The following is a 54,025-nucleotide window of genomic DNA, read 5'->3' as shown; positions in this document are numbered from 1 at the left end:
GCGCAGCAGGCGGTCGTACCACATGAGGAACGCAACGAACCCCGTGGACCCGATGAGTTTCCAATAATCGCGCAAGGTGTCGGCGAACCACGGGCTGGCCAGCCATGCCAGACCGAGGCTTAGGATCAAAATCCGGTAAGCCCATCCCACATGAGGTGGGAAATACCCCTGATGCGGTTGCCCGGTCCAGAGGACCTCTTCACCCTCAGGGATATGGGGTCGCCACCACCCGTCACTCATCCCGCGGCCCTTTCGATGGCGGCCTTGGTGGCGGCGGGGTTCGCCTGATACTTGATGAGGTGCTTGTCACCGCCCCGTGTCACAACCTGAACAAAGCTGCCCATCGTATTGACGGCTTCGATCTGGTTCAGCGCGACGACCCGAGGGCCGGGGCCGGTGAGGGTGGTGTCAGACAATTCCCACGTATTGTTCAGCTCTTCGGAGGCCAGATACCAGGCGCGAAACCCGATAGCGGCCAGCCCGGCTGGCGCGCCGGTCCAGACATAGGGGTTGCCAATCAACCACAGCACCAGCATCGCGCCCGCCATTGCAATGGCGGCGAGGGTCAGGTTGGTCTGGATATAGGCGCGTTTGTCCGGGGTGAAGGTCACAGGATCAGCCATAGGGCACCTCCGATAACAAGCAGAGCGATCACCGCCATCAGGGCCGATCCAACACGGCGGGGGGCATCATTGTCGATGGGCGGTTGCGGGGCCGAGAACGGCTTGGCACTTTCGGTTTCAATTGCACCGCCGGTCCAGTTTGTGGCCTCTTCGGTGAACAGACCCAGCAAATGCAGACGAGGATCAGGGTTCAGCTGCGCTGCGCGCCCTCCAAAGGCTGCGCTACGCACGACCATGACCCAGCCTTCGATGGCTTCAAGCATGCTGCGATCCAATTGATCCTCGGGCACGCCGCCGCCCTCGTGCAGGTAGCCATAAAGCCCAAGGTCTTCGAGATCGGAGACCGGGAAAATGTCGATTTGATCGGCGTCTAGACCATCGACACCCAGAACCTGATCGGCCGCGCCGGGTTCGCGCAGGAACTTGGCCTCTTCCGGACGCATGTCCAGCGCGAACAGGCGGATCACACCGTGTTCGTGGGGGGCGACGGTCAGATCGCTCATGCGACCTCGCTCAGGTTGCGGGCCAGAAGCTCCATCGCGGCCATGCGGACGGCGACGCCCATTTCGACCTGTTCCTGAATGACCGAGCGGTTGATGTCGTCGGCCAGCGTACCGTCGATCTCAACCCCGCGGTTCATCGGTCCGGGGTGCATGACAATGGCATCGGGCTTGGCCTGCGCCAGTTTGGCGGCGTCCAGCCCGTAGCGGTGATAATATTCGCGCTCCGAGGGGATGAAGCCGCCGTCCATCCGTTCTTTTTGAAGGCGCAGCATCATGACTACGTCGACGTCTTTAAGGCCCTCGTTCATATCGTCATAGATCTCGGCCCCGAAATCGGCGAATTGCGAGGGGACCAGCGTGGGCGGGCCGATCAGGCGAATGCGGTTCTCCATCTTGCCCAGCAGGATCAGGTTCGACCGCGCCACGCGGGAATGTGCGACGTCGCCGCAGATCGCGACGTTCAGGCGATGCAACCGGCCCTTGGCCCGGCGGATCGTCAGAGCGTCCAGCAAGGCCTGTGTGGGGTGTTCGTGCCGCCCGTCCCCTGCGTTCAGAACCGCGCAATTGACCTTCTGCGCCAGAAGGTCCACGGCCCCGGAATGCGGATGCCGTACCACCAGCAGGTCAGGATGCATTGCGTTCAGTGTCATGGCGGTGTCGATCAGCGTCTCGCCCTTTTTGATCGAGCTGGCCTGCATCGCCATATTCATCACATCCGCGCCCAACCGTTTGCCCGCCAGTTCGAAACTGGCCTGGGTGCGGGTCGAATTCTCGAAGAACATGTTGATCTGCGTCAGCCCCGACAGCACATCCGAATGCTTGGTCGACTGGCGGTTCAGGTCGACGTATTTTTCGGCCAGATCGAGAATGGCGGTGATATCGGATTGCGACAGATGCTCGATGCCAAGAAGGTGACGATGGGCAAAACGCATGGCGGGCTCCTGTCTGACAATCGGACCGCTTATAGAAAGCCACGCGGGCAGAGGCAACCTATGGTTCCGACCCTTCGGGTAGTTTCTCGCACCCGCCTTCGGGTAGGCATTGCTCGCCGGGTTTGCACCACTTGCCATAGCCACAGTCGATGGCCTTGATCGGAACACATCCCTGATGTTCCGAGCATTTGAAGCCGGGGCGGCATTGCGATCCGGTTTCCTCGCACAAGAACCATCCGGGACGCGTGCATCCGCCCCCTGGCAGGCACGACGACCCGCGCGCGCAGGTCAGGCCATCATCGCATACTTGCGGTGGGTCAAGGGCCTCAGGCAAGCTGGGGTTCAAGTCGGGTATGGTTTTTTCACATTGCCCGCGCGCACTGCAAAAGCTGCCTGAGGGACAATCGAGACTTGAGGTGCAAGCGTTTGCCCCAGCAGGCGCACATCGTGTGCCACCCGCGACGCAGCGCTCGAACGCGCCACAGCTGCGACCGCCGCCGCAATAGGTTCCGCCCAAGGGAATGCAGTGACCATCAAAGCTGCACCTCTGCCCGCCCGAGCAGCAGCGGCTGCCGCAGGCAAACTGACCCGCCCGGCATTGATCCGCCCCGCCAAGCAACTGGGCCGAGGCGGGCTCGCCGCCGAGGGCAAGAGCCAGAGCAACCAGAAGGAATCGCAGAAAAGACAGCATGACGCCCGCATGGTCGGTCTGTCCCGGTGCCGAGGCAAGGTCTATTCGCTTTCCCTCAGGCAAAAGCTGGTTAGATTGAGGGGCATGGAATCGGGCTTGGACTATCACACTGCAAAGGCGCTGCTGGAATGGCAGATCGAACTGGGCGCGACCGAGGCGATCGGGGACGCGCCGATTGATCGCTATGCCTTGCCGGATACGACGCCCAAGGCGAAGAAGCCTGCAACCCCGCAAGCCGCGCCGGAAAAGCCCAAACAGGTCGATCCGGTGGCGGTTGCCAAAGCTGCCGCCCAAGGTGCCGCGTCCCTCGACCAGCTGCGCGCGGTGATGGAGGCGTTCGATCTTTGTGAGCTGAAGCGCGGCGCGCGTCAGTTGGTCTTTGCCGATGGTACTCCGGGCGCGCGGGTAATGATCATTGGCGAGGCTCCGGGTCGGGATGAGGATCGGGAAGGCAAACCCTTTGTTGGTCGGGCCGGGCAGCTGTTGGACCGTATGTTGGCCGCGATTGATCTGGACCGTGCGCAGGATGTCTACATCACCAATGTTCTGCCCTGGCGCCCACCGCAGAACCGCGATCCCAAACCCGAAGAGATCGGCATGATGAAGCCGTTTCTGGAACGTCACGTGGCGCTCGCCAAACCCGAGGTGCTGGTGGTGATGGGCAATATCAGCTGTCAGGCGGTTTTGGGCAAACGCGGCATCACACGCTTGCGCGGGAACTGGGATCAGGCGCTGGACCTGCCCGTCATCCCGATGTTCCACCCCGCCTACCTACTGCGACAACCGCAGATGAAAAGACAGGCTTGGGCGGATCTGCTTGAGCTGAAAGCGCGACTGGGGGCCGGGTGATGCGTATCCTGGCGTTTTCGGATCTTCACATGGCACGCAACCGTGCGGCCGATCTGGTGGCGGCCAGCGCCGATGCGGATTTGGTGATCGGGGCCGGAGACTATTGCAACATGCGGAAGGGGCTGGATGAGGCGATGCAGATGCTTTCTGGCATAGCGGCACCGCTGGTTCTAATCCCCGGCAATGCCGAAAGCGCGGCTGAGTTGACGGACGCGGCCCCTGAGGGGGTCCATGTGTTGCACGGAACCGGGATGACGGTCGACGGGTTGCGCTTGTTTGGCTTGGGCTACGGCGTGCCAGTCACGCCGTTTGGCGACTGGTCCTGTGACCTGAGCGAGGCCGAAGCTGCAGAGATGCTGGACCGTTGCGATGGGACGGATGTGCTGGTTGTTCACTCTCCGCCCAAAGGGTTTGGCGATACTACGTCGCAAGGGATGTCCGTCGGATCGGTCGCCGTGCGCGATGCGGTGGAACGCCTGCAACCGGAACTGGTCTTTTGTGGGCATATCCACGATAGCTGGGGCTATCGCGGGTCATTGGGTCGTTCAGAAATCGCCAATCTTGGCCCCAGAACAAATTGGTTTGAGGTTGCGATATGATTGAAACCGTTACTCTGCTGGCCTTTGTCCCTGCCGCGATGTTGCTGAATCTCACACCCGGCGCGGATATGATGTTCTGCTTCGGGCAGGGCCTGAAATCCGGACCCCGTCCGGCGCTGGTGGCAAGCGCCGGGATATCGCTGGGTTTGATGGTGCATGTCCTGCTGGCAGGGCTGGGCCTTGGAGCCTTGGTCAACTCGATGCCATGGCTGTTTGATGTCATCCGCTGGATGGGTGTTGCTTATCTGCTGTATCTGGCCTGGGGCGCGATCCGCAACGGAGCGGTCTCGACCGAAGGGCCAGCAAGACCAACGCGCATGGCGTTTCGGGATGGGATGGTTGTGAACCTGACAAACCCCAAGGTCATCCTGTTCGTTCTGGCCTTTATCCCGCAGTTTATTGATCCTGCGGCGGGCCCGATCCTTGGGCAATTCCTGATCTTTGGCGCGATCATCGCATTGGGTGGTTTTGTCGTGAACGGATTGGTTGGCGTGTTCGCTGGTGGGGCAGGACGGTTGCTGATCGGAAATCCACGCGCCTCACGCATCATGGGATGGGTGACGGGCGGGATTTTCACCGCGCTGGCGCTGCGGCTTGCTATCATGGAAAGGGCTTGACGCCTCATGTCACAAATCGACGAAACGATTGAATTCATTCCCATCCGCATCGCTGTTCTGACCGTCTCGGACACGCGCTCGGTTGACGAGGATCGCTCGGGCCAGACATTGGTGGACCGCATCGAAAAGGCGGGGCATGTGGTTGCAGATCGCAAGATCATCCGGGACGAGCGTGCACAGATCGCCGATCAACTGCGCGCCTGGGTGGCGGATACCGGAATCGATGTTGTGATCTCGACCGGTGGCACCGGGCTGACCGGACGGGACGTGACGGTCGAGGCGCATCGCGACGTCTACGAGAAAGAGATCGACGCATTCGGGACGGTGTTCACCATCATCTCAATGGAGAAAATCGGAACTTCGGCGGTGCAGTCGCGCGCTACGGGTGGCGTGGCAGGCGGCACCTACCTGTTTGCACTTCCGGGCAGCCCCGGGGCGTGCAAGGACGCTTGGGACGGTATCCTCGAGAAACAGCTCGATTTTCGCCACCGCCCCTGCAATTTCGTGGAAATAATGCCCAGATTGGACGAACATCTGCGACGGAAGTAGACTGGTCGCACGTTCAACACCTTATAACCTCTTTGTGGCTTGGCATATTTCGTGCCTCCGCTACATTTTCCGCAGGGCAGCCCATTTGCAACCGGGATGAATAACTGATGCGTTTCTTAAGGCAGAGTCTGGTCGGTGTGTTTCTGGCGTCGCTGACGCTGGCCTTGCTGTTTGTTGCCGTTCAGATCGTCACGGGGGCTGTGCAAGAGGTCCTGACCCGCGAGAATGAACAACCCAAAGCGCGCGAGCGAGTCTTTGCGGTGACCGTTCGCCCGGCTGTTTTTGAGACCGTCACGCCCAATCTCGAAGCCTTCGGCGAGGTGCAAAGCCGCCGCCGACTGGAGTTGCGCGCAGCGCTGGGTGGTCGCGTGATCGCATTGGCGGATGATTTCGAGGATGGCGGCACCGTTACCACAGGTGAAGTCTTGGTTGAGCTTGACCCGGCGGATGCGCAATCGGCACTGGATCGTGCCAAGTCGGACGTTCTGGATGCGCAGTTCGAAGAACGTGATGCTGAACGGTCCTTGTTGCTTGCGCAGGATGAATTGAAATCAGCCGAGGCGCAGGCCGAGCTGCGTGAAAGGGCCCTGCAGCGTCAGCGCGATCTCGAATCTCGTGGCGTAGGGGCAACCGCCAGTGTGGAAGAGGCCGAATTGACCGCCGCCTCCGCTCAGCAATCCGTACTGGCACGCCGCATTGCGCTGGCGCAGGCGGAATCGCGGGTGGATCAGGCCACGACCCTGCTGGCCCGCGCGCGGATTGCGCAGGAAGCCGCAGAGCGGGATCTGGAGGACATGACCATCCGCGCCCGGTTCGGAGGCACGCTGACAGATGTCACGCTGGTCGAAGGGCGTTTGGTTTCAGCAAATGAGAAGCTGGCCGAACTGGTGGACCCCAACGCATTGGAGGTGGCCTTCCGCGTTTCAACCGCGCAATTTGTGCGCTTGCTCGACGAAGACGGAGAGCTGATCAGTGCCCCCGTCACCATCTCGCTCGAGGTTACGGGAACGGACCTGACCGCGACGGGCCGGATCAGCCGCGACAGCGGCTCGGCAGGTGAGGGGCAGACGGGGCGTTTGATCTATGCGCGGCTCGAGGATGCCTCGGGGTTCAAGCCCGGCGATTTCGTCACCGTGACGGTTCAGGAACAGCCTCTGGCGCAGGTCGTGCGCCTGCCGTCCTCGGTTTTGGATGCTGCCGGTACGGTTCTAGTGCTGGGTGCGGACGATCGTCTGGAAACTCTGCCTGTGCAACTGATCCGCCGTCAGGGCGATGAGGTGTTGCTGCGCGGCGAAGGGCTGGAAGGGCGCGAGGTCGTCATAGGCCGCACGCCTCTGCTGGGATCTGGAGTTCGCGTGCGTCCCCTGCGCGCCGAGGCCAGCGCAGATCCCGATCTGGTTGAATTGACCGATGCGAAACGGGCCGAACTAATCACCCATGTTGAGGCAAGCGAGGATATGCCCGAGGCCGAGAAAACACGCATGCTCGGCCAGTTGGAAGAGGCGAAAGTTCCGGCCTCGTTGGTGCGTCGCATTGAAAACCGGGCCGGGGGCTAAGCGCCATGATGCGCGAAATTCCCAGCGCTGCTGGCGGTATCCTAAGCTATTTCACCCGGCACAGAACCGTGGCCAACTTGCTGTTGCTGGTGATGCTTGTGCTTGGCGCGGCGGCCATCCCGAATATGCGGGCCCAGTTCTTTCCGGATGTGGTTCTGGAACGGGTCGACGTGAATGTCGAATGGGAAGGGGCTGGCCCTGAGGATGTCGACAATGGCATCGTCCAACTGCTCGAACCCGAATTGCTGGCGGTCGAAGGTGTGGCAAGCACCACGGCGACCTCTCGCGAAGGCTCTGCCAGTATCCGGCTGGAGTTCGAGCCGAACTGGGACATGTCCCGCGCGGTGGAAGAGGTGCGCACCGCCGTCGACAGCGTCACCAATCTGCCCGAAGATGCCGAAGAGCCCACGATCCGGCGTGGGGCGTGGCGCGATCGGGTGACAGATGTGGTCGTCACCGGCCCAGTTGATCCGGACCAATTGGCCAAGTTCACCGATGAGCTGATCAACCGCCTGTTTGCCGCTGGCGTGACTCGCACCACGATCCGCGGTCTGGCCGCCCCGCGTGTGGTGGTTGAGGTGCCGACAGCTCAGCTGATTGCCAATGACGTGGCTTTGGCCGACATCGCCTCGGCCATCTCGGCCGAGGTCAATGCCAGCCCAGCGGGGGATGTAACGGGTGCCAATGCGCGCATCCGGACCGGCGCGGAAAAGCGCACGCCAGAAGAGATTGAGACCATCGCTCTGCGGACCTTTGCGGACGGCTCGAAGCTGTTTGTCGGTGATGTGGCGCGGATCCGTGTCGAAGGGGTCAATCGCAACCGAAGCTACTTTGTCGGGGAAAATCCGGCCATGTCGGTTCGGGTGGATCGTTCTAATCTGGGGGATGCCATCGCGATCCAGCACACGGTCGAGGACGTGGTAACCGAGATGCAGGCCAGCCTGCCCGAAGGTGTCTCGGTCGAGATGATCCGGACCCGCGCGCAGGCCATCACTGACCGTCTGGATATTCTGATCGACAATGGGCTGGTCGGCCTTGGCCTTGTCGTGTGTCTGCTGTTCCTGTTCCTGAACGCGCGCATTGCTTTCTGGGTTGCGGCAGGTATTCCGGTTGCGATGTCAGCGGCGATTGCGCTGATGTATATCGGTGGTTTGTCGCTGAACATGGTGTCTCTGTTCGGTCTGATCATCACGCTGGGGATCGTGGTGGATGACGCCATCGTCGTGGGTGAACACGCCGATTTCCGCGCCCGCCGATTGGGGGAGCCGCCTATCGTGGCCGCCGAACGCGCTGCCCGCCGGATGGCCATGCCGGTTTTTGCCGCCACGATCACCACCGTGATCGCCTTTTTTGGCCTGACCCTTGTGGGTGGCCGGTTCGGAGAGTTGATCCGTGATATCCCTTTTACGGTGATCGCGGTGCTGGCGGCCTCACTCATCGAATGCTTCCTGATCCTGCCGAACCACATGTCCCACGCCATTGCGCATTCGGCCAAGGAGCATTGGTACGACCTGCCCAACCGGTTGGTGAACCGGGGCTTCCGTTGGGTGCGGGACACCCTGTTTCGCCCCTTTATCGGCTGGGTCATCTGGGCGCGCTATGTCGTGGTTGCATTGATGTTGGTGATTCTGGCGACCCAGGCGGCCCTGTTTATTCGCGGCGATGTGAACTGGCGGTTCTTCAACGCGCCCGAGCGCGGCTCGGTCACTGGCAATTTCATCATGGCTGAAGGCGCAACGCGTGCTGACACGATCGCCATGATGCGCGAATTGCAGCGCGCCACTGAAGAGCTAGGCCAGATCTACGAGGACCGCCACGGGCGCAACCCTCTGGAATATGTTCTGGCCGAAGTTGGCGGCAGTGCAGGCTTTGGTCTGTCTGCTGCCGAGGGCAAGGATGACGACCTATTGGGCGGTATCTCGATCGAGCTGATCGACGCCGACCTACGCCCCTATTCCAGCTTTGAATTTGTCGGTGAGCTTCAGGATTTCGTCCCCCGCCATCCCAAGGTTGAGCTGCTGAGCTTCCGGGGCTGGCGCTCGGGTCCGGGAGGGGACGCGATTGACGTGCAGTTCTACGGCGCGGATGTAGACACGCTGAAAGCCGCCTCCGAGGATTTGCAGACCGAACTGTCCAAATACCCCGAAGTCTCGGCGCTTGAGGACAATCTGGCCTATGACAAAGAGGAATACATCCTCGATCTCACGGCACAGGGTCAGGCGCTGGGTTTCCGCATCGAAACGCTGGGCCGCGTGCTGCGCAACCGGTTGAACGGGATCGAGGCTGCGACCTTCCCCGACGGCCCCCGCAGCGCCGAGATCCGCGTGGAACTGCCCGAGGGCGAGCTGACCGCCGATTTCCTGGAACGCACCCTGATGCGCACGCCGGACGGGGTCTATGTCCCGCTGGCCGACATCGTCTCGGTCGAGCGTAAATCAGGCTTTTCTACCGTCCGGCGCGAGAACGGGTTGCGGGTGATTTCGGTGAATGGCGACATTTCCGAGGATGACCCCGCCCGCGCCGCCGAAATCGGGCGCGCAATGAACGAAGAGATACTGCCGCGCATTGCAGGCGAATATCAGGTCGACTGGCGCATGGCGGGCCTGAGCGAACAAGAAGACGAATTCCTTTCTGAGGCACGCACCGGCCTGATCCTGTGCCTGACCGGCATCTATCTTGTTCTGGCCTGGGTTTTTGCCAGCTGGTCGCGGCCTCTGGTGGTGATGTCGATCATTCCGTTCGGATTGGTGGGCGCGATCTGGGGGCACTACATCTGGGACGTGCCGCTGAGCATGTTCACCGTTGTCGGGCTTCTGGGCATGACGGGCATTATCGTCAACGACTCGATTGTCCTTGTGACCACCATTGATGGTTATCAGCAGGAGAGGGGGTTGGTGCCCTCGATCATCGAAGGCACAGCCGACCGGTTGCGGCCTGTGATGCTGACCACGCTGACGACGGTGCTGGGTCTTACGCCGCTTCTGTATGAGGGTTCGCAACAGGCGCAGTTCCTCAAGCCAACAGTGATAACGCTGGTCTATGGGCTGGGCTTCGGAATGGTTCTGGTGCTGGTTCTGGTGCCCGCTCTGCTGGCGATCTTGAACGATTTCGCGCGCCCGATGACTGCGATGCGGCGGGCGATCTATGCCCGGGACCGCGTGGTGCAGGCCGCCCTTGGCGCTACGGCTGGGGCGTTGTTGCTCTGGTTCGGAGTGACGCTGGTCTGGCCAATGGTCTCGGGTGCGCCTGTAGACCCATTGGTCGGTCTTTACGGAGGCGCTGAGGCCCCCGAGATTCTGCGCATGGGTTTGGGAGCGTTTGTGGCCGGAGCGATCCCCATCGTGATCCTGAGCGTACTGCTGTCCGGGGTGTTTTATTCCCGGTTCAAAAACCGGGTCGGGGCCTAACGCTCCTTCAGCGCAAGCTGCAACAGGCTTGCCACACGGTTGCTCATCGGTAGGTCGCCTTTAAGAATCTGTTCGATAGGAAACCATTGCGCGTCCAGCGCGTCATCCCCGGCCAAAGGCGTGCCCGATTGGTACCGACAGGCTACCCCGACCAGAAGGTAGTGCGACAAGACCTGCCCATCCGCATCCCGCCGCAACAAGTCCAGATTGTCCAGATAATGCAGCGGTTCAGCCGCGACCGATGTTTCCTCAAACAATTCCCGTTCTGCGGCCTGAAGGACGGTCTCACCCCATTCCACATGGCCGCCGGGAAACCCCCACAAGCCTCGATCCGGTTCCTTGCTGCGTTGTACCAACAGAACGTTTTCCTGATGCAGGACAACGGCCAGCGCACCGATCTTGGGAGATTGCGTCATAGGGTCAGCCTGCAGAGCATCCCTGAATGTCCACGGCGTGGTTTGCGCCCAGAACCGTGATCCGAATCTCGGACCGGTCTAACGCAAAAGGTGCCCCTGAGGCACTGATCACCTCGGACCGGGCAATCAGTGTGCCGCCCTGCCGCTGCGTTTCGGGTTGCGAGGCCCAAAGGACCGGGTTCCCCGGTTCGATCACCGCAACCTCCTGCCCTCCGGCCGAAGGCATGGTCACCCGCGCCTCGATCCGCATACCTTCCGAGGTTGGGGTCAAATGGCAGCTGGCCTTGGCAACGCGGGCCTCAAGGGCCGAGAAGGGGCGTTGCGCCAAAGCGGCTGCAATTGCGGGGTTGCGCCCTGCACTAGCGTCCACTTTGTGGTCGAAACCCAGACGCTGCGGGATGCATACGTCCTTGCAGACCCCCAAATCCATCTCACCCCGCAGGCGCACAGGTTTGGCAGGGTTCTTTGGGGTAATCTCGACAGGCAGCACCAGTTGATCCTCGTAGCCGATGGATTTCAGGCCGTTCTGGTCGAAAATCTCGGGCGCGGGCCAGGTGATACGCACGTCGCCCACGTTTCCGGACCCGCTCCAATCGAATTGCGGCGGGATCCCGGCGTCGCCCGGTGCGCGCCAATAGGTCTTCCACCCCTCTTTGAGGGTCAGACGCAGCGCGCCCAGATAGGTCCCATTGGCCGTGCGCCCTCCGTCCAGAACATCCAGCGCAACAACGCCGTCCAAACCCTGCGCCGAGGCGGGTGCGGACAGGCCCAGACAGGCGAGCAGAAGGGCAACCGAAGATTTCATGCGAGTCATCATACCCCATTACATGCGCCGTGCGGACCTGAAATCCAAGTCACGTTCGGGTCACCTGTGTGAAATCTGCTGAAATCAGCTTTGCTCCCTTGCCAATACCAGTGCCGCAGGGTCATTGTTGAGGGGCAACGAGCAAGAGAAACCTCGCATGGACCTGACCGGAAAACTGTTGATTGCGATGCCGGGGATGGGCGATCCGCGCTTTGATCACTCGGTCGTGTATATCTGCAGCTACGGCGACGATGGCGCGATGGGGTTGATCATCAACAAACCCTCTGATCTGCGGTTCAAAACCCTGCTGGGGCAGCTCAACATCCCGTGTCGCATTCCCATCATAGGTGAGCGTCTGGTGCATTTCGGAGGTCCGGTCGAGATGTCGCGGGGCTTTGTACTGCATAGCTCCGACTATGATGCCAACCTGCACTCGATGCAGATTTCGGAAGACTTCAGCATGACGGCCACGCTCGATGTGTTAGAGGATATGGCCGCGGGGCGTGGCCCGCTGAACGCGATGCTGACGCTGGGCTATTCCGGCTGGGGGCCCGGCCAGCTGGAGGATGAGATCGCTATGAATGGCTGGCTGACGGCGGATGCATCCTCGGAGTTGGTGTTCGATGTGCCCGATGACGACAAATGGGAAAAGGCCCTTGCCACGCTGGGTGTCGACCCGCTGACCCTATCGGCCAGCGCTGGCCGTGCCTAGCTAACTGTCGCGCGGCGCGGCGGCGCGGCGTAGACGGTCATTGATCGCAGCCCCCAGCCCATGATCGGGGATCGGTGAGACGGCGATCGGACGCCCGGTTTCATTCAGGCTGTGTAGCGCGGCGAACAGATTGGCCGCAGCCTCGGTCAGATTGCTTGTTTCAGACAAGTTCACGTCACAGACGACCGGGCCGAAGCCCAACAAAACCTCATCCCCCTGCACGGTTTCGGCATTCAGCCGGACGGGTGCATCTGGCGCGTAGTGCGATTGCAACTGCCCCGGAGCGGTCAGCATATCCCCCGCTTTGTGCAGGTGAAGGCGGGTGTTCAGGACGGTCTCGATCTGTTCCAACGCAACACCACCGGGGCGCAGCAGGCTGGGCTCGCCGGTCAGTCCGACAATGGTGGATTCCAACCCGACTCCACAGGGTCCGTCATCCAGAACGGCAGCGATCCGACCACCCAAGCCCGCATGAACATGTGCTGCCGTCGTCGGGCTGATTTGACCAGAGGGGTTGGCCGAGGGCGCTGCAACCGGCCCATCAACCGCCGCCAGCAAAGCGCGCGCCGTAGGATGCGCAGGCACGCGCACCGCCAGAGTATCCAACCCTGCAGTGACCAGCGACGACACCCCGTGCCCCGGCTTCAGCGGCAGAACCAAGGTCAGCGGACCGGGCCAGAACGCATTTGCCAAACGCTCGGCCTGATCCGACCATTGCACAAACCGCTGCGCCGCCTCGACCGAAGCGACATGGGCGATCAGTGGGTTGAAACTGGGTCGACCCTTGGCCTCGTAAATCCGGGCCACGGCCTCACCGTCTCTAGCATCACCTCCCAGGCCATAGACCGTCTCGGTCGGGAAGGCGACCAATAGGCCCTGACGCAAAAGATCTGCAGCACGGGCGATGCCGTTGGGGTCGGCTGTCAGCTCAAGAGTGGTGGGGATCATATCTGGTGACGCGGCGTTTTGGTTGCTTGCAACATGGGGAAGAGTAGGTAATCCCAATACGCAAAGATGCATACCGGCGCTGATCGCAGATTCCAAGTGCGGCCGTGCCGACAGACCGCAAGGGAAGCCATGCCATACCGCGCCCCAGTTTCTGACTATGAATTCCTGTTCCGCCATGTGGTGGGTCTCGATCAGATCACGGCCACCGAGAGATTCGCTGATGCGACCCCGGATGTAGTCAGCGCGATCCTTACGGAAGCGGGAAAGATGTGCGAAGAGGTTCTCGCCCCGCTGCAACGCCCCGGTGATCTGGAACCGGCGCGGTTGGAAAACGGCGTTGTTCGCACCTCACCCGGATACTCGGAAGGTTGGAAAGCCATCGCGGAAGGCGGCTGGATCGGGATGAGCGGCAGCCCTGACTATGGCGGCATGGGCCTGCCCATGGCCGTCACTTCGGCGGTCAATGAGATGATGAGCGCGGCCTGCCTGTCACTGCAGGTGGCCCCCTTGATGTCGCAGGGTCAGATCGAAGCGCTTGAGGCGCATGCCAGTGACGAGCTCAAGGCGCTGTACCTACCCAGGCTGATGTCTGGCGCCTTTTCGGGCACGATGAACCTGACCGAGCCGCAGGCCGGGTCAGATGTAGGTGCTTTGACGACACGGGCAGAGCCCAATGGTGACGGCACTTATGCGGTCACCGGGCAGAAGATCTATATCTCCTGGGGCGACAACGATTTCTGCGAGAATATCTGCCATCTGGTTCTGGCCCGTCTGCCCGACGCGGTTCCGGGCACCAAGGGGATTTCGCTGTTTTTGGTGCCGAAATACCTGCCTGACGCACAGGGTAACCCCAGGGCGGCCAATGACCTGAGCGTAGTGTCGCTGGAACACAAGTTGGGCCTCCATGGCTCTCCGACCTGTGTGATGCAGTATGACGGGGCCACGGGTTGGCTGGTTGGGAAAGAGCATGGCGGTATGGCGGCAATGTTCACCATGATGAACAACGCACGTCTGGGTGTCGGTGGTGAGGGTGTCGGCGTCGCCGAGGGCGCGTATCAACATGCGCTGGCCTACGCGATGGAGCGGAAACAGGGCAAGACGCCCTCGGGCACGATCATCGACCACGCGGATGTACGCCGGATGCTGACCGAAATGCGGGCGGATGTATTTGCGGCGCGGGCGATCATGCTGGCGAATGCCGCGGCGATTGATATGGCGCACGCGACCGAGGATGCCGACTGGGCCGCGCGGGCGGCGCTGCTGACCCCGATTGGCAAGGCCTTTGGCACCCAGACCGGGATGCGCGTCGCCGAGACCGGTGTACAGGTTCATGGCGGCATGGGTTTCGTCGAAGAAACAGGGGCGGCCCAGTACTACCGCGATGTCCGCGTGACCGCGATTTATGAGGGTACCAACGGCATCCAAGCAATGGATTTGGTCGCCCGCAAGATGATGGACGGTGGAGACGCTGCTGCCAGCTTGCTCGATGAGATCGAAGATCACGCCGAACAGGCCCGCTCCAAGATGCCCGATCTTGCCGGTCCGGTGTGGGAGGCCACGGAATCCCTGCGCGAAGCGACCGAGTGGATGGTGGCGCAGGACAATATGAACGCGCGCTTTGCGGGTGCGGCGGCTTATCTGCGCGCCTTTGCTCGGGTTTTGGGCGGGCACTACCACCTGGCCGCAGCCCTTGCCGATCCGGATGGCCCGCGGGTGCGACTGGCGCGCTACTACATCAACGCCTTGCTGCCCGAATATCTCGGTCTGCTGGCGCAGGCGCAGAACGGGGCGGATGACCTCTTTGCCCTCAGCGTCGAGGATCTGGGCGCGTGATGGACGGTGTGGAGCCATCGGGCATCCGATATCCGTGGCCTGAGCCGCCCGCCCCTGGTGAAGCCATCGAGATTGCCGAAGGCGTCTTGTGGATGCGCCTGCCCCTGCCGATGGCGCTGGACCATGTGAATATCTACGCACTGGACGACGGCGACGGGTGGACGGTGATTGATACCGGGATGTCCTCGAACAAAACGCGTCGTATCTGGGCTGAGCTGATGTCAGGCCCTCTGGCCGGAAAGCCCATTCGTCGCGTTGTTGCCACCCATCACCATCCCGACCACGTGGGCAATGCTGGCTGGTTTCAGGCCGAACATGGGGTCGAGCTGATCACCAGCCGTACCGCATGGCTGTTTTCGCGGATGCTCACGCTGGACGTGCAGGAGAACTGGCCGCAAGAGACGCTGGATTTCTATCAGAGCGCGGGTATGGACCCTGCGTTTCTGGAAAAGCGCAAGGCTGATCGTCCGTTCAACTTTGCCGATACGGTCTATCCGATGCCCCTCGGCTTCACACGGATCAAACAGGGCGACGTGATTCGCATTGGTGGGCGCGACTGGGACGTGCATATGGGCAACGGCCACGCGCCCGAACATGTAACACTCTGGAGCCGTGACGATCATCTGGTGCTGAGTGGCGATCAGATCCTCAGCTCGATCAGCCCCAATCTGGGCGTCTATGCAACTGAACCCATGGCCGATCCGGTCTCGGACTGGATCGAGGCCTGCGAGCGGCTGCAAAAGCTGGCCCGCCCGGATCATCTGGTTCTGGGTGGCCACAAATTGCCCTTTACCGGTCTGCCGCTGCGCATGCGTCAGCTGATCGAGAACCACCACGGCGCGCTAGAGCGTCTGCTGGAATATCTGGACCAACCCAAAGCCGCAGCCGAGTGCTTTGCCCCGCTGTTCAAGCGTACCATTCGTGAAGGTGAATACGGGCTGGCGCTGGTCGAAGCGGTTGCACATATGAACCATCTTCATCACAGTGGAGCTGTTACCCGGACGCGACGCGCGGACGGGGCGTGGACGTTTCAGCGCAAAGGGTGATGAATGCAGGACAAGATTGAAACCTCGGCTGAGGCCGCCGAAGCGGATGCCCTGCCGCGGTGCTATGAGGTTCATGCAGATTCCGAGGCCGAGTCCGGCACCCAGCCCCTGCCGGGGCAGCTGAAAAAACCTGTTGAAACCAAGAGCGCCGCGCAATGGGCATATGAGCGTCTAATCCTTTATATCCAGAACTTCGAGAAAACACTCGATGGCGATCACGAGGTCGCAATGGGTTTCACCGGAGGTGACGCGGGTGTGATGCGGATTCAGGGGATGGGCTATTTCGACCCAGATATCATCACGTTCTTCGGCTCGGACGGAACGGGCGCGCGAACGCAGCTGGTGCAGCATGTCAGCCAGTTGAACGTGATGCTGCGCGCCTTGCCCAAATCGGTCGAGGACAAGCCCGCCAACCGCATCGGGTTCCGTCTGGCTGCGGATCTCGAAGACAGCTGACTTGCAATTCATGCCTGCACACCCTTGAATGCATGCATCATTCAAGGGTGTTTACATGTCCATTTTTTCAACCGTTACAAATGCCTATTCCGGCGCCTGGGCAAGACGCAGGGTCTTTGTGCCCATCTATCTTGCGGTACGGCTGCTGCTGATCGCACTGGTCGCGCCCGGTGTCGCTCTGGCGGTCAATCTGGCGGTTTCGCTGTCCGATCAGACTGCGCTGACGGATCAGGATATCGCGGCCTTCATCCTTTCGCCCGCCGGTTTCATCGCGGCCATCGTAGTGCTGAGCCTTTTTCTATTGGCCGAGGTGTTTGTCTTCGCGGTCATGGCTGCCTCTTTGAGGATGGGAGAGGCCGATCCGTGGCGCGCGGGCAGTGCGGCGATCGGTCTGGTCCTGTCGCGCCTGCCATCGCTATTCGGCTTTGCGGCCCGGTTCATTCTGCGGGTTTTGCTATTGGCGCTGCCGTTTCTGGCGGTTGCCGCGTTGATCGCATGGTGGACGCTGACCGAATACGACATCAACTACTACCTGACCTTCCACCCGCCCGCCTTTATGGTGGCTGTGGCCCTGATCGGCGCGGTGGCTCTGGCCATGGCTTGGGTGCTGATCCGCAAGCTGTCGGCTTGGGCGCTTTCACTTCATCTGGTGCTGTTTGAAAACGTCCACCCGGCGCATGTGTTCAATATCAGCACGTCCCGGATGGAGGGCAAACGCGGGCGCTTGAAACTGGCCTTGGTTGCATGGCTGGCGATGCGCCTTGCAATTGCGGCGGCGATTGCATGGGTGGCCGGGCTTTTGTTTGGACTGGTGCCGTTGCAAGGCAGCGGTAACCTGAAACTGGCGCTGACCTATAGCCTCGCGATTGCAGGGCTGTGGTCTCTGGCCGGGCTGGTGCTGGCCGCCTCTGCGCTGGGCGCATTGGCCGTTCTGCTGGACAAGTTCTTTGAACCTCAGACGGATGAGCCGCCACACCCCGAGCCGCGCCGCATTCAGGCCTCGCTGTTCACAGCGGTCGGGCTGGCGGCAGCTGCTCTTCTGCTGGGTGGCTGGTTCGGCCACAATCTGCTGGAACGCGTTCAAGCCGAGGATCATGCCGATGTTATCGGCCACCGGGGGGCTGCGGCGCTGCGGCCCGAAAACACCATGGCCTCGGTTCTTAAGGCAATCGAAGATGGTGCGGATTGGGTTGAGATCGACGTTCAGGAGACAGCCGATGGCGTTGTTATCGTGGCCCATGACAGTGACTTCATGAAACTGGCCGGGGTTCCGACAAAGATCTGGGACGCCACGATGGAGGATGTGGAATCCATCGACATCGGCAGCTGGTTTGGCCCTGAATATGCCGACCAACGCACCCCAACCCTGCGTGAGGTGCTGGAGGCGACAAAAGGCAAATCCAAGGTCATTATCGAGCTGAAATATTACGGCCACGATGTCGATCTGGAAAACCGGGTCGCCGCGTTGGTCGAAGAATTCGAAATGCAGGACGACATCGCCACCATGTCACTAAAATATCCGGCAGTGCAAAAGATGAAGGCGCTGCGCCCGGATTGGCGCGCGGGTGTGCTGGCTGCGACGGCTTTGGGCAATCTGGCGGGGCTGGAAGGCGATTTTGTTGCTGTGAACGCGGCAACTGTGTCTCCCGGACTGATCCGCTCGGTCCACGCGGCGGGGAAGGAGATCTATGTCTGGACGGTGAATGACCCGCTGCAGATGTCCGCAATGGCCTCGATGGGGGTGGACGGGCTGATCACGGACCGTCCGGCCATGGCGCGCGAAGTTTTACGCGTCCGCGCCGAGATGGGCCCGGCGGAACGCGTGCTGCTTTGGCTGGCCACAACCTTCGGCATGACAGTCGATACCGAGGCGATGCGCGATGACAGCCCGTAAACTGGCGCTGGGTCTTTTCCTAATGGCCAGCCCGGCGACGGCTCAAGACCTGATGCGCGCGGTCGAGATGCCCTCGCACCGCGCGATGATCGCACAACGCGGCGATGCCGAGCTGATCCCGTTTGAAACTGACGGATGCTCGGGCGGCTTGTCGGCCAGTTGGCGCTGGGTGGCCGATACGTTCCCTCAGATCGGTGAGTTGTATCAGGAACACCCGCCTTGGGAGTACTGCTGCGTGACCCATGACCGCGCCTATCACGACGCCGGTGGCGCGCAAACGGCCGCAGAAAGCTATGACGCGCGCCTCGCCGCCGATCAGGCTTTGCAGGTCTGTGTCGAAACCCATGGCGAGACCCACGCACAGGCCTATGCGGAACGCTATGACATGACCCCCGAGCAGATCCGCTCGGTCCATTCGCTGACCTCGGATGCTCTCTACGGCGCGGTCCGATTCGGTGGCGGCCCCTGCAGCGGACTGCCGTGGCGGTGGGGATTCGGCTATCCAGGGTGTTTTGTGTTGGGTGACAGGGTCCCTGCGCTGGAATGACGTGGTGACAGGCCCGAAATTTTCGATTATCCAGCGATTAAACACGCGAACTGGGAATCTGAGACTCATGGCTGAACACAAGCACGGCGAAATGGACATCACCGTCCAAACCAAAACCTTTGAGGGCTTCATCAAGGCTACCGTCTGGTGCTGCGTCGCTATCGCGATACTAGCGTTCCTGCTGGCGCTTTACGCGTCCTAAATCTTTCGGGGTCGACCGTGTTCAGAATTTTGATCGCCTGCCTGCTGGCGGCAACAGTGGCTGGCTGCGCGAATTCTAAACGCCCTCAGGCAGATCAGGCTGAGATCGTATCGCGGTCCTATCGTGATCCGGGTCCGTCGACCCTGACGCTCTATACGATGATCAACACGCGCTCCGGTTCGGGGGCGCATACCTCGTTGATGATTGGTGCCAGCGAGAGGGTTATTTTTGACCCAGCAGGCTCGTTCCGGGCGGATATCGTTCCGGTCCGGGATGATGTTCTCTACGGCATCACCCCGGCGGTCGAGCGTGCCTATCGCAGCTCTCACGCGCGCGAGACGCATTTTGCCCGCATCCAGACCATTCAGGTGACGCCGCAACAGGCCGAGATCGCGCTGCAATTGGCCAAGCAGACCGGGCCCGTCGCTGGGTCTTTTTGCGCCAATTCGACCGCGCGGCTGTTGCAGCAGGTGCCCGGCTTCGAGCAGATCGAAGTGACCTTCTTTCCGATCAAGCTATCGGAACAGTTCGCCGAAATTCCCGGTGTCATCACTGAAGAATATCGCGAGAATGACGATGCCGATCTGCAAAAAGGTCTGGCGGCCAATAATGCCGCTCTGAACCAGCTGGACGCAGCTTCAAGCCAGTAGATATAGCAGACCGTAAAGTGCGGCCGCGCCTGAAAAGATCGCGGCCAGCACGTTTTTGGTGAACACTCCAACAGACAGCGTCACTGCCGCAGCTGCCATTCGGGCCGCATCGGGTTGGCCTTCGGTCGCGGCAGGCCACACGACCAGCGGCGCGATCAGCGCGGGCAGGATCGCCGCGGCGGTGTAGCGCAGGTGGCGCAGCAGCCAGGGTGGCATCGGGCGGTCTCCGACAAAGCCGATGAACACAAAGCGCAGGGCAAAGCTGCCGATGGCCAGGCCGATAATGACGGTCCACATGGTGGTGGGGTCGATCTGCGTCATGCGTGCGCCTTTCTACGATCCAAGATCACCTCGGCCTGAGCGCCTGCGATCATGCCTGCGGTTCCGGCGATCAACAGGCCCAGATTGAACGGCACGCTCACGGCCAGCAACGACACGACCAGCGCCACAAGGGCCGCAATGACATGGGGCAGGGTTCGCATCATCGGCCCCAGCATGGCCAGAAAGGTAATTGGCAGGGCGAAATCCAAAGCCCAGCTTTCTGGGATCCGGGTGCCCAAAACCGCGCCCAGATAGGTTGCCAGAATCCAGCACGGCGTGATCGGCGTGACCGAGCCGATGAAATACGCCATGCGCTGCGGCACGGTCATCTTCGGCTCTTTCTCGAACTGCACGATCGAGCAGGCATAGGATTGGTCAACCGTCAGATAGGCGGCGCAGGCCCTTTGCCACATGGGGGCAGCCCCCAGAAACGGCGTCAGTGAGGCTGAATACATCGCCACCCTCAAATTCACCGCAAGGGCCGAGGCCAGTACAATGGCTGTCGGTGCGTTCTCCTGCAGCAATTGCAGGGCGGTGAATTGCGCTGCTCCGGCGAACACGGTGGCCGAGAAGGCGACGACCTGTACGATATCCAGCCCGGCCTCGGTGGCGAAAACCCCGAACAGGGTGCCAAAGGGAATCGCAACAAAAATAAAGGGTGTCCCGTCGCGAAACCCTTTCCAGAAGTATGACTTGGAAGTGGCGTCTGCCATGGCTAAATCCTATGGTATTCACAGCAGCAGTAGCGGTCTTGGGAAGGGGTTGCAATTGGTGAAAGAACTGGATGTCTCGGACTATATCATCGCCCCCGATCCCGGCGCGGCCCGTTTGACGCGCTCCGTCGAAGGCGTGGACCAGAATGGCGAAGTCAGCCAGATTTCGGTGGTTGAGGAGCGCCCGCTGACGATCTTCCTCAATTCCCAGGAAATCGTGACCGCGATGACCATTGGCGACTATCCCGAGTATCTGGCGCTGGGCTTCCTGCGCAATCAGGGGATGTTGCTGGCTGATGATGAAATCACACGGGTCGACTATGACGATGACCTTGAAACCGTAGTGGTGCGGACGGCCCGCGAAACCTCGTATGAGGACAAACTGAAGAAAAAGACCCGCACCAGCGGCTGTGCCGTGGGCACGGTATTTGGGGACATGATGGAGGGGTTGGAGGACGTGCGCTTGCCACAGGTGTCGGTCCGGACCTCGTGGCTCTACGATCTGGCTGCCAAGATCAATCGTACGCCTTCTTTGTACCTTGAGGCGGGTGCGATTCACGGCACGGTTCTCTGCCGTGAAAACCGGCCGCTTGTGTATATGGAGGATGTGGGTCGCCACAACGCCGTCGACAAAATCGCCGGCTGGATGCTGTCCGAGAATGAGACAGCAGAGGACAAGATCCTCTACACCACCGGGCGTTTGACCTCAGAAATGGTGATAAAAACGGCGATGATGGGCATTCCGGTTCTGGCCTCTCGCTCCGGTTTCACCGCTTGGGGCGTCGAGATCGCCCGCGAAGTTGGCTTGACCCTGATCGGCCGCATGCGCGGGCAGCGCTTTGTGTGCCTGTCAGGCGAGGATCGCCTGCTGCGCGACGTGGACCCGGCAAGCGTGGCCGTCGAGGACAAGAAACATCGCCGGAAAAGTGCCAATGGCTGATGGTATGACCAAACCCCTCGGAGTGATCCTCGCAGGTGGCCTTGCGACCCGGATGGGCGGTGGAGACAAAGGGCTTTTGCAGATCGGAGGACAAAGCCTTTTGTCTCATGTCATCGACCGGCTCGGCCCGCAGGTGGATGGCCTCGCGTTGAACGCCAACGGAAACGCCACGCGATTTGCGGAATTGAATCTGCCCGTTCTGCCGGACTCGATTGAGGGGTATGCAGGCCCTTTGGCCGGGGTTCTGGCCGGGCTGGATTGGGCGGCAGAGCAGGGGGCTGGCAGTATCGTCACCGCCGCCGCAGACACGCCGTTCTTCCCGCGTGACTTGGTGGCGCGGCTGACCGAAACGGCTAAGAGTCAAACGCATCCTTTGGTCCTTGCCACGACGCCCCGCACCGGGGAAGAGGCCTTGAAGTCAGGCGGCAAGAAGGTCAATCGGCACCCGACATTCGGCCTCTGGCCTGTGGCGCTGCGTGACGATCTGCGCGCTGCTTTGAACGACGGGCTGCGTAAGGTCGTACTGTGGACCGACAAGCATGACGGGCGCGAGGCGCTTTTTCCCGCAGACCCGTTCGATCCGTTCTTCAATGTCAACACACCGGACGACCTTGCACGCGCTAAAAAACTGTTGGAGCAGGCATGAGGATTTACGGCGTCACCGGCTGGAAGAACGCTGGCAAAACCGGGTTGATGGAGCGGCTGGTGGCCGAGATCACCGGGCGCGGCTACACCGTCTCGACTGTCAAGCACGCGCATCATTCCTTTGACGTCGATCAGCCGGGTCGCGACAGCCATCGCCACAGGATGGCAGGCGCCAGCGAAGTTCTTCTGGCCTCGGGTCAACGCGTCGCCCTCATGCAGGAGCTGCGCGGCACGGATGAGCCTACGCTGGCCTCTCTGCTCGCCCGCCTCTCTCCCGTCGATCTGGTGCTGATCGAGGGCTATAAACGCGAACGCCACCCCAAGGTCGAGGCCTTCCGCGCCGAGCCGGGCAATGACCTGATCGCCCCGTCGGATGACACGATCCGCGCTGTGGCCAGTGATACTCCGCTGAAGTTGGACCGACCCGTGTTCGATCTGAACGGCACGGCCGCCATCGCGGATTTCATCCTCTCCGAGGTCGGTTTGTGAGCCTTTTCGACAGCTTTGTGATGGTCGATTGGTCCGGAGGCAACGACACTGGACCGCGCCCTCGCAAAGATGCCATCTGGGCCTGCGTGGTGCGCGACGGCGCAGTGCAGGCGCTGGACTATCTACGCAATCGGGTGGTCGCCGAGGAGTGGCTGCACAGTCTGATCGACACTGAACTGTCTGCAGGTCGCCGTCTGATCCTGGGCTTTGATTTCCCCTTCGGCTATCCCGCAGGCTTTGCCAAGGCAATCACCGGAACACATGATCCGCTTTCCGTGTGGGACTGGTTCGAAGATCGGATCGAGGACTCTCTGAGCGCCAACAACCGCTTTGATCTCGCAGGCCAGATCAATTCGGGCTTTGGCGGCAAAGGCCCGTTCTGGATGAATGGCCTGCGGCGCGACATCGCTGGCCTGCCGCGTACGAAACAGGAGTATCACAACCCGTTTCCGGATCGACGCGCGGTGGAGCATTTGGCCAAGGGCAGTTTTACCTGCTGGCAAATGGCAGGCGCAGGCGCCGTCGGCGGACAGGTGATGATGGGTCTGCCCGTGTTGAACCGGCTCCGCCACAATTTCGCGGGCAAGATCGCCATTTGGCCCTTTCAGCCACTGGATAAACCGGTGGCGTTTGTCGAGATCTGGCCCTCGCTCAACCTTGGTGCAGCGCCCCCGGATCGGATCAAGGATGCGTGGCAGGTCGAACAGGTTGCCTTGACTCTGTCGCGGATGACGGATCAGGAATTGGACAGACAGTTGAACGTTTCAACCTCAGAGGAGGGGTGGATCTTGGGTGTAGCGCAGGACAAACCGAACATATCGCCTCCGCCATTGCGAAACGATTGTTTTGCCTTGCCTGCCGGGGTGAACTGGACGCCCGTGGATGATGCGCTCGCGTTGCTGCGGGATCGGTTGCGCCCCGTCACAGGGGCCGAGGTGGTGCCGCTTGCGCAGGCCATGGGCCGCGTTCTGGCCGAGGATGTGGTGGCGCAGCGCTCGAACCCGCCGCAGCCCAACACGGCGGTGGATGGCTACGGGTTTGCAGGCCCCGTGACCGAAGGCGCGCAGGTGATGCCGCTGACCGAAGGGCGTGCAGCGGCGGGTATTCCGTTCGACGGCACGGTTCCCTCAGGCCACGCGTTGCGCATCCTGACCGGCGCGGCTCTGCCAGAAGGCGTGGACACGGTCATCCTGGAAGAGGACGTGACGGTTCAGGACGGTCACATTGCCTTTCACGGCCCGTTGAAACAGGGCGCAAACACGCGCCGCGCGGGTGAGGATATTGCAGCAGGAGAGGTGGCCCTGACAGCCGGTCGCAAGCTGACACCGGCCGATATGGCGCTTTTGTCAGCGGTCGGTATTTCCGAGGTGGCGGTGCGCAAACCTCTGCGCGTGGCCGTTCTGTCCACCGGGGATGAACTTGTAGAGCCGGGCGGGACAGCAGGTGTCGGGCAGATATATGATGCGAACCGGCCCATGTTGCTGTCTTTGATCGACCGCATGGGCTTTGTGCCGGTCGACCTGGGGCGCGTCGCCGACGACCGCGAAACCCTGCGAGCGAAGTTGGATGAGGCCGCAACGCAAGCTGATGTGATACTGACCAGCGGCGGCGCTTCGGCGGGGGATGAAGACCATGTTTCGGCCTTATTGCGCGAGGCGGGGGCGATGCAGGAATGGCGGATTGCCCTTAAACCCGGTCGCCCTCTGGCTCTGGGTATGTGGTCGGGCACACCGGTCTTTGGTCTGCCCGGCAACCCGGTGGCCGCCAAAGTCTGTACGTTGATTTTCGCCCGTCCGGCCCTGTGCCAAATGTCAGGGCAGGGATGGGCAGAGCCACAAGGATTCGAAGTCCCCGCCGGTTTTGAAAAACGCAAGAAACCCGGTCGCCGGGAATATCTGCGCGCGCGTATTCGCGGGGGCGAGGTTGAGATTTTCCACTCGGAAGGTTCCGGCCGGATCAGCGGGCTAAGCTGGGCCGAGGGGCTGGTTGAGATCGAAGACGGCGCGCGCCACATCCAGCCGGGCGATCTGGTGCGCTTTATCCCTTACGGCAGTTTTGGACTGTGACGGTCACGGTTTCCAAAGGATTCAGTGAGGCTGAAAGGCCCCAAGCCGCAGCCCTGTTCTGGCAGGCCTTTGCGGCCAAGCTGCACAAGGTGATGGGGCCGGATGAAAAAGGTTTGGCCTTCTTTGAAACGGCCCTCGACCAGGAATTCGCGCTGGTTGCGCGTGATGCTGAAGGCCGGATGCTGGGCCTTGCGGGGTTCAAGACCAACAAAGGCGGCTTGGCGGGTGGCAGTCTGTCGGACCTTGCCCGCGTCTATGGCTGGTTCGGATCGATCTGGCGCGGCGTGGTTCTGAGCGTGTTGGAGCGCGATCTGCAGCCCGGTGTGTTCCAGATGGACGGCATCTTTGTCGCGGCTGAGGCCCGCGGGAGGGGCATTGGCACAACATTGCTCTCTGCCATCAAGGCTGAGGCGCAGCACCGTGGTATGGCCGAAGTGCAGTTGGATGTGATCGATACCAATCCACGCGCGCAGGCCTTGTACGAGCGCGAAGGGTTCAAACCTGTGGGTGTTGAGAAGACCGGCCCATTTCGGCACCTGCTCGGCTTCAGCCGCGCCACCAAGATGAGCTGGCCTGTGCCTGCCGCCTAGTCGAAGGTTCCGGCCACACGCCCCAGCAACATGAAGGCCCTTGCGGTTCTTGTATCACCAAGGGCGGTCAGTTCCGCGTCGCTGGCATTGGCTTCGAATTCGACGATCATGTTGTCGAACCGGCGCAGGAAATGGTGCGCCGCATCCCGGAAGATCGGATCCTGTTTCATCCGCGCTGCCGTCAGCGCCAGCGACGAACGATCCCGAATCCCGCCCAAAGCCGCGACCGAGCGTCCGCGTGCGCCCTGCGCAAACTGACGCCAGACCTCGGGCCGCGCCATATCGGGTCGGAGGTCATCCATATAGATGCCCTCTTGGCTGAGCAGGGTCAGAACATCCTGCGAGGCCTGCACCAGTTTGGAGGCTTTTCGATCCTTCAACGCCATCCGAAGCGCGGTGAAGCCTTCGGTGTCTTTCTCGGTCTCCGGGAAGTTCAGCGCACGGATGAAGGTATCGGTGGTCAGCGGCGGTGTAATCTCTTCAGCGGTGGTGCCCAGCGCCAGCGAGGTTTGCCCGCCCGGCGCAGGTGGGGCGACCTGCAACGGTTCACGCCGCTTGCTGGAGAAGGTGGCCAGCGCGTCCTCGGCCTTTTTGGTCACCGCGGCGATTTCGTCCAACTTCTTGGACACCGTCGGCTCATACGAGCTGGCGGCGCGCTGTTGCTGAACGACATAGGCTTGACGGATTGCATCAATCGCGGTTTGCAGCCGGGCGCTTTCCTCGCGCATGACGCGGCTGGCGCGCATCGCCGTTGCGGCAACCCAGATCATGGCTACCGGTAGGAAAACCGCCAACAGGGTCACAATGAACCCGCCGCCTTGTGTCTGGTCGGGCAGCACAAGGAACAGGACCGAGACCACCAGCCAGATGACACTCAGCACCCCGGCCGCAATCTCGATCGAGGTCACAGACGGTCGCTGAGGGCGATCATAGATGCCCAGCGAGGTTGGCCGTTCGCTTTCCTGGTCAGGTTGTGGCCCCGACATGACAGACCCTCCGGGTCAGGCGAATTCGATGTTGAGAACTTCGTAAGAGCGGACACCGCCGGGGGTGCGAACCTCGACACTGTCGCCTTCGTCCTTACCAATCAGGGCGCGGGCCATGGGCGATTTGATGTTCAGCAGGCCTTTTTCGATATTGGCCTCGTACTCACCAACGATCTGCCAGGTCTTTTCCTCATCGGTGTCTTCATCGACCAGCGTAACCTTGGCGCCGAACTTGATCGCGCCCGACAGTTTGGCCGGATCAATCACGTCGGCCAGAGACAGGATGCCCTCAAGCTCTTTGATGCGGCCTTCGATGAAGCCCTGCTTTTCACGGGCCGAGTGGTATTCGGCGTTTTCCTTCAAATCACCCAGTTCGCGGGCCGAAGCGATGGCTTCGATGATCGCCGGGCGCTCGACGGATTTGAGGTTTTTCAGCTCCGCCTCGAGCGCGGCATTGCCCGCAGGCGTCATTGGAATCTTTTCCATAATCTTGTTGTCCACGCATAAATTGAGCCGCCCCGCCGCGGGTAAAGCGTCGGGGCGAATGATGGGTCGTTCAGTACCTGACCCAAATGGAGCGTGAAATGCAAGAGGCCAAGAGGACGTCACACGTCGATTTGCGACTTAACGCCGTTTCGCTGAGGCGGTTCACGCCTGTGGCGGTGATCCGGGGGTTTGTCTCTGCGCCACCGCTGTGACGGGGTGCAGAGCCACAACATCTCAATCATATTGCACCACCTCGAACTCGATCCCGTTGTCATCGTCGAAATAGAACCTCTTACCCGGCTCATAATCGGCGTGGTTATGCGGTGTGAAACCTGCCGCGCGCACCTTGGCCTCGGTCGCTTCGATATCCTCGACCAGAACGCCCACGTGGTTAAGGCCGCCGACCACGTCATAGCTGCTTTCGTTTGATGGCTCGGGGTGTTCGGGGCGGTAGAGGGCAAGATAGGTGTGTTTTGTGCCGACATGCACCGTATAGCCGCCCGCCATCGCGGCGCCTTCCCAGCGGATATCCCATCCAAACACTTTGTGCATCCACGCGGCCGAGGCTTTGGGATCGCTGACGGTGAAGTTGGTGTGTTCAAGCGTGGCCATCATGGCAGGTCCTTTCCTTTTTCAGGCTTGTCACGACTCAGCGTAATTTCTAAACCTAACTTTAGGTCAAGGTATTTCTTGCGAGGGTGAAATGGCAGCTTCCGAAGGTCTGGCAATTGGCGCTTTGGCACGGCGTACCGGGTTGGCGGTGTCGGCGATCCGGTACTATGAGGCGCAGGGGTTGATCTCGCCCTGGCGCAATGCAGGCGGGCAGCGGCGGTATCAGCGGGCCGATATCAGGCGGTTGAGCTTTGTGATGATCGCCCAGCAATTCGGTCTGACCCTGCCCGAGATCCGTGAGGTGCTATCGGGCCTGCCCGGCAACCGAACCCCGACGCCGCAGGACTGGAAAGACATCAGTGTCACGCTGCGCGCTCATCTGGATCAGCGAATCAATACCCTGACGCGATTGCGCGACAATCTGGACGGCTGCATCGGCTGCGGGTGCCTCAGCCTGCCTAAATGCGCCCTTTACAACCCCGATGACCGTGCCAAATCACATGGTAGCGGTCCCAGATACCTTATGGGCGACTCGCCAAACACGTGAAGTGTCGAATAGCGGCATTGTTACGCCGTGTTTCGATTGACCTGAGTCTTTCTCACCATGTAATCAGCCGAGAAACAAAATTGCGCCGACCGCATGAGAAAAGCGCCAATTCGGAAAGTTAGCTAAGGAGCCCGCGATGGCCGAGATTGAACGCGAAGCGATGGAATACGATGTGGTGATCGTGGGCGCAGGCCCCGCGGGCCTGTCGGCGGCCATCCGTCTGAAACAGCTGGATGCCGACCTGAATGTCGTGGTTCTGGAAAAGGGCTCGGAAGTGGGCGCGCATATCCTGTCGGGCGCGGTGCTGGATCCATGCGGGCTGGACGCTCTGATCCCGGATTGGAAAGAAAAAGGCGCGCCGCTGAACACGCCGGTGAACGAAGACAACTTCTACATGCTGGGTGAGGCCGGAAAGCTGCGCATCCCCAATGCTCCGATGCCACCGCTGATGAACAACCACGGCAACTACATCGTCTCGATGGGTAATGTCTGCCGCTGGATGGCCGAGCAAGCCGAAGAGCTGGGCGTGGAAATCTTCCCCGGCATGGCCTGTTCCGAGCTGGTCTATGGCGAAAACGGCGAAGTCAAAGGCGTTGTCGCCGGTGTCTTCGGCCTGGAGGCAGACGGCTCCTACGGTCCGGGCACCGAGCCGGGGATGGAGTTGCACGGCAAATACGTGTTCCTGTCGGAGGGCGTGCGCGGCTCGCTGTCCAAGGAAGTGATTGCCAAATACGACCTGTCTGCTGGCAAAGAGCCGCAGAAATACGGCGTTGGCATGAAAGAGATCTGGGAGATCGACCCGGCCAAGCACAAGGAAGGCAGCGTCACGCACACGATGGGCTGGCCTCTGGGCAGCAATGCGGGCGGCGGGTCGTTCATCTATCACCTTGAAAACAATCAGGTCTATGTCGGCTTCGTGGTTCACCTGAACTACAAGAACCCACACCTGTATCCCTACATGGAATTCCAGCGCTTCAAGCACCACCCGATGGTGGCCGAGCTGCTGAAAGGCGGCAAGCGCGTGGCTTACGGCGCCCGCGCAATCACCGAAGGCGGCTATCAGTCGATGCCGAAACTGGTCGCGCCGGGCGTGGCGCTGCTGGGTTGTTCGGCGGGTATGGTCAACGTGCCGCGCATCAAGGGCAACCATAACGCGATGCTGTCGGGCAAAGCCGCAGCCGAGGCCGCCTTTGACGCCATCAAGGCCGACCGTTCCGGTGATGAACTGACGGCCTATGAAACCGATGTTCGCGAAGGGGCCATTGGTCAGGACCTCAAGAAAGTACGCAACGTCAAGCCGATGTGGTCGAAATGGGGCCTCATGCCCTCGTTGGCGCTGGGCGGGCTGGACATGTGGACCAACACGCTGGGCTTTTCGCTGTTCGGCACGCTGGGTCATGGCAAGAACGACGCCGAGTCGACCGAAGAGGCCAGCAAGCACAAGCCGATCGACTATCCCAAGCCCGATGGCACGCTGTCCTTTGACCGTCTGACCAACGTGTCCTTCGCGATGACCAACCACGAGGAAAGCCAGCCCTGCCACCTGAAACTGGGCGATCCGTCGATCCCGGTTGCCGTCAACCTGCCCAAATTCGCCGAGCCTGCGCAGCGCTACTGCCCCGCTGGTGTCTATGAGATGGTCGAGGATGAAGACGGCCCGCGGTTCGTGATCAACTTCCAGAACTGCGTCCACTGCAAGACCTGCGATATCAAGGACCCGAGCCAGAACATCACATGGACCACTCCGCAAGGTGGTGACGGCCCGAACTATCCAAACATGTAGCTGAAAACTCCGGCACTGGCGGCGCGAATCTGCCGCCATCCGGCCCTTGTTCCATGCCACCGGTCCCGCCGGTGGCATTTTTTGTCGTTGGCAAGAAAGTCTGTGTCGCAAACGGTGAGGTGGGGGTAGAGTGATCGCTCTACCATCGTGACATGACTGAGACACAGCAGAAAATCGCAGAGAATCTTGATCGGCAGTTCTCAGAGATGGGATTTGCCACCCAGGGCGTTGAAGCCTTGCGAGAGGGCGCGAATGTTTCCCTGCGCACGCTCTACAAGTATTTTCCCAGCCGCGAAGCGATGGTTATCGGTGCCTTGGATCATCGCGATGCCGCCTATTCCGATTGGATCGGCACGGATCAACTCCGGGGCGCGGATCATGTGTTGCACGTTCTGACCCGTCTCTCGGACTGGCTGCGCGAGGTTTCAAACACCGGATGTCTGTTCCGCAACGCGCTGGCGGCCTACCCTGAAAGTGACGCGATCCGAGATGCCGTCACGACGCATAAACAGCATGTGCGCGACATGTTCCGCACCCGGCTAATCCACGTGGCCCCCGATTGCGATGTCGAGGCTTTGGCCGAGGCTCTGTTCATCCTGCACGAAGGCCTGACCGAAAGCGCGCGTTTGATGGGGGCCGAGGCCGCAACCTTGGCCACGATGCGCTGTGCCCGCGCGTTGCTGGCCTCTGCCGATATTCACTAGGCCGGGCCTCCGGCGAACGACAATAGGGACGGATATGAAGATCAAGGAAATCCACATCTACGCCCATGATCTGCCGGTCAAAAACGGCCCTTACACCATGGCAAACGCCGAGGTCTGGACGCTTGACGCCACGCTGGTCAAGCTGGTGGCCGAGGATGGCACGACCGGCTGGGGAGAGACCTGCCCGGTCGGCCCAACCTATGCTGAAGCGCATGCAGAGGGCGCGCGGGCTGCGTTGAAGGCAATGGCCGAGGGCCTGATCGGCGCGGATCTGTGGCCTGTGGCCCTGCACCACCGGATGAACGGGCTGCTCAATGGGCACAACTATGCCAAGGCGGCCATCGACATCGCGGCCCATGACCTGATTGGCAAGAAACTGGGCGTCAATGTCGCCGACCTGCTGGGCGGTGCGCAGACCGATCGCGTGCCCTCTTACTACGCGACGGGTGTGGGCGCGCCGGACGATATCGCGCGCCTTGCCAAAGAGAAGCTGACCGAGGGCTATCCTCGCCTGCAAATCAAAGTGGGTGGCCGTCCGGTCGAGATTGATATCGAAACCATCCGCAGAGTCTGGGAGGTTGTCGGCGGAACAGGCATGCGCCTTGCGGTCGATGGCAATCGCGGGTGGACCACGCGCGATGCGTTGCGCGTCAGTCGTGAATGCCCGGATGTGCCCTTCATCATGGAACAGCCCTGCAACACCTATCAGGACCTGGAAAAGATCCGCCCTCAGGTGACACATGGCATCTACATGGATGAAAACAGCGTCGATCTGAACACCGTGATCTCGGCCGCCGGGACCGGGCTGGTGGACGGGTTTGGCATGAAAGTCACCCGCATCGGCGGCCTGCAGAACATGCGCACCTTCCGCGACATCTGCGAAGCACGCAATCTACCGCATACCTGCGACGATAGCTGGGGCGGGGACATCATCGCCGCCGCCTGCACGCAGATTGCATCCACCGTGCGGCCGACACTTATGGAGGGCGCGTGGCTCGCCGCCCCGTACATCGAAGGCAACTATGATCCCGAAAACGGCATCACAATCCAGGGCGGTCACATCCAGCGTCCGACCGGGCCGGGTCTGGGCGTCACCCCTGACGAAACGCTGTTCGGCGCGCCTGTCGCTTCATACTAAGGAGAACACCATGATCCCCGAAACCATGCATGCGGTCCAACTGACCGGCCATGGCGGTATCGAGATGCTGGACTACCGCTCGGACGTCCCGGTCCCGAAGCCGGGGCGCGGAGAAGTTCTGATCCGGGTCGCCGCTGCGGGAGTGAACAACACCGACATCAACACGCGGATCGGCTGGTATTCAAAGGCTGTCACCGAAGACACCAATACCGGCGGTGCCTCGGGGTTTGAGACCGTGGACGATGACGACGCCAGTTGGTCCGGCACGCCGCTAACCTTTCCGCGCATTCAGGGTGCCGATGTCTGTGGCCATGTCGCTGCCGTTGGTGATGGGGTCGACCCGGCACGCATTGGCGAGCGTGTGATCGTGCGCAACATGCTGCGAACCTATGTCGAATACCGCCCCTATGAATGTTGGACCATCGGCAGTGAATGCGATGGGGGTTTTGCCCAGTTCTGCGTCGCGCCTTCGCAGGAAACCCATGCGGTGAATTGCGACTGGGAGGATGTGGAACTGGCCGCCATCCCCTGCGCCTATTCCACGGCTGAGGGCATGCTGCACCGCGCCAATGTCGGGGCCGAGACTGTTCTGGTTACCGGCGCCTCGGGCGGTGTTGGTTCGGCTGCGGTGCAACTGGCGAAACGGCGCGGCGCGTATGTGATCGCTCTGTGCTCGCCCGCGAAGGCCGAGGCCGTTCTAGCTTTGGGTGCAGACTGCGTGCTGGACCGCAACGCCGATCTGGTGGCTGAACTGGGTGAAGGCTCGATCGACGTAGTGGTCGATCTGGTGGCCGGCCCGCAATGGCCCAGCCTGCTGGACGTGCTGCGCCGGGGTGGGCGCTATGCGACCGCCGGGGCCATTGCCGGGCCGATCTGTGAAATCGACGTGCGGACGCTTTACCTGAAAGACCTCACCTTGTTTGGCTGCACCTTTCAGGAGGACATCGTGTTCGAAAACCTCGTGAAATACATCGAGGCCGGGGAAATCCGCCCCGTCGTTGCCAAGACCTATCCGCTGAGCGAGATCGCGACGGCGCAGGAAGAGTTTCTGACCAAAACACATACCGGGCAGCTGGTGCTGATCCCGCCGCAGGTGACCTCATGAAAATCCGCAAGATCGAGCTTTTTGAACTGCATCTGCCCTATGCGGGCGGCTCTTACGAGCTGTCGGGCGGGCGCATTTACACCGGGTTTGACAGCGTCATCGTCTGTATCACCGCCGATGACGGGACCGAGGGGTGGGGCGAATCCACCCCCTTCGGTCCGAACTACATCGCCGCCCATGCACGCGGTGCCCGTGCCGGAGTCGAGGAAATCGCCCCCTATCTGATCGGTCGTGACCCGCGCGATGTGGACCGGATCAATGACGCCATGGATGAGGCGCTGCTGGGCCATAACCACGCGAAATCGGCGCTTGATCTGGCCTGCTGGGACCTGTTCGGCAAATCGGTTGGCCTACCGGTCTATAAACTGCTGGGTGGCGCGACAGGCAATCGCCTGCCCGCAATTAGCTCGATCTACGCGGGCACGCCCGAGGATATGCGCGCCCGCGTCGCGGAACACCGCGCGATGGGCTATATGGGCCATTCGGTAAAGGTCGGCGCGATGGACTCCGAAGGCGGCCCGGCGCTGGACGCCGAACGCATCGCGGCCTCATTGGCGGATCGGCAACCGGGTGAGTACTTCATCGTTGACGCCAATGGCGGCCTGATCCCGGAAACCGCGCTGCGGATGCTCCGCGCCCTGCCGAACGGGCTGGATTTCGTGCTGGAGGCCCCTTGCGCCACATGGCGCGAGACGCTTTCCCTGCGCCAGCGTTGCGACGTGCCGATCATTCTGGACGAGTTGGCGCAAGAGGATGGCGATATCGCCAAGCTGGTGGCGCTGGATATGGCCGATGGCATCGGGCTGAAAATCTCGAAAGCCGGGGGGCTGACCCATGCCCGCCGTCACCGCGACATCTGCCGTGCCGCAGGGCTGACGATCAGTGTGCAGGACACGGTGGGGTCAACCCTGTCTGCCGCGTCGATCTTTCATATGGGTGCAACTGTGCCCGAACGGCTGCTGCGCTGTGTTTTGGACCCGCGCGACATGGTAACGATCCAGACCGGTGCGTTCGACGCCCCAATTGAAAACGGTGGCGTTCTGCCGCCCGATGCGCCGGGCCTCGGCGTGACTATGAACCGAGACCTGCTGGGGCAGGCCGTTGCAATCTGGGAAGACTAGACATGTTTCAGGACAAAAACGCTCTCGTCACCGGCGCGGCCGGGGGGATCGGGCAGGCCATCGTCAAACAGCTGCGCGCGCAGGGCGCTCGGGTCGCGGTTGCGGATCGCTCGACCGATGGGATCGAGGCCGAGGCGCATCTGCCCGGCGATCTGTTGGACCCGACCTATTGCGATCAGCTGGCCTCAGCCGCGCAGCAGGCGTTGGGCGGCCTCGATATCGTCATCAACAATGCTGGCGTCATCACCCGCGGCCCGGTGACCGAGACCTCGGACGCCGACTGGACCCTGTCCATGGGCGTGAATGTCGAGGCACCTTTCCGGATCTGCCGCGCTGCCATTTCGCTGATGGCCGAGGCGGGCGGTGGGGCCATCGTCAACACCGCCTCCTGCTGGGGCGGCAAGGCACCGGGGCCGAACCATGCGCTCTATTGCATGACCAAGGCGGCGATTGCCTCGCTGACCGAATGCATGGGGATGGATCACGCGCATCAGGGCATCCGCATCAACGCCGTTTGCCCGAATGAGGTCAACACGCCGATGCTGCGCTCGGGCTTTGCCAAGCGTGGGTTTGATCCTGACGAGGCCGTGACCGAACTGGGTAAGACCGTGCCTCTTGGGCGGATCGCCGAGCCTGAGGATATTGCCGATGTGGTTCTGTTCCTCGCCTCGGATGCGGCACGCTACATGTGCGGCACGCTGGTTGAGGTCAATGGCGGGAAACCGGTCGCATGAGGCGGTTTGAGGGCAAGGTTGCTCTGGTCACCGGCGGTCGCTCGGGGATAGGGCAAGCCATCGCGGCACGGCTGACGGAGGAGGGCGCGCGCGTCTTTACCGCTCAGCGCGGCGGGGATGATCACTTCGAAGGGATTGCAGCCGATTTCACTGATCCAGCTGTGCCTGCACAGGTGGTGGTCGAGGTCATTGCCCGCGCCGGACAGCTGGACGTTCTGGTCAACAATGCCGGGATGATGCAGGAGGCCCGCGTCGAAGAGATGACGTTGGATGACTGGCAGAAAAACCTGACCGTCAACCTGACCGCGCCCTTCCTGATGATTCAAGCCGCTTTGCCCCATCTACGCAAAACAAAGGGCAGTATCGTCAATACCGGCTCGATCGAGGGGCTGGGCAGCAATCCCGGCCACGCAGCCTATTGCGCATCCAAGGCCGGGCTGCACGGGCTGACCCGCGCCGTGGCGGTGGATCACGGGGCCGAGGGTATTCGCTGTAACGCGATCGCTCCGGGCTGGATCGACACCGAGTTGAACCTCGACTTCATCGACTCGATGCCCAACCCGGATGCGTTTCGCCGGGACATCGGCCAGATCCACCCGGTCGCACGCACCGGCAAGCCCGAAGAAGTGGCTGCCTTGGCGGCGTTTCTGGCTGCCGAGGAAAGCGGCTTTATCACCGGGCAGGTCTACACGGTCGATGGCGGGCGGATGGCAAAGCTAAGCCTGCCCTGACCCTAGAACCGGTCCGGGCTGAAGGCCTTAATATCGATTGAGGGCGCGCGGCCTGCGATCTCATCCTTCACCAGCCGCGCGGTCGTGGCCCCAAGCGTCAGGCCCAACTGTCCATGGCCGGTGGCGAAGGTGACATTCGCCAATCGACCGCTGCGGCCGATGATGGGCCGGGTGTCCGGAGTGAAAGGACGTCGCCCCATGCGGCGCTCGGCCTTGTCCGTTCCAAGCCCCGGCAACACGCGTTTTGCGCGTTTGACCAGAATATCGGCGCGGTTCCAGTTGGGTTTCGCGTCGGCGTCCGCGAACTCGATGGTTCCAGCCACCGCCAGAGCGTCCTCATACGGTGTGATCCCGAACCCGCCCTTGGCGTAGAACACGGTGTGGGCTAGGTCGACACCGCTGTCAGGCAGGGCGGTGGAGTAGCCGATCACCCCTTCCAACTGGATTGGCACGCCCAAATCCCGCGCCAAGCCGCGTGAGTGTGTGCCCGCCGCCAGCACGAACTCGTCCGCGGTCAGAACCTGACCGTCTGCAAGGCGCACGCCCTGAATTTTGCGACCGTTGTGTTGGAACGCCTCGGCCTCGCCTGTGAAGACTGTGCCTCCTCGGCTGGCAAAGGCCTGATGCAGGGCTTCGACCAGGCGCTTGGGCTCGGTCACGAAGCTCCAGTCATGCAGCAGGGCGGCGTGTTTGAAATCGGGCGCGATGGCCGGATCAATCTCATGCGCTGCGGGGCCGGGGATGTCTTCGATCGAACAGCCCAGCTCTAGGGCCAGATCAAAGGCGGCGGCCATGGTGGCGCGGTCGCTGTCATCGTCGAAAAGTTTGATCACCGGCTTTTCGACCAGCAACTCGGGCCGACCGATATCGGCCAATTGCGCCTTGAAATCATCGGTGGCGACAAAGGTCAGCCGCGCCAAATCCGCCGCGATGGCCCGCATCCGCGTCCGACGCGCATTTGCGGTGAAGCGCGCGAACCAGGGCAGGACCCGCAGCGCCGAGGACGGACGCAGCGCCAAGGGCGCCTCGGGGTCCAACAGCCAGCCCGGCACCTTCATCAGCATGCCCGGCTGCGACAGCGGTACGATCTCACCGATGGCGATACAGCCGCATGAGGCCCAGCTGGCCCCTTCACCCACGGGTCCGGGTTCGACAACCGAAGCCGCGTGCCCATCGGCCTGTAATGCCAGCGCGCAGGAGATACCCACGACGCCCCCGCCGATCACAACCACCTTTGCCATTGGTCCGGGCCGTTACTGTAAGTCTTGCAACTGCGACAGCAATTCGGTGCTGACGTTGACGCCTCCGGCCTGGGACGCGGCGCGGTTTTTCAGCCGCCCGTCACCGGGGATGCGTGCGGTTCCGTTGCCTTCGATCTCGGCGCAGATGCGCGTGACATAGTCGTTGAAGGCGGCATTTCCGAACCGTGTCGGATCAATCGCGATGAGGGTCGCGCCGCCCTTGACGTTCAACGCGCCATGCGCCTCGCGCTCGGCATTGTCGACCGAGAGGGTGCCCCCGGCCAGCGCCGCGCCCATGACTTCGATCAGGAAGGCGATCGCCGCCCCTTTGTGTTCGCCAAAGGGCAACAGGCTGCGGGTTTCCAAAATGGCGTTGGGATCAGCGCTGGGCTGGCCGTCAGGGGCCAGACCTGCAGGGCGAGGCAGGTCATGCCCTTCGGCGGCGGCCATGCGGATATCCATCAACGCAACCGTCGAGGACGCCTGGTCCCAAACGATGGGCTCTATGCCGTCACGCGGGCAGGCAAACGACATTGGGTTGGTGCCAAAGACTGGGCGCACACCGCCCTGAGGCACCACCATCGACAGCGAGTTGACGACAGCCAAAGCCACCAACCCCGCCTCGGCCAGCGGTTCGGTATCAAAGCGCAACGCGCCAAGGTGGTGACTGTTGGCACATGTAAAGGCAGCGATCCCGTTTTCACGGGCCATCGCAATCAGCTCGTCCCGGGCTGCGGCTGCGGCGATCTGGTAGTACCCGTTGTCCGCATCGCCGCGCAGGACACCCGGCGCGATACGCTCGAACGTAGGGTGTGCGGCGGGGTTGGCATAGCCCGAGGTAAAGCTCTGCGCGTAGACCGGCAGCATGCGCAAACCGTGGCTGCGCGGGCCGTCACGTTCGGACTTCACGACGATCTCAGCGATCATGTCGCTGCCCGGATCATCCATGCCCGCAGCCACAAGGACGGATTTCGCCAACTCCCTAACCTCTTGGAGTGAGAACGTTTTCGTCGAGATATCGGTCATTTGCAAAATCCTGTCCTTGTGTTCGTGAAAGAGGTCGCAAGCCCCCTTTTTTTCGTATCAGGCGCGTGCGCGAGCGCTGGAGGGATCAACGGCGCAGGTGTCGATGACCTCGGCCTCGCGCATCTCGTTATGGACCAGCACCTGCATTCTGGTGCCCGGTGCCGTCATGTTCTGCGGCACCAGCGCCATCGCGATGTCGTGATTGCAATAATATGAGAACCCGCCCGAGGTGACACGCCCGATCAGTTTGCCGTCGGCATAGACGCCTTCGTCAAACATCACCGACGTATCGCAATAGGGCAGTTTCAACGTGACCAGAGTGTTGTATCCGCCCGCGTCCTGCTGTTTCAGCAGAGCGGGTTTGCCGATGAAGTCTCGTTCAACTACTTGCCCGCCGATCTTCTCGGTTATTGCGACGAACCGGCCCAGATCGGCCTCATACGGGGTTAGGTCCTTGCAGATCTCACGGTTGATGGCACGGTAGGATTTCTCGAGCCGCATGGACTCCAGCGCCTCAAGACCGAACGGTTTCACGCCCGCCTTCAGCAACAGATCCACGAGATGACGGTTGTAGCCCGCCGGATGGTGCAGCTCCCATCCCAGCTCACCGGTGTAGGAGACGCGCAGCAGGTGAACGCCCTTGGCATAGCCGACTTCACCCATTTGCGCCGAAAGCCACGGGAAGGCCTCGTTCGACATATCATTGTCGGTCAGTTTCGACAGGATCTCGCGCGATTTCGGACCGGCCAGAGCGATCACGCCCAGCTGTTCCGAGATATCTTCCATCACGACTGAGCCGTCTTTGGGCAGCAGACGCTGCATCTGGTCCCAGTTATAGGCCTGCCAATTCGGGGTCGAGATCAGGTAGAAATCATCCTCGCCGTAGCGCACGATGGTGTATTCCGCATCCATCCCGCCCTTGTCATTCAGCATTAGCGACAGGGTCATGCGCCCTACCTTGGGCAGTTTGTTGGCCATCAGACCGTCCAGCCATCCGGCCGCACCCGGCCCGCGCACGGTGAATTTGGTCATCGGAGACATCTCGATGAAGCCCGCCTCTTCCCGCGTGCGGCGCACTTCTTCCTGTACCAACCCCATATGATCGGTGCGGCGGAAGGAGTGTTCGGGGATCGCCTCTTCGGGTGATTTGGCGAACCAGCGCGGGAATTCATAACCGTTGAAGCTGGTCCAGACGGCGCCATGTGCAGTCAACAGATCGTATGAGCCCGCGGTTTTCATCGGACGAGCGTCGGGGAAATCCTCACCGGGGATGTGCGCATCCATATGGGTGCCCCATGTCTCGCGCACCTTGTCCATGGTCCACCGTTTCGAGGCATAGTCCGAGAACCGGCGCGGATCGAGTTCCGACATATCCATACCCGGATCGCCATCCACGATCCATTTGGCCAGACGGTTCCCTACAGTACCGCCCCACAGGATACCGCCGGGCATCCCTTCGGCCAGCCACAGATTTTCGTGCCCCGGTGCGGGGCCAGCCAGAGGCAACTCGTCCGGGGTCATCTGGAACGGACCGCGGGTGTTGGCCTTGATGCCAACCTCGCCCAGCGTCGGAACCCGTTCGATGGCACGTTCCCACTGGGTTTCCACAGCATCGAAATCTTCGGGCAGAAGGTCGGCCCCGAAATCTGGTGGCACGCGGTCTTCGGCGAACAGCTTGAGGTCCTTGGTGAATTCATAGGGGCCAAACTGGATGCCGCCCACGTCCTCGCGCAGATAGGCGCCATAATCCTCGTCCCTCAGGATCGGGAATTCCGGCAGACCCTGTGCCTTGCGTTCTTTCAGCAGGGGCACCGTTTCGGTCGTCCAATATTGGTGAACGATGGGGATGCAGGGCAGGTCGAGACCCACACGCCGGGCATTTTCACGGGCGTAGTTGCCGGTGGCAAAGATCAGATGCTCGCACGTGATCTCACCCTCGTTGGTGGTCACTTTCCAGTGGCCGTTCTCGAGCTTTTCGTAAGCGGTGGCTTCGGTGTTCTGATAGACCTTGGCCCCGGCATCGCGCGCCAGCTTGGCCAGTGCCATGGTGATGTCGGCGGGATTCACATAGCCGTCTTCGGTATGCAGGATGCCGCCACGAATATCCGGGCTTTGGTTCAACAGAGGGTGCACCTCGGCAATCTCTTCCGGTGTCAGCAGCTTGCACGGCACCCCGGCGGCCTCGGCGATCGAGATATAGGACTGGAACTCATCCCAGCGCTTTTCGGTATTGGCGACGCGCAGCTGGCCCACTTTGCGAAGACCCACCGAGGCGCCCATCTTTTCCTCAACCTCGGAATAGATGCGGATGGTCTCCATGGTCATCTTCGACACGTTATGCGAGCGCACAAAGGTCACAAGCAGACCGGCGGCATGCCACGTGGACCCGGATGTCAGCGTTGTCCTTTCCAGCATCACCGCATCGGTGCAGCCATGCTCGGTCAGACCATAAAGGATCGAGGCGCCAACGCAGCCGCCCCCGACCACTACAACTTTCGCATGTGAATTCATCGTAGGTTCATACCGTGTCTGGTTTGCCAACAGTGTTTGGAAGCACCATTCCGTCAGTCGGTCTTTTGCGCAATCGCAAAAATATTTCACTCTGAATGAGTTGAAGTCACTCAAACCGAACATGTGCCTTATGAAACGCGAAAGGTACCCAAATCCTCCGCCAGGGTGAGCCAACCAAAAGCCCTATCGATGAGATGCCATTGAGTGTTGGACGACGCTCCTGCTTGATCCGTGCAACAGGGCGGCCAGTTCTTAGGCGAAAACCGGTGCAATGGCGGCGTCGTGAACCTTGAGCCATTGCCTCTTGCGGGCCGAGGCCCTAGCTTAACGTGCAGTCAACGATAGCAAGGCAGGATTTTGGTGGTTTCCCTGGTTCGTCGCGTGGCACTGGCCGCGCTGCTTTCATCCTCGGTCGCAATCCCGGCATTTTCGGATACCGGGTCCGGGGCCTATTTGGCCGGACGTCAGGCAATCTACGAAAACGACTATGCCGCCGCCGAAAGGTATTATGCGCAGGCGTTGCGGTCTGATCCGCAGAACGCATTGCTGTTGGAAAGCGTCGTCGTCGCGCGGCTGGCGCTGGGCGAAGTTGAGCGCGCACTGCCCATCGCCCAGACCATTGAAGAGAATGGCCTGCCGAGCCAAGCAGCCCGGATTGCCATCGCCGCAAACCTGATCGCGGAGGGCGATTGGGAGACCCTGCTGTCACGTGATCCTGAAACGCAGGGCGTGGGTCCATTGGTCGATGGGTTGATGATTGCCTGGGCCTATCTTGGTCAGGGTGAGATGACCAAGGCGATGGAGCAGTTCGACTCGGTTACAACCCAGGAAGGGTTGCGCGAGTTTGCCCTCTACCACAAAGCGATGGCTTTGGCGTCGATCGGTGATTTCGAAGGGGCTGAGGCGATTTTCGCGGCCGATGACGGGGTCGTGGCCCGGTTCACACGCCGCGCCGCGTTAGCCCGGACCGAGGTTCTGTCGCAGCTTGACCGGAATGAGGACGCTCTGACCTTCCTGGCTGATGTGTTTCAGGCCGGAAGCGATCCGTCGATCGCAGATTACACAAGCCGATTGTCTGATGGCGAAACGCTGCCCTTCACCCATGCAGGAACGGCGCAAGACGGCATGGCCGAGATCTTCTTTTCGGTGGGTGCCGCGTTGAATGACGAGGCCGCGCCGGACTACGTTCTGCTCTATGCTCGCACGGCCAGCTTCCTGCGGCCCGATCACGTCGACGCCCTTCTGATGAGCGCTGAGCTCCTGTCGGAACTCAACCAGCTTGATCTTGCGGTCGAAGCGTATCGCGCGGTTCCCAAGGACAGCACCGATCACCACGTGGCCGAACTGGGCCGGGCTGATGTTCTGGGGCAATCCGGCAAAACCGATGCGGCAGTTGAGGTTCTGCAATCGCTGGCTGCGGAAAAGCCTGAACTTCCCAGTGTCCATGTCGCTTTGGCCGATCTGCAGCGCCGCGAGGAAAACTATGCCGCCGCGGTTGATTCCTACAACACCGCAATTGATCTGGCGGAGGGCGTCTCGGCCGCGAATTGGTTCCTGCACTACGCGCGCGGGATTTCTCATGAGCGCCTCAAGCAATGGGATCAGGCCGAAGCCGATTTCCGTCGCGCGCTTGAGCTGAACCCGGATCAGCCGCAGGTTCTGAACTATCTGGGCTATTCGCTTGTCGAACGTCGCGAAAAACTCGATGAGGCGCTGGACATGATCGAACGCGCCGTCGCGGCTCGCCCCGACAGTGGTTATATCGTCGACAGCCTGGGCTGGGTCCTGTTCCGCCTTGGTCGCTATGACGAAGCGGTCGAGCATATGGAGCGCGCGGTTGAGCTGATGCCGGTGGATCCGGTGGTCAACGACCATTTGGGCGATGTCTACTGGGCCGTCGGACGCGCCCGCGAGGCTGAGTTCCAGTGGAAACGGGCCCTGTCCTTCGTTGATCCCGAAGACACCGATGGTGAGGCTGATCCCGAACGCATCCGACGCAAGCTTGAGGTCGGTCTGGATACGGTTCTGTCCGAAGAGGGCGCGGATCCGTTGAAGGTTGCCAATGGCAACTAGCGCCTTTGCGCCCGCCAAGGTCAATCTAACCCTGCATGTCACCGGTCAGCGCGCCGATGGCTATCATCTGTTGGATTCACTAGTGGCTTTTGCCGACATTGGCGATCAGCTGACGTTTGACCCGGGCGTAGGTATTTCGATCTCGGTGAGCGGAGAGCATGCCGACGGGGTTCCCACGGACAGCCGAAATCTCGTTTGGAAAGCGGCCGAGGGCGCCGGTTGGACGGGCCATGTCACGTTGAGCAAGGTGCTGCCTCATGGTGGAGGCATTGGCGGGGGGTCCTCGGACGCGGCGGCCATGCTGCGCCAAGCAGCGGCGCAGGGGCTTGATATCCCGCCACATCTTCCGACCGCGTTAGGGGCCGATATTCCGGTTTGCATGGTGGCCGAGGCTGCGCGGATGCGGGGGATTGGCGAGCAGGTGGACCGGATCGCTTTGCCCCAATTGCCTGCCCTGCTGGTCAATCCTGGGGTTGAGGTTTCGACCGGATCGGTCTTCGGCGCAATGGCGTCGCGGGACAATCCGGGATTGCCAGATCAAATCCCCTCATTCGCGGGCGTGGAAGACTGCGTCGCGTGGCTCTCGAACCAGAGAAACGACCTTGAACAGCCCGCCATAAGCCAGGCCCCGCAAATCGGGCGTGTGTTGGAGGAATTGGCGGACACAAGGGATGTGCTGCTGGCCCGAATGTCGGGGTCAGGGTCGACCTGTTTTGCGCTCTACCCGTCGATGAAGGCCGCGCATTTTGCAGCCTATGAGATCGGCGCGGCCCAGCCAGATTGGTGGTGCCGCGCAACGATGCTCAGTTAAGGCGCGAGACCACGTAGTCGGCCAGATCGCGCAGCAGAGTGCGGATTTCGTGATCAGGCAGAACCTCGAGCGAGGCTTTGGCCTTGTTCGCCCATCCCAGCGCGTCCAGACGGGTCGCCTCGAGCGTCTGGTATTTGTTCATAAGCCCAAGCGCATATTCCAGATCGCCGTCCTGCTGGCGGCCTTTCTCGATCGTGCGTTCCCAGAAGATACGCTCATCCGCTGTGGCCTGTGCAAAGGCTTTGATCACCGGCAGGGTCAGTTTACGCTCGCGGAAATCGTCACCCACATTCTTGCCTGTTGCCTTGCTATCGCCTTGATAATCCAAAAGATCGTCAGCGATTTGGAAGGCAATGCCCAGGGCATCGCCATAGTCGAACAGAGCTTTGACCTGCGCGTCTGAGGCTTCCGCAATCACGCCGCCAACCTCGGTCGCTGCGGAAAACAGGGCTGCGGTCTTGCCGCGTACGACCTGCAGATAGATGCTCTCATCCGTGTTCAAATCGGTGGCGGCGGTCATCTGCAGTACCTCGCCTTCGGCAATCGTTGCCGAGGCATTGGCGAGGATGTCCAGAACGCGCAGCGACCCTGTTTCAACCATCAGCTGGAAGCTGCGGGAAAACAGATAGTCGCCGACCAATACGCTGGATTTGTTGTCCCACAACAGGTTCGCCGTAGGCCGCCCGCGCCGCTGGGCGCTTTCGTCGACCACATCGTCATGCAACAGGGTCGCCGTGTGAATGAACTCAACCGTCGCGGCCAGACGCACGTGATGCTCGCCGGTATAGCCAAACAGCCGGGCCGCCGCCAATGTCAGCATCGGGCGCAGGCGTTTGCCGCCCGCTTCGACCAGATGGGCAGTCACCTCGGGGATACGGGGTGCGTGTTCGGACGCCATCCGGGTCCGGATCAGCGTATTCACCGCCTCCATTTCGCTGGTCAACATTTCGGCCAGCCGTTCGTGCGGCTTCGAGATTGTGCTGATGCCCATCACACTCCTGATACAAGGCTCGACTTTCGCCTTGCCTTGCCCTTACATCCATCCCCATGAAAGAACTATTGCGCAGCACCGATCCGACAATCCTGGCCTTTGCATCCGCTCTTCTTGAGGGCGAGGATATAGACTGCTTTCAGATGGACGTAAATATGAGCATCCTCGAAGGCGGTATCGGAATTTTTCCGCGACGCCTGATGGTACGGGCCGATGACCTGATCCGAGCGGAGCGTGTGATGCGCGACAACGAGATCCCGTTGGGGCGATGAGCGGGTTCAAGGAGGATGAGCTAAGCCGGAACGAATTCCTCGGCGGGCGGCTGCGTCTTTGGCAACCCGTGTCGGGCTATCGCGCAGGCGTAGACCCTGTTCTACTGGCGGCCAGCGTGCCTGCCACCAGCGGCCAATCGGTGCTGGAACTTGGCTGCGGGGCAGGCGCTGCAATCTTGTGTCTTGCGACACGGGTCCCGGGTTTGGACCTGTGCGGCGTAGAACTGCAAACGGCCTATGCGGATCTGGCCCTCCGCAATGCCGCCGATAACAATATGGTGTTAGAGGTCGTTTCGGCTGATCTGACCGAGCTGCCCTTCGATCTGAAGCAGCGCCAATTCGACCATGTCATCGCCAACCCGCCCTACTATCGCGCAGGCGCACACAGTGCAGCCATGGACCGAGGGCGCAATGTGGCTTTGGGGGAGCAGACGCCTCTGGGTGATTGGATTGATGTCGCGGCCAAACGGCTGGCCCCGCGCGGCTATCTGCACATGATCCAAAAGGCGGACCGCCTGCACGACATGCTGCTGGCCTGTCACGGACGTCTGGGCTCGGTCGAAGTGCTGCCGTTTGCGGCCCGCGCGGGGCGAGAGACCGAGCTTGTGATTCTACGGGCCCGAAAAGGCGGGCGGGCGGCGTTCCGGCTGCATGCGCCTATCATCCTGCATGCGGGTCAACGGCATGAGCGCGACGGTGACAGCTATACGCCGGAACTCTCGGATGTGCTGCGGCAAGGCGCGGCGTTGGGGCCGTTTCACGTCAATCGGCAATGACCAGCCGAATTTGCCGGATTTATCACTTTTTCTTCGCGTCTGCGGCGTGACAGGCTGGAAACGATATGCTCAACTTCTTACGTGACATATAGACACGTAAACAAGGAGGATCGCCATGAGCGTGAGCGCACATCTGACGGAACTGAAGAAAAAGCACGAATCTCTCGGTCTCGAAGTGGAACAAGCTCAACGCGCGCCAGGCATTGATGATCTTCATATCGCCCAGCTAAAGAAACAGAAGCTAAGGCTGAAGGAAGAGATCGAGCGCTTATCGACTTAACCTTTAAGACTGGCGCGCGCCGCAACCACGGCCCCGCCGGTGATCAAGACCGCCGCGATCGCCAATGTCCATGTCGGCATGGCGATCCCGGCAAGGACCAGAACCACGGTAGACAGTAAAGGTGCCGCGTAAGAGCTGGTGCCCAGCATCTGAATATCGCCCTGTTTGACCCCGATATCCCAGACATAGAACGCCAGACCGACCGGCCCCAGACCAAGGGCCAGTGTCGATATCCAGCTGAGTGTGGTGTCCGGCCAGACCGGTGCCTCAAGCGCGAAATGCAGGCCCCATGAGGCGATCGCCGTGAACACGCAGAACACAGCGACCGAGCTTGTTGGCGTTTCACCCAGTTTCCGCGACAACACGGAATAGCCCGACCATGTCAATGCACATAGGAATGCAAGCGCATAACCCGGCAAGTTGTCGGCTTGAAACCCGGCGCTGCCGCCTCCGGTGATGATCAGCGCAGCCCCGGCAAAGCCCAAGCACGCCCCGATCAGGTGGCCAGCGCGTAGATTTTCTCCGGGCAACAGGCCCGAGAACAGAACGATGAGCAGTGGCCAGAGATAGGCGATCAGCCCTGCCTCCGCCGCCGGGGCCATCCGCAGGGCCGAGAAGTACAAAGCGTGGTAGCCGAACAAGCCCACCGTTCCAAAGGCGTAGACTTTCCAGCTGATGCGGCTCAGCTGGGACAATCCACCCGATCGCCACGTCCAGACAAGCCCCAAAGTACCGCCGATACTGAAGCAGATTGCATTCAGCAGCAGCGGCGGTGTTGGGGTTGACCCGACTGTGAATAGTGCCAGCAGCGCCCAAAGCAAAACCGCAATGAAGCCGATGGCGGTGGCGCGTTGTCTGGTCATGTGGATGAGACGTCTTCTACAGGAACGATGGTGAATTCATCCGAGATATGAGCGGTTTTTTCAATCTCCGCAACAAACCAATCGCGAAATGCTGCGACCTGAGGCCGGTTTTCCGCTCCGGGCAGGCAGAGAAAGCGAAAGCGGCCTTTGGTCTCGATCGCGGTTTTAAACGGCGCGACCAGCCGCCCTTCCATCATGTCCTTGATGATCATCGCTCGTCGCCCCAAGGCCACGCCCACTCCAGCGACGGCCGCGTCAATCGCGTGGTCTGCGTTGGAAAAATGCGCCCCGTGGGTCGGCGTGAACTCGACGCCAACAGCGCGGAACCACGTCGGCCAATCCGCTGGAGGTTTTAGAAACGCAATCGAATCGTCATGAATCAGTGGCGCGTCACGCAGGCTTTCGGGCGTTGTGAACTCGGCGGCCAGTTCGGGCGTCATAACAGGGGTCAGCCATTCCTTGCGAACCGGCAGGCAATAGAGGCCATCATCCCCGCCGTAGCCAAACCGGATCGCGACATCCACGTCATCCCTCTCAAGGTCCATATTGCGCAGGGTGGCCGAAAATCTCAGGTCAATTTCGGGATGTGCGCGGGCAAAATCGTAAAGGCGCGGAGCTAGCCATTTGGCGGTCAGCGCTGGTCCGGCCGTCACGGTGAGGGTCGTGTTGTCCTGCAGTCTGCGTGTTGCGGCCCACGCGGCTTTGAGCGACGCAAACCCCTCGGCAGCCCCTGGGGCGAGCGCTTTTCCCGCCTCGGTTAGCTCGACCGCGCGATTCAGGCGGCGAAACAGCGGATGGCCCAAATGGTCCTCAAGCGACTTGATCTGGAAGGACAGCGCCGCGGGCGTGACGTTCAACTCTTCTGCGGCTTTGGCAAAGGACATGTGCCGCGCGGCAGCGTCAAAGGCGCGCAAAGCGGTGAGAGGGGGAAGGCGATCACTCATGTCACTTAAGTAATACTTATCTGAATGCTTGAAAACTCTCGTTTGTGCCTTTTTCAATCAAGGGTCATGTTTAGGGCAAGTCAAGTTCAGCTTTAGCAAAGGGGATCCGCCATGATCGAGATGTCAACAAACCCGTCTGTCCAGATTGCAATTCGTCGTGCCCATGAAGAGCGCAGCAAGCTTGTTCACAAAGTTCTGGGATGGGTGTTTGGTTCCCGCTGACCGCAGCGCGCGCGGACTTACGGGATAAAGAAGGGCCGGTCCAAAAGGACCGGCCCGTTTTCGTTCAGTGCGCTGAAATCAGACGAAGAACTGAGCGCCGTTGGCCGAGATGGTCGACCCATTGATGAACTGTGAATCGTCCGATGCCAGGAAGGCGACGCAGCGCGCGATTTCCTCAGGCTCACCCAAGCGACCGGCCGGAATCTGGCCGATAATCGACTCGCGGACCTTCTCAGGCACGGCCATAACCATTTCGGTGGCGATGTAGCCGGGGCAGATCGCATTTGCGGTGATACCGGCACGCGCGCCTTCCTGCGCCAGCGATTTCACGATACCCAGATCACCCGCTTTGGTGGCTGCATAGTTTACTTGGGCAAACTGGCCTTTCTGGCCGTTGATCGAGCTGATGACGATAACGCGGCCAAACTTGCGTTCGCGCATGCCGGACCAGACGGGGTGCACGGTGTTGAACACGCCGGTCAGGTTGGTGTCGATGACTTGATGCCACTGTTCAGGCGTCATCTTGTGGAAGGGCGCGTCGCGCGTGATGCCCGCATTAGCTACGACGATGTCGATGGGGCCGACTTCGGCCTCGACCTTTTCGATGCCCGCTTTGGATTCGTCATAGTCGGCCACGTTCCACTTGTAGGTGGCGATGCCGGTTTCCTCGGTGAATTTCGCTGCGGCTTCGTCATTCCCCGCATAGGTGGCGGCAACATTGTATCCTTCGGCCTTGAGCGCCTTGGAAATTGCTGCGCCGATGCCGCGAGAACCGCCGGTTACGAGTGCTGTACGTGCCATGGATGACTCCTCCAATTTTGGTCGTCTTGGTAATTCTGTTACTCTGAGAGAGAATCTTGCGCAATATCGTTTCGTGTTCGATCTTGTCTTTCTGTCTGGCGATATTGTCGCAGCGGTTGTGTAAAGCTTGATTGTAACAAAAAAGGGCGTCCAGTGGACGCCCTTTTCTATTTAGATGTCAACGCACTTAGTCGCGCTCCACGCAGAGGGCGACACCCATGCCGCCACCAATGCAGAGGGTGGCCAGACCCTTCTTGGCATCACGGCGCTTCATTTCGAAAAGCAGCGTGTTCAGAACACGGCAACCGGATGCTCCGATCGGGTGGCCAATGGCAATCGCGCCACCGTTCACGTTCACGATCGACGGGTCCCAACCCATGTCCTTGTTCACGGCGCAGGCTTGCGCGGCGAAGGCTTCGTTGGCTTCGACCAGATCCAGATCGTCAACCGACCAACCTGCTTTCTCCAACGCTTTACGCGAGGCATAGATCGGGCCAACACCCATGATCGACGGGTCAAGACCGGCAGTCGCGTAGGATGCGATACGGGCCAGAGGTTCAATCCCGCGCTTTTCGGCGTTCTCAGCCGACATCAGCAGGGTCGCCGCCGCGCCGTCGTTCAGGCCCGAGGCGTTTGCCGCAGTGACCGAGCCGTCTTTGGTGAAGGCCGGGCGCAGTTTGGCCATTGCTTCCATTGTTGCGCCGTGACGGATGTATTCGTCCTTGTCCATCACGATGTCGCCCTTGCGGGTTTTGATGGTGAACGGAACGATCTCATCCGCGAATTTGCCTGCGTTTTGCGCAGCCTCAGCTTTGTTTTGCGAGGCAACGGCGAATTCGTCCTGCATGTCGCGGCTGATCTGCCATTTCTCGGCGACGTTCTCGGCGGTTTGGCCCATGTGATAGCCGTTGAACGCATCCCACAGACCGTCGCGGATCATAGTGTCGATGTATTTCATGTCGCCCATCTTATGACCCGCGCGCAGGGCAGCGGCGTGGGGAGACAGGGTCATGTTTTCTTGGCCACCAGCGGTGACGATATCCGCATCGCCCAGTTGGATGTGCTGCGCACCCAGCGCAACAGCGCGCAGGCCAGAGCCACAAACCTGATTGATGCCCCAGGCGGCGCTTTCCTGCGGCAGACCGGCGTTGATATGCGCCTGACGGGCGGGGTTCTGGCCCTGAGCGGCGGTCAGGACCTGACCCATGATGGTTTCGCTGACTTCGCCTTTGTCGACGCCGGCGCGTTCGACGACGGCTTCAAGGACGGCAGCGCCCAGATCATGTGCGGGGGTATTGGCAAACGAGCCGCCAAAGCTGCCCACACCTGTACGTGCGGCGGATGCGATTACTACATTGGTCATATAATTTGTCCTTTACCGTCGTGGTCCAGTGGGAAATGTGACGACGCGGACAGCAGAGGGCCTCCTCTGCCCGTACCAGAGCGCCAATTTCTCCCCCCTCTAGTGACTTCTGCAATAGCGCAATGCTGCACTTGCAGCAACGGACAGCTTGCCTCAGGCGGCAATCAGGCAAGTGTTCGCGCGCCGGTGGGTCAACTAAGTCCCTGTTTTGGAATTTCTTTCTGCATTCCACAGCGGCGACAGCGACGGCGCGCCAAACAGGAAACCCTGCATGCAGTCGACACCGCTTGCGCTCAGAAAAGCTGCGTCTTGCGGATTTTCGACTGATTCGGCTATGACCAGAATTTCGAACTCGCGCGCGACTGCGATTAACGCGCGGACGAGGGCCTGGTTGTCGGGGTCGGTGCTGATGCCACGAATGAACTGACCGTCGATCTTGGCGGCATCAAATAAGAATTCGCGGAAATGCCGAAAGCAGAAATTGCTTGCGCCGAAGTCATCCAGAGCAAAGGCAATACCACGCTCCTGCAACCTGTCCATTAGGTCGATCACCAGTTCGGGCACCTGCATCGCCGATTTCTCGGATATCTCCAAAATCAGTCGTTCGCCCAGATTGCTATCCCGTTTGAGAAAGCGATCCAGAATACGTGACCAGTGCGAATACCCGATCGAGCGCGCCGACATGTTGATCGAAAGCCGGATCTGAGGGTTCCTGACCAGTGTCTGCAACCCCATCTCAAGCGCGATGCAATCCAACTCGCGCCCGATGGGCGTGTTTTCCACCTGAGGCATGAATTCCCGTGCAGGGATAACCCGCCCGGTTTCATCCAGCACGCGGATCAGCCCTTCGTAGAAGGCAATGTTATGAGGGGCCTGTGCCTGCATCACCGGCTGAAAGGCCAGTTTGCATTGTTTGTGCCGAACCGCATCCGACGCCATCTGCAATACGGATTGATCCCGACCGGAAATTGCCGAGGTCAAAGGGCTGTCCGGCCCTTCCCCTGACTCTGCACCTGTCTTGTCCCGCATGCGCGCTGATCCCGAATGGCTCTTCGGTTGCAGTGTCGCAGGAAACAGATGAATCTGTGGTTAATGCAGGTGACGTTTAGCGCGCAGATTGCCACGCATGGCTGAGGGAGGCCGCTGCGCCGAACACCGCGCCCATAACGCCCAGGATCATCATGGAGAACCCGATCAGGACAAGCGCTGATGCTGCCGTTGCGATGGCGGCGAACATGGCCAGAAGCACACCTAGCAGTCCGACTGTGGTCGATACGGTTGTCACTCGGGTCATTCCGGCCTCCGGTCACTGATTACGTCACGCCTGACGCTCCATATGGACCGATCGGGCCGGATTTCAACCAAAGCGGCGTGGTGTCGCGCCGGGATCAGGCCTGTTTTGCTGCGGAATTAGGCAGGTTTTCGCGAGTCTGCTCGAATCCGGGCGTTCCGAGATCTTCAGGGTGGCGGGCCAGATGCTTTGCCTTGATTTGCGCTGAGCTGTCCCGGCTTCCATCATGGCTATAGCCGGGCGGGGCAAAACAATAGGCGAGGCGTTGCTTCAGCGTCAGCCTCGGTTGGGTCGCATCGCGCCAGATGCCGACCCATTCGTGAAAGGCGACGCGCAGCGGGTTGAAGGTGGCGATGTTGTGAACCAGCCCGTAGTCGACGCGGTCGTTCTCTTGCTCGGGGACAAAAGTGCCGAACATCTTGTCCCAAATGATGAAAACGCCAGCATAGTTGCAATCCAGATAGCGCGCGTTGCGGCCGTGATGCGCCCGGTGATGGCTGGGGGTGTTCATCACCGCTTCGAACCAACGGGGCATTTTGCCGATGGCTTCTGTGTGAATCCAAAACTGGTAGATCAGGTTGATGCCGCCCACGAACAGCACCATCGCCGGGTGAAAGCCCAGCAGGATCAGCGGCGCGCGCACCACCATCATGAAGGTAAACGTATAGGTCCATGTCTGCCGCAGCGCGGTGGTCAGGTTGTAGTGCTGCGAGCTGTGATGGTTCACATGGCTGGCCCAGACCCAGCGGATACGGTGGCCAAACCTATGCACCCAGTAGTACCGCAGGTCATCCAGCACAAAGCACAGGATGATGATCGGGATCGACGTACCCAGATCGAGCGGCGTGATCCGCCACAGCCACATGAAGAACCCATAGGCGATAAACCCCAGAAGGAACCCCGACGCAATATTGCCCGCCCCCATGATCAGAGAGGTCACCGCATCGCGCGTCTCATACCTCCCGCCGCGACCTTTGACGGCGATCCAGACGAACTCGGCCAGAATGGCGGCGATGAAGAACGGGACGGCCCATTGGACGGCGTCGGGAAAGGTGATCTGATCGGTCATGCGGGCTCCATCAGGTTGCGCCAGTGGGGGCGCTCAAACTCATCCAGATGGATGATGGCTTTGGGGGTGCCGAAATCGTGGAACAGTATCTCGAACCCGTCGGTGCGATCCAGCAAGTCATAGTCCAGCAGACGCTGCGCCACAGTATCCGCCCCAAAGGACCAGAGGAGACCCGGCCCTTTTTCCGTCCGTACCAGCGCTGCAAGGCGATCATGGGCAACCGTGACGTCAATGACGGTGTCTTCCGGGAAATGCCGGACCCATTGATCGCGCGCGGTTTCAGGAGACAGAACGCACCGCTTCGATCTGCCGGTCAGATGCAGCAACAGAGTAACCCCGGCGATCCCGCCGACCACAAGCACCAACAGAATTTCCAGTGGCATTCCATCCTCCTGCGCACAGAGTGCGGATCGGAGGATGGGCTGTCAAAGGTGGCGTTGCGTCAGCTTAGCTGTTGGCCTCGACCAGAGTCGAAATGATCGCCTTCGCGCTATCCGAGTTCCATTCGGCATCGCCGATCAGGCGGGCGATTTCATTGCCGTCCGGGTCGATGATGACCGTGATCGGCAGACCGATGACACCCATCTCACGCGCCACAGCTTGCGAGGGGTCCTGATGGCGGGGCAGGTTGTCGATGCCGTTTTCTTCGAAGAACTTCTTGATCCCGGCAGGCGAGTTTCGCCCGGTTGCAAGGGTTAGAACCTCGAACTTGTCGCCTCCGAATTCGTCCTGTAGCTCGGCGATCTGGGGCATTTCCTTGCGGCAGGGCGCGCACCAGGTGGCCCAGAAGTTAAGCAGGACGTATTTGCCCTTGTAGTCCGCAAGTGAGGCCGTGCCGCCATCATCTTCCAGTTGGAAGTCAACCGGCGTCACCGGCTTAGGTTCTTTATGCAGGATCAGTCGTTTCAGGCTGTCTTCACGCAAGGGGCCCAGCGTTTCGGCATCGGTCGCCAAAGCGGCATTTGCACCCAGCGCAAGGGCCATATAAAGGGGGATCAGACGAAATAGGCGCATATCAACTCCGGGTTTTCTTACATGACCGATCAATCCTCGAACCAGATGTGGGGCGGCCGCTTTGCCGCCGGTCCAGACGCGATCATGGAGGCAATCAATGCCTCGATCGGGTTCGATCAGCGGATGGCAGCCCAAGACATCGCAGGCTCGCGCGCCCATGCCGCTATGCTGGCGGCGACAGGCGTTATTAGTGATAGTGACGCGCAGGCCATTCGGGAAGGGCTACTCACAGTCTTGTCAGAAATCCAGAAGGGAGAATTTCAGTTCTCGACCGCGCTGGAAGACATCCACATGAACGTCGAAGCACGCCTGAAAGAGGTGATCGGTGAACCCGCAGGCCGTCTGCACACGGGTCGGTCGCGCAATGATCAGGTGGCAACCGATTTCAAACTTTGGGTACGTGACCAGTTGGACGCGGCAGAAACCGGCCTACTGGCCCTCATCCGCGCGCTTTTGGCGCAGGCCGAGGCGGGGGCGGATTGGGTCATGCCGGGCTTTACCCACCTGCAAACCGCACAGCCAGTGACATGGGGCCACCACATGATGGCCTATGTCGAGATGTTTGGCCGCGATCTCAGCCGTGTACGCGATGCGCGCGCCCGGATGAACGAATCCCCCCTTGGTGCCGCTGCGCTGGCGGGAACCTCCTTCCCCATTGACCGCCATATGACGGCCGAAGCGCTGGGCTTTGACCGCCCCGCCGCGAACTCGCTGGATGCCGTCAGCGACCGCGACTTCGCGTTGGAGTTCCTGTCCACTGCCTCGATCTGCGCCGTCCACCTGTCGCGCTTTGCCGAAGAGCTGGTGATCTGGTCCTCGGCCCAGTTCCGGTTTGTGACGCTCTCGGATCGGTTCTCGACCGGGTCCTCGATCATGCCGCAGAAGAAAAACCCAGACGCGGCAGAGCTGATCCGCGCCAAAGTCGGCCGCA

At 60.9% G+C, this 54,025-nt stretch carries 60 protein-coding genes (2 of these 60 only partly in view); 33 read left to right on the top strand and 27 right to left on the bottom strand.

The features are described 5' to 3' along the window. The 6 genes in view from ACR0NO_RS11140 to ACR0NO_RS11115 are tightly spaced (at most 58 nt apart) and all read right to left on the bottom strand, a layout consistent with a single transcriptional unit that may run on beyond the window. On the bottom strand, window positions 1–240 hold the 5' portion of the coding sequence (locus ACR0NO_RS11140; RefSeq protein WP_170666774.1) for a hypothetical protein. Its footprint begins 213 nt before the window's first position; only the first 240 of its 453 coding nucleotides appear in the window; the start codon lies at window positions 238–240; its stop codon lies off the left edge, out of view. Beyond that, a complete protein-coding gene (locus ACR0NO_RS11135) occupies window positions 237–623 on the bottom strand; it encodes a hypothetical protein (protein WP_170480953.1) in 387 nt (128 codons plus the stop codon). The genes ACR0NO_RS11140 and ACR0NO_RS11135 overlap by 4 nt, the downstream gene beginning before the upstream one ends. After that, window positions 608–1,126, bottom strand: a complete 519-nt coding sequence (locus ACR0NO_RS11130) for a hypothetical protein (protein WP_170666775.1) — start codon at window positions 1,124–1,126, stop codon at window positions 608–610. Before ACR0NO_RS11130 ends, ACR0NO_RS11135 begins: the two co-directional genes overlap by 16 nt. Then, complete coding sequence (locus ACR0NO_RS11125; RefSeq protein ID WP_170666776.1) at window positions 1,123–2,058, bottom strand: aspartate carbamoyltransferase catalytic subunit; 936 nt, start codon at window positions 2,056–2,058, stop codon at window positions 1,123–1,125. Before ACR0NO_RS11125 ends, ACR0NO_RS11130 begins: the two co-directional genes overlap by 4 nt. 58 nt (window positions 2,059–2,116) lie before the next feature. Continuing rightward, window positions 2,117–2,392, bottom strand: a complete 276-nt coding sequence (locus tag ACR0NO_RS11120) for a hypothetical protein (RefSeq protein ID WP_480703352.1) — start codon at window positions 2,390–2,392, stop codon at window positions 2,117–2,119. Window positions 2,393–2,400: 8 nt separating this feature from the next. Next, complete coding sequence (locus tag ACR0NO_RS11115; RefSeq protein ID WP_480723974.1) at window positions 2,401–2,592, bottom strand: hypothetical protein; 192 nt, start codon at window positions 2,590–2,592, stop codon at window positions 2,401–2,403. A 241-nt stretch (window positions 2,593–2,833) separates the two neighbouring features. Here ACR0NO_RS11115 and ACR0NO_RS11110 point away from each other — a divergent pair, with 241 nt between their 5' ends. From ACR0NO_RS11110 to ACR0NO_RS11085, 6 genes are all read left to right on the top strand, one after another. Beyond that, window positions 2,834–3,598, top strand: a complete 765-nt coding sequence (locus ACR0NO_RS11110) for a uracil-DNA glycosylase (protein ID WP_480724039.1) — start codon at window positions 2,834–2,836, stop codon at window positions 3,596–3,598. Next, window positions 3,598–4,197, top strand: coding sequence for a metallophosphoesterase (locus ACR0NO_RS11105; protein WP_170379102.1), 600 nt, complete (start codon window positions 3,598–3,600; stop codon window positions 4,195–4,197). The genes ACR0NO_RS11110 and ACR0NO_RS11105 overlap by 1 nt, the downstream gene beginning before the upstream one ends. Next, window positions 4,194–4,814 carry a LysE family translocator gene (locus ACR0NO_RS11100; protein ID WP_480723973.1) on the top strand — a complete coding sequence of 207 codons (621 nt, stop codon included), beginning with the start codon at window positions 4,194–4,196 and terminating at the stop codon, window positions 4,812–4,814. Before ACR0NO_RS11105 ends, ACR0NO_RS11100 begins: the two co-directional genes overlap by 4 nt. Before the next feature lie 6 nt (window positions 4,815–4,820). Then, complete coding sequence (moaB, locus tag ACR0NO_RS11095) at window positions 4,821–5,363, top strand: molybdenum cofactor biosynthesis protein B (protein ID WP_480723972.1); 543 nt, start codon at window positions 4,821–4,823, stop codon at window positions 5,361–5,363. A gap of 107 nt (window positions 5,364–5,470) precedes the next feature. Beyond that, on the top strand, window positions 5,471–6,919 hold the full coding sequence (locus ACR0NO_RS11090) for an efflux RND transporter periplasmic adaptor subunit (protein WP_480723971.1): 1,449 nt from the start codon (window positions 5,471–5,473) through the stop codon (window positions 6,917–6,919). A gap of 5 nt (window positions 6,920–6,924) precedes the next feature. Next, window positions 6,925–10,326 (top strand): efflux RND transporter permease subunit, encoded by a 3,402-nt coding sequence (locus tag ACR0NO_RS11085; RefSeq protein ID WP_480723970.1) that lies wholly within the window; start codon window positions 6,925–6,927, stop codon window positions 10,324–10,326. On the opposite strand, the gene ACR0NO_RS11080 is transcribed toward ACR0NO_RS11085, so the two are convergent. Together ACR0NO_RS11080 and ACR0NO_RS11075 are read right to left on the bottom strand one after the other, a co-directional pair. Next, a complete protein-coding gene (locus ACR0NO_RS11080; RefSeq protein ID WP_480723969.1) occupies window positions 10,323–10,742 on the bottom strand; it encodes an NUDIX hydrolase in 420 nt (139 codons plus the stop codon). The genes ACR0NO_RS11085 and ACR0NO_RS11080 overlap by 4 nt on opposite strands. Before the next feature lie 4 nt (window positions 10,743–10,746). Further along, window positions 10,747–11,556, bottom strand: a complete 810-nt coding sequence (locus tag ACR0NO_RS11075) for a protein-disulfide reductase DsbD domain-containing protein (protein ID WP_480723968.1) — start codon at window positions 11,554–11,556, stop codon at window positions 10,747–10,749. A 148-nt stretch (window positions 11,557–11,704) separates the two neighbouring features. On the opposite strand from ACR0NO_RS11075, the gene ACR0NO_RS11070 reads away from it, so the two are divergent. After that, complete coding sequence (locus ACR0NO_RS11070) at window positions 11,705–12,259, top strand: YqgE/AlgH family protein (RefSeq protein ID WP_170666785.1); 555 nt, start codon at window positions 11,705–11,707, stop codon at window positions 12,257–12,259. Here ACR0NO_RS11070 and ACR0NO_RS11065 read toward each other — a convergent pair whose 3' ends face one another. Continuing rightward, window positions 12,260–13,207: an L-threonylcarbamoyladenylate synthase gene (locus ACR0NO_RS11065; protein WP_170666786.1), complete on the bottom strand. Its 948-nt coding sequence runs from the start codon at window positions 13,205–13,207 to the stop codon at window positions 12,260–12,262. A 129-nt stretch (window positions 13,208–13,336) separates the two neighbouring features. On the opposite strand from ACR0NO_RS11065, the gene ACR0NO_RS11060 reads away from it, so the two are divergent. The 7 genes from ACR0NO_RS11060 to ACR0NO_RS11030 all read left to right on the top strand — a co-directional run bounded on the left by ACR0NO_RS11060 (window position 13,337) and on the right by ACR0NO_RS11030 (window position 19,835). Beyond that, complete coding sequence (locus tag ACR0NO_RS11060; protein WP_480723967.1) at window positions 13,337–15,040, top strand: acyl-CoA dehydrogenase; 1,704 nt, start codon at window positions 13,337–13,339, stop codon at window positions 15,038–15,040. Next, entirely contained in the window at window positions 15,040–16,086 is a 1,047-nt protein-coding gene (locus tag ACR0NO_RS11055) for an MBL fold metallo-hydrolase (protein WP_480724038.1), read from the top strand. The genes ACR0NO_RS11060 and ACR0NO_RS11055 overlap by 1 nt, the downstream gene beginning before the upstream one ends. Before the next feature lie 3 nt (window positions 16,087–16,089). Beyond that, entirely contained in the window at window positions 16,090–16,542 is a 453-nt protein-coding gene (locus tag ACR0NO_RS11050; protein ID WP_170379083.1) for a DUF6173 family protein, read from the top strand. A 55-nt stretch (window positions 16,543–16,597) separates the two neighbouring features. Further along, window positions 16,598–18,436 (top strand): glycerophosphodiester phosphodiesterase, encoded by a 1,839-nt coding sequence (locus tag ACR0NO_RS11045; protein WP_480723966.1) that lies wholly within the window; start codon window positions 16,598–16,600, stop codon window positions 18,434–18,436. Continuing rightward, the gene (locus ACR0NO_RS11040) at window positions 18,423–18,983 is read left to right on the top strand and encodes a hypothetical protein (protein ID WP_480723965.1); all 561 of its coding nucleotides are present in this window, start codon (window positions 18,423–18,425) and stop codon (window positions 18,981–18,983) included. Before ACR0NO_RS11045 ends, ACR0NO_RS11040 begins: the two co-directional genes overlap by 14 nt. 67 nt (window positions 18,984–19,050) lie before the next feature. After that, entirely contained in the window at window positions 19,051–19,185 is a 135-nt protein-coding gene (locus ACR0NO_RS11035) for an aa3-type cytochrome c oxidase subunit IV (RefSeq protein ID WP_170379077.1), read from the top strand. 17 nt (window positions 19,186–19,202) lie between these two features. Further along, the gene (locus ACR0NO_RS11030; protein WP_170379075.1) at window positions 19,203–19,835 is read left to right on the top strand and encodes a hypothetical protein; all 633 of its coding nucleotides are present in this window, start codon (window positions 19,203–19,205) and stop codon (window positions 19,833–19,835) included. On the opposite strand, the gene ACR0NO_RS11025 is transcribed toward ACR0NO_RS11030, so the two are convergent. Both ACR0NO_RS11025 and ACR0NO_RS11020 read right to left on the bottom strand, forming a co-directional pair. Further along, window positions 19,824–20,156 carry an AzlD domain-containing protein gene (locus ACR0NO_RS11025; protein ID WP_480723964.1) on the bottom strand — a complete coding sequence of 111 codons (333 nt, stop codon included), beginning with the start codon at window positions 20,154–20,156 and terminating at the stop codon, window positions 19,824–19,826. The two genes, ACR0NO_RS11030 and ACR0NO_RS11025, sit on opposite strands and share 12 nt — an antisense overlap. Beyond that, entirely contained in the window at window positions 20,153–20,869 is a 717-nt protein-coding gene (locus tag ACR0NO_RS11020; RefSeq protein ID WP_170469108.1) for an AzlC family ABC transporter permease, read from the bottom strand. Before ACR0NO_RS11020 ends, ACR0NO_RS11025 begins: the two co-directional genes overlap by 4 nt. Here ACR0NO_RS11020 and ACR0NO_RS11015 point away from each other — a divergent pair. Genes ACR0NO_RS11015 through ACR0NO_RS10995 form a run of 5 tightly spaced genes read left to right on the top strand, consistent with a single transcriptional unit; the run spans window position 20,868 to window position 25,599 of the window. Further along, window positions 20,868–21,809, top strand: coding sequence for a formate dehydrogenase accessory sulfurtransferase FdhD (locus tag ACR0NO_RS11015; protein ID WP_480723963.1), 942 nt, complete (start codon window positions 20,868–20,870; stop codon window positions 21,807–21,809). The two genes, ACR0NO_RS11020 and ACR0NO_RS11015, sit on opposite strands and share 2 nt — an antisense overlap. Before the next feature lie 4 nt (window positions 21,810–21,813). Further along, the gene (gene mobA / locus ACR0NO_RS11010; RefSeq protein ID WP_480724037.1) at window positions 21,814–22,455 is read left to right on the top strand and encodes a molybdenum cofactor guanylyltransferase MobA; all 642 of its coding nucleotides are present in this window, start codon (window positions 21,814–21,816) and stop codon (window positions 22,453–22,455) included. Then, window positions 22,452–22,943: a molybdopterin-guanine dinucleotide biosynthesis protein B gene (mobB, locus tag ACR0NO_RS11005; RefSeq protein ID WP_480723962.1), complete on the top strand. Its 492-nt coding sequence runs from the start codon at window positions 22,452–22,454 to the stop codon at window positions 22,941–22,943. Before mobA ends, mobB begins: the two co-directional genes overlap by 4 nt. Window positions 22,944–22,963: 20 nt before the next feature. Beyond that, on the top strand, window positions 22,964–25,009 hold the full coding sequence (locus ACR0NO_RS11000) for a molybdopterin-binding protein (RefSeq protein WP_480724036.1): 2,046 nt from the start codon (window positions 22,964–22,966) through the stop codon (window positions 25,007–25,009). Continuing rightward, complete coding sequence (locus tag ACR0NO_RS10995; protein WP_480723961.1) at window positions 25,006–25,599, top strand: GNAT family N-acetyltransferase; 594 nt, start codon at window positions 25,006–25,008, stop codon at window positions 25,597–25,599. The genes ACR0NO_RS11000 and ACR0NO_RS10995 overlap by 4 nt, the downstream gene beginning before the upstream one ends. On the opposite strand, the gene ACR0NO_RS10990 is transcribed toward ACR0NO_RS10995, so the two are convergent. The 3 genes from ACR0NO_RS10990 to ACR0NO_RS10980 all read right to left on the bottom strand — a co-directional run bounded on the left by ACR0NO_RS10990 (window position 25,596) and on the right by ACR0NO_RS10980 (window position 27,686). Beyond that, window positions 25,596–26,585, bottom strand: coding sequence for a hypothetical protein (locus ACR0NO_RS10990; RefSeq protein WP_170661224.1), 990 nt, complete (start codon window positions 26,583–26,585; stop codon window positions 25,596–25,598). The two genes, ACR0NO_RS10995 and ACR0NO_RS10990, sit on opposite strands and share 4 nt — an antisense overlap. 15 nt (window positions 26,586–26,600) lie before the next feature. Beyond that, window positions 26,601–27,071 (bottom strand): transcription elongation factor GreA, encoded by a 471-nt coding sequence (greA, locus tag ACR0NO_RS10985; protein ID WP_170379061.1) that lies wholly within the window; start codon window positions 27,069–27,071, stop codon window positions 26,601–26,603. Between the two features lie 234 nt (window positions 27,072–27,305). Continuing rightward, a complete protein-coding gene (locus tag ACR0NO_RS10980) occupies window positions 27,306–27,686 on the bottom strand; it encodes a VOC family protein (protein ID WP_170469094.1) in 381 nt (126 codons plus the stop codon). Between the two features lie 88 nt (window positions 27,687–27,774). On the opposite strand from ACR0NO_RS10980, the gene soxR reads away from it, so the two are divergent. The 8 genes from soxR to ACR0NO_RS10940 all read left to right on the top strand — a co-directional run bounded on the left by soxR (window position 27,775) and on the right by ACR0NO_RS10940 (window position 35,546). Continuing rightward, entirely contained in the window at window positions 27,775–28,230 is a 456-nt protein-coding gene (gene soxR, locus ACR0NO_RS10975; protein WP_170379057.1) for a redox-sensitive transcriptional activator SoxR, read from the top strand. 136 nt (window positions 28,231–28,366) lie between these two features. Beyond that, window positions 28,367–30,013, top strand: coding sequence for an electron transfer flavoprotein-ubiquinone oxidoreductase (locus ACR0NO_RS10970; RefSeq protein ID WP_480723960.1), 1,647 nt, complete (start codon window positions 28,367–28,369; stop codon window positions 30,011–30,013). 152 nt (window positions 30,014–30,165) lie between these two features. Next, complete coding sequence (locus ACR0NO_RS10965; RefSeq protein ID WP_480723959.1) at window positions 30,166–30,717, top strand: TetR/AcrR family transcriptional regulator; 552 nt, start codon at window positions 30,166–30,168, stop codon at window positions 30,715–30,717. Window positions 30,718–30,751: 34 nt separating this feature from the next. Further along, on the top strand, window positions 30,752–31,855 hold the full coding sequence (locus ACR0NO_RS10960; protein ID WP_480723958.1) for a mandelate racemase/muconate lactonizing enzyme family protein: 1,104 nt from the start codon (window positions 30,752–30,754) through the stop codon (window positions 31,853–31,855). A 10-nt stretch (window positions 31,856–31,865) separates the two neighbouring features. Then, complete coding sequence (locus ACR0NO_RS10955; RefSeq protein ID WP_480723957.1) at window positions 31,866–32,960, top strand: alcohol dehydrogenase family protein; 1,095 nt, start codon at window positions 31,866–31,868, stop codon at window positions 32,958–32,960. Next, a complete protein-coding gene (locus ACR0NO_RS10950) occupies window positions 32,957–34,081 on the top strand; it encodes a mandelate racemase/muconate lactonizing enzyme family protein (RefSeq protein WP_480723956.1) in 1,125 nt (374 codons plus the stop codon). Before ACR0NO_RS10955 ends, ACR0NO_RS10950 begins: the two co-directional genes overlap by 4 nt. 2 nt (window positions 34,082–34,083) lie before the next feature. Then, a complete protein-coding gene (locus ACR0NO_RS10945) occupies window positions 34,084–34,815 on the top strand; it encodes an SDR family oxidoreductase (protein WP_170639880.1) in 732 nt (243 codons plus the stop codon). After that, on the top strand, window positions 34,812–35,546 hold the full coding sequence (locus ACR0NO_RS10940; RefSeq protein WP_480723955.1) for an SDR family NAD(P)-dependent oxidoreductase: 735 nt from the start codon (window positions 34,812–34,814) through the stop codon (window positions 35,544–35,546). The genes ACR0NO_RS10945 and ACR0NO_RS10940 overlap by 4 nt, the downstream gene beginning before the upstream one ends. A gap of 2 nt (window positions 35,547–35,548) precedes the next feature. Here the strand turns inward: ACR0NO_RS10940 and ACR0NO_RS10935 are convergent, their stop codons facing one another. The 3 genes from ACR0NO_RS10935 to ACR0NO_RS10925 are packed head-to-tail and all read right to left on the bottom strand — an operon-like array spanning window position 35,549 to window position 40,324. Further along, window positions 35,549–36,787, bottom strand: a complete 1,239-nt coding sequence (locus ACR0NO_RS10935; RefSeq protein WP_480723954.1) for an NAD(P)/FAD-dependent oxidoreductase — start codon at window positions 36,785–36,787, stop codon at window positions 35,549–35,551. 12 nt (window positions 36,788–36,799) lie between these two features. Then, window positions 36,800–37,813, bottom strand: a complete 1,014-nt coding sequence (locus ACR0NO_RS10930) for an Ldh family oxidoreductase (protein ID WP_480723953.1) — start codon at window positions 37,811–37,813, stop codon at window positions 36,800–36,802. Between the two features lie 57 nt (window positions 37,814–37,870). Continuing rightward, window positions 37,871–40,324: a GcvT family protein gene (locus tag ACR0NO_RS10925; RefSeq protein ID WP_480723952.1), complete on the bottom strand. Its 2,454-nt coding sequence runs from the start codon at window positions 40,322–40,324 to the stop codon at window positions 37,871–37,873. A 357-nt stretch (window positions 40,325–40,681) separates the two neighbouring features. On the opposite strand from ACR0NO_RS10925, the gene ACR0NO_RS10920 reads away from it, so the two are divergent. Next, window positions 40,682–42,397 carry a tetratricopeptide repeat protein gene (locus ACR0NO_RS10920; RefSeq protein ID WP_480723951.1) on the top strand — a complete coding sequence of 572 codons (1,716 nt, stop codon included), beginning with the start codon at window positions 40,682–40,684 and terminating at the stop codon, window positions 42,395–42,397. Further along, the gene (locus tag ACR0NO_RS10915; RefSeq protein ID WP_480723950.1) at window positions 42,387–43,208 is read left to right on the top strand and encodes a 4-(cytidine 5'-diphospho)-2-C-methyl-D-erythritol kinase; all 822 of its coding nucleotides are present in this window, start codon (window positions 42,387–42,389) and stop codon (window positions 43,206–43,208) included. Before ACR0NO_RS10920 ends, ACR0NO_RS10915 begins: the two co-directional genes overlap by 11 nt. Here ACR0NO_RS10915 and ACR0NO_RS10910 read toward each other — a convergent pair. Next, the gene (locus ACR0NO_RS10910) at window positions 43,201–44,199 is read right to left on the bottom strand and encodes a polyprenyl synthetase family protein (protein WP_480723949.1); all 999 of its coding nucleotides are present in this window, start codon (window positions 44,197–44,199) and stop codon (window positions 43,201–43,203) included. The two genes, ACR0NO_RS10915 and ACR0NO_RS10910, sit on opposite strands and share 8 nt — an antisense overlap. Before the next feature lie 56 nt (window positions 44,200–44,255). On the opposite strand from ACR0NO_RS10910, the gene ACR0NO_RS10905 reads away from it, so the two are divergent. The 3 genes from ACR0NO_RS10905 (at window position 44,256) to ACR0NO_RS10895 (ending at window position 45,527) form a co-directional block, all read left to right on the top strand. Further along, window positions 44,256–44,471, top strand: a complete 216-nt coding sequence (locus ACR0NO_RS10905) for a putative signal transducing protein (protein ID WP_058273563.1) — start codon at window positions 44,256–44,258, stop codon at window positions 44,469–44,471. Next, complete coding sequence (locus ACR0NO_RS10900) at window positions 44,468–45,247, top strand: tRNA1(Val) (adenine(37)-N6)-methyltransferase (RefSeq protein WP_480723948.1); 780 nt, start codon at window positions 44,468–44,470, stop codon at window positions 45,245–45,247. Before ACR0NO_RS10905 ends, ACR0NO_RS10900 begins: the two co-directional genes overlap by 4 nt. Window positions 45,248–45,362: 115 nt before the next feature. After that, on the top strand, window positions 45,363–45,527 hold the full coding sequence (locus ACR0NO_RS10895; protein ID WP_170379030.1) for a YdcH family protein: 165 nt from the start codon (window positions 45,363–45,365) through the stop codon (window positions 45,525–45,527). Here the strand turns inward: ACR0NO_RS10895 and yddG are convergent. From yddG to ACR0NO_RS10850, 9 genes are all read right to left on the bottom strand, one after another. Beyond that, window positions 45,524–46,390 (bottom strand): aromatic amino acid exporter YddG, encoded by an 867-nt coding sequence (yddG, locus tag ACR0NO_RS10890; protein ID WP_480723947.1) that lies wholly within the window; start codon window positions 46,388–46,390, stop codon window positions 45,524–45,526. The genes ACR0NO_RS10895 and yddG overlap by 4 nt on opposite strands. Further along, a complete protein-coding gene (locus ACR0NO_RS10885) occupies window positions 46,387–47,334 on the bottom strand; it encodes a transcriptional regulator GcvA (protein WP_170767125.1) in 948 nt (315 codons plus the stop codon). The genes yddG and ACR0NO_RS10885 overlap by 4 nt, the downstream gene beginning before the upstream one ends. A 300-nt stretch (window positions 47,335–47,634) precedes the next feature. Beyond that, window positions 47,635–48,357 (bottom strand): acetoacetyl-CoA reductase, encoded by a 723-nt coding sequence (gene phbB, locus ACR0NO_RS10880; RefSeq protein WP_039523022.1) that lies wholly within the window; start codon window positions 48,355–48,357, stop codon window positions 47,635–47,637. Between the two features lie 187 nt (window positions 48,358–48,544). Further along, the gene (locus ACR0NO_RS10875) at window positions 48,545–49,720 is read right to left on the bottom strand and encodes an acetyl-CoA C-acetyltransferase (RefSeq protein ID WP_480723946.1); all 1,176 of its coding nucleotides are present in this window, start codon (window positions 49,718–49,720) and stop codon (window positions 48,545–48,547) included. Between the two features lie 195 nt (window positions 49,721–49,915). Beyond that, a complete protein-coding gene (locus tag ACR0NO_RS10870) occupies window positions 49,916–50,749 on the bottom strand; it encodes an EAL domain-containing protein (RefSeq protein ID WP_480723945.1) in 834 nt (277 codons plus the stop codon). Between the two features lie 76 nt (window positions 50,750–50,825). Beyond that, on the bottom strand, window positions 50,826–51,014 hold the full coding sequence (locus ACR0NO_RS10865) for a hypothetical protein (protein WP_170639893.1): 189 nt from the start codon (window positions 51,012–51,014) through the stop codon (window positions 50,826–50,828). 94 nt (window positions 51,015–51,108) lie between these two features. Continuing rightward, complete coding sequence (locus tag ACR0NO_RS10860) at window positions 51,109–52,080, bottom strand: sterol desaturase family protein (RefSeq protein WP_480723944.1); 972 nt, start codon at window positions 52,078–52,080, stop codon at window positions 51,109–51,111. After that, window positions 52,077–52,463: a hypothetical protein gene (locus ACR0NO_RS10855; RefSeq protein ID WP_480723943.1), complete on the bottom strand. Its 387-nt coding sequence runs from the start codon at window positions 52,461–52,463 to the stop codon at window positions 52,077–52,079. The genes ACR0NO_RS10860 and ACR0NO_RS10855 overlap by 4 nt, the downstream gene beginning before the upstream one ends. 64 nt (window positions 52,464–52,527) lie before the next feature. Continuing rightward, window positions 52,528–53,094, bottom strand: a complete 567-nt coding sequence (locus ACR0NO_RS10850) for a TlpA disulfide reductase family protein (RefSeq protein ID WP_170462648.1) — start codon at window positions 53,092–53,094, stop codon at window positions 52,528–52,530. Window positions 53,095–53,115: 21 nt separating this feature from the next. On the opposite strand from ACR0NO_RS10850, the gene argH reads away from it, so the two are divergent. Continuing rightward, on the top strand, window positions 53,116–54,025 hold the 5' portion of the coding sequence (gene argH, locus ACR0NO_RS10845; RefSeq protein ID WP_480723942.1) for an argininosuccinate lyase. Its footprint extends 479 nt past the window's final position; 910 of the gene's 1,389 nt are visible here — the first part of the coding sequence; its start codon is at window positions 53,116–53,118; its stop codon lies beyond the right edge, outside the window.

This window comes from Ruegeria sp. CL3, assembly GCF_056536505.1.
Note: the sequence above shows the minus strand (reverse complement) of the source record. Positions and strands in the feature narration are given on the sequence as shown.

Excerpts from the sequence above, each read along its gene's own strand:
- ACR0NO_RS11135 (WP_170480953.1), bottom strand. The coding sequence starts at position 623 with ATGGCTGATCCTGTGACCTTCACCCCGGACAAACGCGCCTATATCCAG.
- ACR0NO_RS11130 (WP_170666775.1), bottom strand. The coding sequence starts at position 1,126 with ATGAGCGATCTGACCGTCGCCCCCCACGAACACGGTGTGATCCGCCTG.
- ACR0NO_RS11125 (WP_170666776.1), bottom strand. The coding sequence starts at position 2,058 with ATGCGTTTTGCCCATCGTCACCTTCTTGGCATCGAGCATCTGTCGCAA.
- ACR0NO_RS11115 (WP_480723974.1), bottom strand. The coding sequence starts at position 2,592 with ATGGTCACTGCATTCCCTTGGGCGGAACCTATTGCGGCGGCGGTCGCA.
- ACR0NO_RS11110 (WP_480724039.1), top strand. The coding sequence starts at position 2,834 with ATGGAATCGGGCTTGGACTATCACACTGCAAAGGCGCTGCTGGAATGG.
- ACR0NO_RS11105 (WP_170379102.1), top strand. The coding sequence starts at position 3,598 with ATGCGTATCCTGGCGTTTTCGGATCTTCACATGGCACGCAACCGTGCG.
- ACR0NO_RS11100 (WP_480723973.1), top strand. The coding sequence starts at position 4,194 with ATGATTGAAACCGTTACTCTGCTGGCCTTTGTCCCTGCCGCGATGTTG.
- moaB (WP_480723972.1), top strand. The coding sequence starts at position 4,821 with ATGTCACAAATCGACGAAACGATTGAATTCATTCCCATCCGCATCGCT.
- ACR0NO_RS11090 (WP_480723971.1), top strand. The coding sequence starts at position 5,471 with ATGCGTTTCTTAAGGCAGAGTCTGGTCGGTGTGTTTCTGGCGTCGCTG.
- ACR0NO_RS11085 (WP_480723970.1), top strand. The coding sequence starts at position 6,925 with ATGATGCGCGAAATTCCCAGCGCTGCTGGCGGTATCCTAAGCTATTTC.
- ACR0NO_RS11080 (WP_480723969.1), bottom strand. The coding sequence starts at position 10,742 with ATGACGCAATCTCCCAAGATCGGTGCGCTGGCCGTTGTCCTGCATCAG.
- ACR0NO_RS11075 (WP_480723968.1), bottom strand. The coding sequence starts at position 11,556 with ATGACTCGCATGAAATCTTCGGTTGCCCTTCTGCTCGCCTGTCTGGGC.
- ACR0NO_RS11070 (WP_170666785.1), top strand. The coding sequence starts at position 11,705 with ATGGACCTGACCGGAAAACTGTTGATTGCGATGCCGGGGATGGGCGAT.
- ACR0NO_RS11065 (WP_170666786.1), bottom strand. The coding sequence starts at position 13,207 with ATGATCCCCACCACTCTTGAGCTGACAGCCGACCCCAACGGCATCGCC.
- ACR0NO_RS11060 (WP_480723967.1), top strand. The coding sequence starts at position 13,337 with ATGCCATACCGCGCCCCAGTTTCTGACTATGAATTCCTGTTCCGCCAT.
- ACR0NO_RS11055 (WP_480724038.1), top strand. The coding sequence starts at position 15,040 with ATGGACGGTGTGGAGCCATCGGGCATCCGATATCCGTGGCCTGAGCCG.
- ACR0NO_RS11050 (WP_170379083.1), top strand. The coding sequence starts at position 16,090 with ATGCAGGACAAGATTGAAACCTCGGCTGAGGCCGCCGAAGCGGATGCC.
- ACR0NO_RS11045 (WP_480723966.1), top strand. The coding sequence starts at position 16,598 with ATGTCCATTTTTTCAACCGTTACAAATGCCTATTCCGGCGCCTGGGCA.
- ACR0NO_RS11040 (WP_480723965.1), top strand. The coding sequence starts at position 18,423 with ATGACAGCCCGTAAACTGGCGCTGGGTCTTTTCCTAATGGCCAGCCCG.
- ACR0NO_RS11035 (WP_170379077.1), top strand. The coding sequence starts at position 19,051 with ATGGCTGAACACAAGCACGGCGAAATGGACATCACCGTCCAAACCAAA.
- ACR0NO_RS11025 (WP_480723964.1), bottom strand. The coding sequence starts at position 20,156 with ATGACGCAGATCGACCCCACCACCATGTGGACCGTCATTATCGGCCTG.
- ACR0NO_RS11015 (WP_480723963.1), top strand. The coding sequence starts at position 20,868 with ATGGCTAAATCCTATGGTATTCACAGCAGCAGTAGCGGTCTTGGGAAG.
- ACR0NO_RS11020 (WP_170469108.1), bottom strand. The coding sequence starts at position 20,869 with ATGGCAGACGCCACTTCCAAGTCATACTTCTGGAAAGGGTTTCGCGAC.
- mobA (WP_480724037.1), top strand. The coding sequence starts at position 21,814 with ATGACCAAACCCCTCGGAGTGATCCTCGCAGGTGGCCTTGCGACCCGG.
- mobB (WP_480723962.1), top strand. The coding sequence starts at position 22,452 with ATGAGGATTTACGGCGTCACCGGCTGGAAGAACGCTGGCAAAACCGGG.
- ACR0NO_RS11000 (WP_480724036.1), top strand. The coding sequence starts at position 22,964 with ATGGTCGATTGGTCCGGAGGCAACGACACTGGACCGCGCCCTCGCAAA.
- ACR0NO_RS10990 (WP_170661224.1), bottom strand. The coding sequence starts at position 26,585 with ATGTCGGGGCCACAACCTGACCAGGAAAGCGAACGGCCAACCTCGCTG.
- greA (WP_170379061.1), bottom strand. The coding sequence starts at position 27,071 with ATGGAAAAGATTCCAATGACGCCTGCGGGCAATGCCGCGCTCGAGGCG.
- ACR0NO_RS10980 (WP_170469094.1), bottom strand. The coding sequence starts at position 27,686 with ATGATGGCCACGCTTGAACACACCAACTTCACCGTCAGCGATCCCAAA.
- soxR (WP_170379057.1), top strand. The coding sequence starts at position 27,775 with ATGGCAGCTTCCGAAGGTCTGGCAATTGGCGCTTTGGCACGGCGTACC.
- ACR0NO_RS10970 (WP_480723960.1), top strand. The coding sequence starts at position 28,367 with ATGGCCGAGATTGAACGCGAAGCGATGGAATACGATGTGGTGATCGTG.
- ACR0NO_RS10965 (WP_480723959.1), top strand. The coding sequence starts at position 30,166 with ATGACTGAGACACAGCAGAAAATCGCAGAGAATCTTGATCGGCAGTTC.
- ACR0NO_RS10960 (WP_480723958.1), top strand. The coding sequence starts at position 30,752 with ATGAAGATCAAGGAAATCCACATCTACGCCCATGATCTGCCGGTCAAA.
- ACR0NO_RS10955 (WP_480723957.1), top strand. The coding sequence starts at position 31,866 with ATGATCCCCGAAACCATGCATGCGGTCCAACTGACCGGCCATGGCGGT.
- ACR0NO_RS10950 (WP_480723956.1), top strand. The coding sequence starts at position 32,957 with ATGAAAATCCGCAAGATCGAGCTTTTTGAACTGCATCTGCCCTATGCG.
- ACR0NO_RS10945 (WP_170639880.1), top strand. The coding sequence starts at position 34,084 with ATGTTTCAGGACAAAAACGCTCTCGTCACCGGCGCGGCCGGGGGGATC.
- ACR0NO_RS10940 (WP_480723955.1), top strand. The coding sequence starts at position 34,812 with ATGAGGCGGTTTGAGGGCAAGGTTGCTCTGGTCACCGGCGGTCGCTCG.
- ACR0NO_RS10935 (WP_480723954.1), bottom strand. The coding sequence starts at position 36,787 with ATGGCAAAGGTGGTTGTGATCGGCGGGGGCGTCGTGGGTATCTCCTGC.
- ACR0NO_RS10930 (WP_480723953.1), bottom strand. The coding sequence starts at position 37,813 with ATGACCGATATCTCGACGAAAACGTTCTCACTCCAAGAGGTTAGGGAG.
- ACR0NO_RS10925 (WP_480723952.1), bottom strand. The coding sequence starts at position 40,324 with ATGAATTCACATGCGAAAGTTGTAGTGGTCGGGGGCGGCTGCGTTGGC.
- ACR0NO_RS10915 (WP_480723950.1), top strand. The coding sequence starts at position 42,387 with ATGGCAACTAGCGCCTTTGCGCCCGCCAAGGTCAATCTAACCCTGCAT.
- ACR0NO_RS10910 (WP_480723949.1), bottom strand. The coding sequence starts at position 44,199 with ATGGGCATCAGCACAATCTCGAAGCCGCACGAACGGCTGGCCGAAATG.
- ACR0NO_RS10905 (WP_058273563.1), top strand. The coding sequence starts at position 44,256 with ATGAAAGAACTATTGCGCAGCACCGATCCGACAATCCTGGCCTTTGCA.
- ACR0NO_RS10900 (WP_480723948.1), top strand. The coding sequence starts at position 44,468 with ATGAGCGGGTTCAAGGAGGATGAGCTAAGCCGGAACGAATTCCTCGGC.
- ACR0NO_RS10895 (WP_170379030.1), top strand. The coding sequence starts at position 45,363 with ATGAGCGTGAGCGCACATCTGACGGAACTGAAGAAAAAGCACGAATCT.
- yddG (WP_480723947.1), bottom strand. The coding sequence starts at position 46,390 with ATGACCAGACAACGCGCCACCGCCATCGGCTTCATTGCGGTTTTGCTT.
- ACR0NO_RS10885 (WP_170767125.1), bottom strand. The coding sequence starts at position 47,334 with ATGAGTGATCGCCTTCCCCCTCTCACCGCTTTGCGCGCCTTTGACGCT.
- phbB (WP_039523022.1), bottom strand. The coding sequence starts at position 48,357 with ATGGCACGTACAGCACTCGTAACCGGCGGTTCTCGCGGCATCGGCGCA.
- ACR0NO_RS10875 (WP_480723946.1), bottom strand. The coding sequence starts at position 49,720 with ATGACCAATGTAGTAATCGCATCCGCCGCACGTACAGGTGTGGGCAGC.
- ACR0NO_RS10870 (WP_480723945.1), bottom strand. The coding sequence starts at position 50,749 with ATGCGGGACAAGACAGGTGCAGAGTCAGGGGAAGGGCCGGACAGCCCT.
- ACR0NO_RS10865 (WP_170639893.1), bottom strand. The coding sequence starts at position 51,014 with ATGACCCGAGTGACAACCGTATCGACCACAGTCGGACTGCTAGGTGTG.
- ACR0NO_RS10860 (WP_480723944.1), bottom strand. The coding sequence starts at position 52,080 with ATGACCGATCAGATCACCTTTCCCGACGCCGTCCAATGGGCCGTCCCG.
- ACR0NO_RS10855 (WP_480723943.1), bottom strand. The coding sequence starts at position 52,463 with ATGCCACTGGAAATTCTGTTGGTGCTTGTGGTCGGCGGGATCGCCGGG.
- ACR0NO_RS10850 (WP_170462648.1), bottom strand. The coding sequence starts at position 53,094 with ATGCGCCTATTTCGTCTGATCCCCCTTTATATGGCCCTTGCGCTGGGT.